This is a genomic window from Waltera acetigignens (assembly GCF_025567015.1).
GTDB lineage: Bacteria > Bacillota > Clostridia > Lachnospirales > Lachnospiraceae > Acetatifactor > Acetatifactor acetigignens.
Genome location: NZ_JAOQJO010000005.1, coordinates 9,263 through 66,933, shown reverse-complemented (window position 1 = coordinate 66,933; position 57,671 = coordinate 9,263). Strand labels below are relative to the sequence as shown.

Here is a 57,671-nt window from a genome sequence, read left to right as displayed (position 1 = left end):
TCCGGTTCCGGCGTTCCCAACAAGACCAAGGTAGCTACCATTTCCAAGGCTAAGCTTCAGGAGATCGCTGAGATGAAGATGCCGGATCTGAATGCAGCAAGCCTGGAAGCAGCTATGAGCATGATCGCTGGTACTGCACGCAGCATGGGTATTGTTGTTGAGGAGTAACTTATAAATATTTGGGAGGCAATGAAAAAAATATTGCCGCTGGAACCTAGGAGGTAAAATAATGAAACATGGTAAGAAATATACCGAAGCTGCCAAGCTGGTAGATCGTGCTACATTCTATGAGCCCAACGATGCTATCGCTCTGGTTAAGAAAACTGCAACTGCTAAATTCGATGAGACCATCGAAGTTCACATCAGAACCGGTTGTGACGGACGTCACGCTGAGCAGCAGATCCGTGGCGCAGTTGTACTGCCTAACGGAACTGGTAAGACTGTAAAAGTTCTGGTATTCGCAAAGGGCGATAAGATCAATGAGGCTGAGGCTGCAGGCGCTGACTATGTTGGTGGCGAGGAGCTGATCCCGAAGATCCAGAACGAAGGATGGCTGGACTTCGACGTTGTAGTAGCAACCCCTGATATGATGGGCGTTGTAGGTCGTCTGGGTAAGGTTCTCGGACCTAAGGGCTTAATGCCTAACCCTAAGGCTGGTACCGTAACCATGGATGTAACCAAGGCAGTTAACGATATCAAAGCCGGTAAGATTGAATACAGACTTGATAAGACCAACATCGTGCATGTTCCCGTTGGTAAGGCTTCTTTCTCTGAGGAAGCTCTGCAGGAGAACTTCAATGCACTTATGGACGCTATCGTAAAGGCTAAGCCCAGCGCATTAAAGGGTCAGTATCTGAGAAGCATCACTCTGACCAGCACTATGGGACCTGGCGTTAAGGTTAGCGTAGCAAAGTTCTAATCTGATCTCTAATCTAATTAGATAACGAATGCAAAAGAGCCGCTTCACTGTTTACAGTGAGGCGGTTTTTGTGATAGAATACATTTATCCTTAGGAAACAATAACTGGCTGCCTGCAGGTATGCTGGTTACGAATTCGAACGTTCGAAGAACGGAGAAACCGTATGTTTTAGAATAAAGGTTACCTCCAAAAGGTATAGTAGATGAAAAGAGAAGGAGAAAACACCATGAACAAATATCAGGGAACCCAGACAGAGAAAAATCTCCAGGCGGCATTTGCCGGAGAGTCCCAGGCACGTAACAAATATACTTATTTTTCATCTGTAGCAAAGAAGGAAGGGTATGAGCAGATCGCAGCTATTTTCTTAAAGACTGCAGATAATGAGAAAGAACATGCAAAAATGTGGTTCAAGGAACTGAACGGCATCGGTGATACCAAAGCAAATCTTGCTGCAGCATCCGAAGGTGAGAATTTCGAGTGGACTGATATGTATGAAGATTTTGCGGCAACTGCAGAGAATGAGGGATTCCCTGAACTGGCGCAGAAATTCCGTATGGTTGGAGAGATCGAAAAGCATCATGAGGAAAGATACCGCGAACTGTTAAAGAACGTGGAGACAGCAAAAGTGTTCGAGAAGAGTGAAGTGAAGGTATGGGAGTGCCGCAACTGCGGGCACATCGTGGTAGGCACCAAGGCACCGGAGGTTTGCCCCGTATGTAATCATCCCCAGAGCTATTTTGAAATTCATGCAGAAAATTATTAAATAATCCTTGACAAACACGGTCTCCCATGCTATTCTATCTGAGGTTGTAAAACCATGCCGAAGACAGCAGGTGCAAGGGAGACCGAGCGTAAGTCCTGCCGAGGAGATAAGTATGATGATATCATCTCTCTGTGTCTTCACAGAGAGTTTTTTTTACTTTATAGGATTTTATCCTATAAAGCAAAACGCTCCGCGAGGATCGCACTGCGGCGAAGTGGAATATATCGCTAAAGCGATTCGCCGCAGGCGTAGAATCCTGCGAGCAGGATTCTATTTATATTCTTCTTATCGGCACAAAATCTATAAGGAGGTAAAGAAATGGCAAAAGTTGAATTAAAACAGCCTGTAGTAGAAGAGATTTCTGCTGGTATCAAAGATGCCCAGTCTGTAGTTCTGGTAGACTACCGTGGACTTACTGTTGAGCAGGATACCCAGTTACGTAAGAGCTTACGTGAGGCAGGAGTTAGCTACAAGGTTTACAAGAACACCATGATGAACTTCGCGTTCAAGGGTACACAGTTCGAAGGTCTGTCCGAGTATCTGGAAGGACCCAGCGCAATGGCTTACTCTACCGAGGATGCAACCGCTCCTGCAAGAGTACTGGCTCAGTTCGCTAAGACTGCTGATAAGCTTGAGATCAAGGCCGGTGTGGTAGAAGGTACTGTTTATGATGCTAAGGGTATGGCTGCAATCGCTAACATCCCTTCCAGAGACGTACTCATTTCCAAACTGCTTGGCAGCTTACAGAGTCCTATCACCAATTTTGCACGTGTTATGAATCAGCTGGCTGAAAAAGGCGGCGCAGCAGCTTGCGAAGCAGCACCCACAGCTGAATAATAATTGCAGCTAATTGACAATCAATCAAAATATTTCAAATGGAGGAAATTAAAATGGCTAAATTAACAGCACAGGAATTAATCGATGCTATCAAAGAGTTATCTGTATTAGAGTTAAATGATCTCGTAAAGGCTTGCGAGGAGGAGTTCGGCGTATCTGCAGCAGCTGGCGTTGTTGTAGCAGCAGCTGGCCCTGCTGAAGCAGCAGAAGAGAAGACTGAGTTCGACGTAGAGCTGACCGAGGTTGGCGCTGAGAAGGTTAAGGTTATCAAGGTTGTTCGTGAAGTAACCGGTCTGGGCCTGAAGGAAGCTAAGGATGTAGTTGACGGAGCTCCTAAGGTTGTTAAGGAAGGCGCTTCTAAGGAAGAGGCTGAGGACATCAAGAAGAAGCTTGAGGAAGTTGGCGCAAAGGTTACTCTGAAGTAATTTTTAACCAGTATATGACGGACCATGTGCCGGCACCTGCCGGTGCATGGTTTTTCTTATTCGCATCTGTCAGTTATTAATTTTTAAAAATATCTATTCTTTTTAAATAATTCAAAATATTTCCTTGACGTATTTCTAACATTGTGCTATTATGGATAGTGCACTATTGTGCGGTACCATGCTTATTTGTCATGCCAAAAAACTGGCGTTTATATATACTGCATTGTTGCCGACGCAAAATAGGCTTTAAATCTGAAAGAACGGGGTGAAATGTCAATGGAAAAGAACAGAATACGTCCGATTGCCGGTACCAAGGTTATGCGTATGAGTTATTCAAGACAAGAAGAGGTTTTAGAGATGCCCAATCTGATCGAGGTCCAGAAGGACTCCTATCAGTGGTTTTTAGACGAAGGCTTGAAGGAAGTCTTTGACGACATCTCTCCGATCGCTGACTACAGCGGTTCCTTGAGTCTGGAATTTGTGGATTTTGAACTCTGCAGGGACGACGTGAAGTATTCTATCGAAGAGTGTAAAGAGAGAGATGCTACCTTTGCAGCACCTCTTAAGGTTAAGGTTCGCCTTTATAACAAGGAGAAGGAAGAAATCAGTGAGCATGAGATCTTCATGGGTGATCTTCCGCTGATGACTGAGACCGGTACTTTCGTAATCAATGGCGCAGAACGTGTTATCGTCAGCCAGTTGGTTCGTTCTCCCGGTATCTACTACGGAATCGGACATGATAAGATTGGTAAGAAGCTCTTCTCCTGTACCGTGATCCCGAACCGTGGTGCATGGCTGGAGTATGAGACCGACTCTAACGATGTCTTCTATGTACGTGTGGACAGAACCCGTAAGGTTCCCATTACCGTACTGATCAGAGCCCTGGGTATCGGTACCAATGATGAGATCCGTGAACTCTTCGGTGACGAGCCCAAGATCGAGGCAAGCTTTACCAAGGACACTGCTGAGAATTATCAGGAGGGTCTGTTAGAGTTATACAAAAAGATCCGTCCCGGTGAGCCTTTAAGCGTTGAGAGTGCTGAGAGCCTGATCAATGCTATGTTCTTCGACCCCAGAAGATATGATTTAGCCAAAGTCGGCAGATATAAATTCAATAAGAAGTTAGCTCTGAAGAATCGTATCCGTCATCAGATCCTGGCTGCAGATGTAGTGGATCCTTCCACCGGTGAAGTGATCGCATCCGCAGGAGACAAGGTGACCGCAGAGCTGGCAGATACCATCCAGAACAGCGCAGTTCCCTTCGTATATATCCAGACCGAAGAGAGAACTGTAAAAGTACTGTCTAATCTGATGGTAGATCTGACCCACTATGTAGATTGCGATCCCAAGGATTTCGGTATCCATGAACTGGTATACTATCCGGTTCTGGCACAGATCCTGGAAGAGTTCGGCGATGATCCCGAGAAGCTGGCAGAAGCAATCAAGAAGAACGTACATGAACTGGTACCCAAGCATATTACCAAGGAAGATATCCTGGCTTCCATCAACTATAATATGCATCTGGAGTATGGCCTGGGCAACGATGATGATATCGACCATCTGGGCAACAGACGTATCCGCGCAGTAGGTGAGCTGCTGCAGAACCAGTATCGTATCGGTCTGTCCAGAATGGAGAGAGTGGTACGTGAGCGTATGACAACACATGATGCTGAGGATATTTCTCCCCAGTCTCTGATCAATATCAAGCCTGTAACCGCTGCAGTGAAGGAGTTCTTCGGATCTTCCCAGCTGTCTCAGTTCATGGATCAGAATAACCCTCTGGGTGAGCTGACCCACAAGAGACGTCTGTCTGCACTGGGCCCCGGCGGTCTGTCCAGAGACCGTGCCGGATTCGAGGTTCGAGATGTACATTACTCCCATTATGGAAGAATGTGTCCTATCGAGACACCCGAAGGTCCTAACATCGGTCTGATCAACTCTCTTGCAAGCTATGCAAGAATTAATGAATATGGTTTCGTAGAGGCTCCTTATCGCAAGATCGACAAGTCCGATCCTAAGAACCCCCGCGTTACCGATGAAGTAGTTTACATGACTGCGGACGAAGAGGATAATTACCATGTGGCACAGGCAAACGAAGCACTGGATGCAGAGGGACATTTCGTGAGAAAATCTGTTTCCGGACGTTATCTGGATGAGACACAGGAATATCCTAAGGAAATGTTTGATTACATGGATGTATCCCCGAGAATGGTATTCTCTGTGGCTACTGCACTGATTCCTTTCCTGCAGAACGATGATGCGAACCGTGCGCTGATGGGATCCAACATGCAGCGTCAGGCTGTGCCTCTGTTAAGCACTGAGGCTCCTGTGGTTGGTACCGGTATGGAAGTAAAGACAGCGGTTGACTCCGGTGTCTGCGTAGTGGCCAAGAAGCCCGGAACCATTACCTATGTATCTTCCAAGATCATTCGCATTGCTTATGATGACGGAGAAAAGGCAGAGATCCATCTGACCAAGTTCTCCCGCAGTAACCAGTCCAACTGCTACAACCAGAAGCCTATCGTATTCAAGGGTGACCATGTAGCGGCAGGTCAGGTCATTGCAGACGGTCCTTCCACCTCTCAGGGTGAGCTGGCACTGGGTAAGAACCCTCTGATCGGTTTCATGACCTGGGAAGGTTACAACTACGAGGATGCGGTTCTGTTAAGTGAGAGACTGGTACGTGACGATGTTTATACTTCCGTTCATATCGAGGAGTATGAGGCAGAAGCCCGTGACACCAAGCTGGGACCGGAAGAGATCACCCGTGATGTTCCCGGTGTCGGTGACGATGCACTGAAGGATCTGGATGACAGAGGTATCATTCGTATCGGCGCAGAGGTTCGTGCCGGTGATATTCTGGTAGGTAAGGTTACTCCTAAGGGAGAGACTGAACTGACCGCAGAAGAGAGACTGCTGCGTGCCATCTTCGGTGAGAAGGCAAGAGAAGTAAGAGATACCTCCTTAAAGGTACCTCATGGCGAATATGGTATTGTAGTGGATGCCAAGGTATTTACCCGTGAGAACAGCGATGAGCTGGCACCCGGAGTAAATCAGGCAGTCCGCATTTATATCGCACAGAAGAGAAAAATCTCCGTAGGCGATAAGATGGCAGGTCGTCATGGTAACAAGGGTGTCGTTTCCCGCGTGCTTCCTGTAGAAGATATGCCTTATCTGCCCAACGGACGTCCTTTGGACATCGTGCTGAACCCCCTGGGCGTGCCTTCCCGTATGAATATCGGACAGGTCCTGGAGATCCACCTTTCCCTGGCTGCCAAGGCTCTGGGATTCAATGTGGCAACACCTGTCTTCGATGGTGCGAACGAGAAAGATATTATGGATACGTTGGATCTTGCCAACGATTATGTAAACCTTCCTTTCGACGATGCAGAAAGTGCAGAGTGGAAAGAAAAGGGACAGGAAACTACCGCAGACGGTAAGCCCTGGGCAGGAGAGACCTTTACCAGCAAGCATGGTGAAGAGCTTCTTCCTGAGGTTATGCAGTATCTGTCTGAGAACAGAGATCACAGAGGAGTATGGAAGGGTGTTCCCATTTCCAGAGACGGTAAGGTACGTCTTCGTGACGGTAGAACCGGTGAATACTTTGATGGCCCTGTAACGATCGGACACATGCATTACCTGAAACTGCATCATCTGGTAGATGATAAGATCCATGCGCGTTCTACCGGACCGTACTCCCTGGTAACACAGCAGCCTCTGGGTGGTAAAGCCCAGTTCGGCGGCCAGCGTTTCGGAGAGATGGAAGTATGGGCTCTGGAGGCGTATGGCGCATCCTACACCCTGCAGGAGATTCTGACTGTGAAGTCCGATGATGTGATCGGACGTGTGAAGACTTACGAAGCAATCATCAAGGGAGACAATATCCCTGAGCCCGGTATCCCCGAGTCCTTCAAGGTTCTGTTAAAGGAACTGCAGGCACTGGGGCTGGATGTCAGAGTGCTGCGTGAGGATCAGACCGAGGTTGAGATCATGGAGACTGTCGATTACGGTGATACCGATTACCGTTATGAGATGGAAGGTGATCGTAAGTACGATGACGATTACGATAAGAGCTCCCTTGGCGAGATGGGCTATCAGTCACAGGAATTTGATGACAATGGTGAGCTGGTGAACTCTGAGGACGACGATTACGTTGACGATGATTACACCGATGATAGCTTTGACGGCAGTGATGATGAATTTTAATGCTTTGTATAGAAGGGAGTGCCATTAATGTCAGAAACAAAAAATGAAACAACCTATCAGCCTATGACATTTGATGCCATCAAGATTGGATTAGCTTCCCCGGAGAAAATCCGGGAGTGGTCCCATGGTGAGGTATTAAAGCCCGAGACAATCAACTATAGAACACTGAAGCCTGAAAGAGACGGTCTGTTCTGTGAGAGAATCTTTGGACCCAGCAAAGACTGGGAATGTCATTGCGGTAAATATAAAAAGATCAGATATAAGGGCGTTGTCTGCGACCGTTGTGGTGTAGAAGTTACCAAAGCCAGCGTACGTAGAGAGCGTATGGGACATATCGAGCTTGCAGCTCCCGTATCCCATATCTGGTATTTCAAAGGTATCCCCAGCCGCATGGGCCTGATCCTGGATCTGTCTCCCAGAATCCTGGAGAAGGTTCTGTACTTCGCTTCCTATATCGTTCTGGATCCGGGAACCACGAACCTTGAATACAAGGCAGTGCTGTCCGAGAAGGAATATCAGGATGCAAGAGAGACCTGGGGCAACAAGTTCCGTGTAGGCATGGGTGCAGAGGCTATCAAAGAGCTGCTGCAGGCCATTGACCTGGAAAAAGAGGCAGTAGAGCTGAAGACCGGTCTGAAGGAGTCCTCCGGTCAGAAGCGTGCACGTATCATTAAGAGACTGGAAGTTGTAGAAGCTTTCCGTGAGTCCGGTAATAAGCCGGAGTGGATGATCATGGATGTGGTTCCTGTCATTCCTCCCGATCTGCGTCCTATGGTACAGCTGGATGGCGGACGTTTTGCTACCTCCGATCTGAATGATCTGTACAGAAGGATCATCAACCGTAATAACCGTCTGAAGAGACTGTTAGAGCTTGGTGCTCCTGATATCATTGTTCGTAACGAGAAGAGAATGTTGCAGGAAGCGGTAGATGCTCTGATCGATAACGGCAGACGCGGACGTCCTGTTACCGGCCCCGGTAACAGAGCACTGAAGTCTCTGTCCGATATGTTAAAGGGTAAGACCGGTCGTTTCCGTCAGAACCTGTTAGGTAAGCGTGTAGATTACTCCGGACGTTCCGTTATCGTCGTTGGACCGGAACTGAAGATCTATCAGTGTGGTCTGCCGAAGGAAATGGCAATCGAACTGTTCAAGCCTTTCGTAATGAAAGAACTGGTAGCCAAGGGAATCAGCCAGAACATCAAGAATGCGAAGAAGCTGGTAGAAAAGCTGGATACACAGGTATGGGATGTGCTGGAAGAGGTTATCAAGGAACATCCTGTTATGTTGAACCGTGCGCCGACACTGCACAGACTGGGCATTCAGGCATTTGAGCCGATCCTGGTAGAAGGTAAGGCAATCAAGCTGCATCCCCTGGTATGTACCGCATTCAACGCGGACTTCGATGGAGACCAGATGGCTGTACATCTTCCTCTGTCCCAGGAGGCACAGGCAGAGTGTCGTTTCCTGCTGCTGTCTCCCAACAACTTACTGAAGCCTTCCGATGGTGGACCCGTAGCCGTTCCTTCCCAGGATATGGTACTTGGTATCTACTATCTGACCCAGGAGAGACCCGGTGCGATCGGTGAAGGTAAGTATTTCAAGAGCGTAAACGAAGCAATCCTGGCATATGAGAACCAGGCGCTGACCTTACATTCCCGCATCCATGTGCGTATGCACAAGGTAAATGCAGAGGGCGAGACCATTACCGGTACGGTAGAGTCCACTCTGGGACGTTTCATTTTCAATGAGATCCTGCCTCAGGATCTGGGATTCGTAGACAGAAGCGATCCCGAGAACTTCCTGAAGCTGGAAGTAGACTTCCACGTAGGCAAGAAGCAGTTGAAGCAGATCCTGGAGAAGGTCATCAATACCCACGGAGCATCCAAGACCGCAGAGGTACTGGATGATGTTAAGGCTATCGGTTACAAGTACTCTACCAGAGCCGCTATGACCGTATCCATTTCCGATATGACCGTCCCTGAGAAGAAGGGTGAAATGCTGGCAGCTGCACAGGCTACCGTAGACAAGATCGCAAGTAACTTCAGACGTGGTCTGATCACCGAGGAAGAGCGTTATCGTGCCGTTGTAGAGACCTGGAACGAGACCGATAAAGAGCTGACCGACGTACTGCTGTCCGGTCTGGATAAATACAACAACATTTTCATGATGGCAGACTCCGGTGCGCGTGGTTCCAGTCAGCAGATCAAACAGCTGGCAGGTATGCGTGGACTGATGGCTGATACTACAGGTAGAACCATCGAGCTGCCCATTAAGTCAAACTTCCGTGAAGGTCTGGACGTACTGGAATACTTCATGTCCGCACATGGTGCACGAAAAGGTATGTCCGATACCGCTCTGCGTACCGCAGACTCCGGTTATCTGACCAGACGAATGGTGGACGTATCTCAGGAACTTTCTATCCGTGAAGTAGACTGCTGTGAGGGTCAGGCTGAGATCCCTGGTATGGTAGTCAAGGCATTCATGGATGGCAAAGAGACCATTGAAGGCCTGAAAGATAGAATCACAGGAAGATATTCCTGCGAGGATATTTATGATAAAGACGGCAATATGATCGTTAAGCACAACCACATGATCACCCCCAGCCGTGCTGCCAAGATCTTAAGTGTTGGTGTCAATGCACAGGGTGAGCCCATTGAGGAAGTGAAGATCCGTACGATCCTGACCTGCCGTTCACACGTTGGTATCTGTGCAAAATGTTACGGTGCCAACATGGCAACCGGTGAAGCCGTACAGGTAGGTGAAGCAGTTGGTATCATCGCTGCACAGTCTATCGGTGAGCCCGGTACCCAGCTGACCATGAGAACCTTCCACAGTGGTGGTGTCGCAGGTGACGATATCACTCAGGGTCTTCCCCGTGTCGAGGAGTTGTTCGAGGCCAGAAAGCCTAAGGGACTTGCAATCATTGCTGAATTTGGCGGCAAGGCTGAGATCCGTGATACCAAGAAGAAGCGTGAAGTGGTAATTACCAACGAAGAGACCGGTGAATCCAAGGCATATCTGATTCCTTACGGTTCCCGTATCAAGGTTATCGACGGCCAGGTACTGGAGGCCGGTGATGAACTGACCGAAGGTAGTGTAAACCCTCACGATCTGTTGAAGATCAAGGGTATTCGTGCCGTACAGGATTACATGCTTCGTGAAGTACAGCGTGTATATCGTCTGCAGGGTGTAGATATCGCAGATAAGCATATCGAAGTCCTGGTACGTCAGATGCTGAAGAAGGTTCGTATCGAGAATAACGGCGATACCGAGTTCCTGCCCGGAACTCTGGTAGATGTTCTGGATTTCGAAGAAATGAACGAGAAGCTGACCGCTGAAGGCAAGGAGCCTGCAGAAGGTAAGCGTATTATCCTGGGTATTACCAAGGCAGCACTGGCAACCGAGTCCTTCCTGTCTGCAGCATCCTTCCAGGAGACCACCAAGGTCCTGACAGAAGCTGCCATCAAGGGTAAGGTAGATAATCTGATCGGTCTGAAGGAGAACGTTATCATCGGTAAGCTGATTCCCGTAGGAACCGGTATGAAGAGATATCGCAATACCAGACTGAGCACCGATGCCGTAGAGACCATTGACTTCGGTGGTGATATGTACGGTGACGATGCAGAACTGAACCTGAGCGACGGAAGCGAACTGGATGCAGAAGGTGCAGAACTGAATGAAGATGTGAACACAGAAGCAGAAACTGTGGAAGTGGGAACAGACGCTGATAATCAGTAAAATTAAAAGACTTTATTAAGAAAGGCTCTCCGGGATTTTCCCGGGGAGCCTTTTAGAATCGGAACAATTATTGCAATTCTTCTGTATTCAGAACCTGCCAGGCAGTGATCCGGTAAAAGGTATCTTCATCAGATTCCGGATAGAGGATCTCAATGGTCACCTGCAGGGTCTGTAAGTCGGAGATTGGAATCACGTAAGATTTTCCGTGACCTACCGCCACAAAATAGGCTTCTTCGCTGTCACTGGATGCATACATGCGTTGCAACGTCTTATCCATACCTGCCAGGGATTGTTCTGCCTGATTGCAGGCGGCATAATAAGCGGTGGTACGTTCCAGCACACGGGCGCTGAGTTTGCTATCAGCGTTGGCACTGACGATGGACAGTACGGCAAAAGACACCAGGCAGAGGATCACGAATACCAGAAGGATCGAGGCGGATCCGATATTCATGCCGAATTGTTTTTTTCTGGAGGAATTATTCATGGGATCCCCTCCTTTCTGCGGTGTGATGCATGACAGAGAGTGTGTAAATGGGAGATTCCGGTGTAGATACATCATAGACGGTGATCTCGCCTTTCATGATTCCGGTCTCTTCTGACGGAGTGCTTTTTAGTTCTGCATAAAAGTCGGCGTTATCTTCGGCAGTGCACAGATTCCAGCTGCTGTCAAAGGCAAGGCGGAGAGTGTTTTCATCGGTCAGCTCCGATGGGGAGAACAAATCCTGCATGGCAGCCACATTGCCCTCCAGAGAGAGATAGGACTCTGCCAGATTCTGTGCCTGAATGACAGCATGATTCTGGTTTACCGTCTGTGTGCTCAAAAGATGTGAGCGGGCAAACAACTGGATACAGACGGCACTGGCCAGTGAAAAAAACAGGATCGCTATGATCATTTCCATTAAAAATAAACTGGATCTGGAATGTTTCATAATAAGTTCGGAATCCTTTCTGTTCGGTTTCTATTCTGTGGTAGTATTACAGTGCACGTGGATATAAAAAGTATGGTCCTCTCCGGAGGCGGTTCTCAGGGATATCCGGATCAGATCGTCCGACGCATAGGATAAGGAGAACTCCTGCAAGTCCATAATATCCGTACCGGCAGGCAATACCTGTCCGCCGAGAGAAGCTCCTTCCCGCATAAAAAGTTCTTTTAAATGTCCGTCATACAGATAGAGGTAAGTACAGTAGGTTTCTTCGTCAATTTCGGAAAGCATGCAGAGCGCCGGAACATTTTCCAGATCGGTCAGGAAAATACTGTCAGCGGTATCGTTCTGCCGCACCTTTTCCATGATATAAGACACCGCCGTCCGGCTTTCGTAATTGACGCCCATATCTTCTACAGTGTGCTGGTATACATCTGCTCCGATGGTAACAAGGGCAAGTGCGGAGACAGCGAATACACCGAACAACGCCAGAACGAACAAGATATCCACAATAAAATGTTTTTCCTGCTTCTGATGATTTCTATTGTTCATATGTCAGAAACTCCTTTAGTGAGCACCGGTCCGGCGAAGTACAGTGACTTCCGGAAGAAGGTTGCTGCCATAATATTCATAGTCAATGAAGAAGCTGTCCTCGTCATACAACAGTCCGTAATGCTGCTCCAGATATTCCAGAGAAGGAGGATAACAGCCTTCTACGGCATAGCACTGGGAAATGCTGCGTTCCAATGCGGTTTCCAAACTTTCCTGCTGCTTGCTCAGAGTAGATTCACCGACGGAGCCGATGCCCCGCAGAAAAAGAACAAACAATATCACAAAGGCCAGAATGGGAAGTAAATAGATCAGCTTACGCCCGAGGGACATACTTTTTTGCTCAAAACGGTTCATAGTATCGTACTCCTATCCGATGCTGGTCATAATACCCATAAGAGGCAGGATGACCGATAACAGGATCAAGCCCACGATCACCGACAGAATAATGACAAGGGTCGGCTCCAGAATGGCAATGATGGATTGTAGTCTGCGGTTGGTATTTTCCTCATAACGATCCGCTATTTTTTTGAGCACCACATCTACGTTACCGCTGCGGAAACCGACAGATACCATCTGGGAATACAGGTGGTTGAAAATGCCGGCACCGGTCAGAGCTTCGGCAAAATTGGCACCGGCATTAATGGCCTCCTTACAGCTCAGGATCTTCTGTTTCATTTTCTCGTTGCCTACCAGAGCGGCCACCATATCCAGGCTGGAATAGGTATCCATACCGCTGCTTAAGGTCAGTGCCATACCGCTGGCAAAACGTTCGCAGGCCACACTTTCATAAAAACGTCTGGTGAGGGGGAACCAGTTCAGGAACCGGGCGGTGACACGTTTGCCGGTCTGGGTTCTGGTAGCAAAAAGGTACAGTAACAACAATATGCACAGAATACTTACGAAAATAAAGGAATACCGGTTCAGATGGTTGCCGAGACGCAAAAGTGATGCAGCAAACCCGGTCATCTCACTGCCCAGCTCTATATAGACCTGCTCGAAGATCGGCATGACGCGGCTGACCAGTACCACGATGACAGCGGCCATCATGGCGATCATGATAAAGGGATATGTTACAGCATCCCGGATACTGCCTGCGATGGCATCCTCTTTTTCATAATAATCCGCCAGAGAGCTCATACACACATCGAGATTACCGGATTCTTCACCCAGAGCGATCATATGCAGGCAGTAATCGGGGAAGACCTTGGTGGCTTCCAGTGCTTTGTGAAAGCTTTCTCCCTGTCGGCATACGGTAAGGATCTCCTCGAAGATCGCCTTGCCTTCGGGAGACTGGGCATCACTTTGCAGGATGGCCATGCCCTCCACGGGCGGAATGCCTGCCTGAAACAGCATGGCAGCCTGACTGCAAAAAGAAGCGATCTCTTCATTAGAAAGTAGTTTTTTCTCTGTGGTCTTCATGGCGTTTTGTTCCCTTTCACTAATACATTTTCTGCAGGATATAATTACTGCCGTCACCGATGAACTTTTTCAGAGTCTTGTCATCCGTGTTGGCACCGAACGTAGGATCCACCAGGGTCCAGACATTGCCGTCAAATTCTATGATGCCGTTCAGCCATCCGGTATCAGCGGTGTAGACACTGATCCAGGCATGGTAGGCATCCTGGGCATAGCCGACCTCCAGCCGGGTCGGGATCCGCTGGCTTCGCAGCATGCTTGCCATTACCGCGGCATAATCCAGACAGATACCGGTGCCGGAAGCAAGAATGGCATCCACATCGGAGGTATAGCCCGTAGGAGGATCGGAGGCTTTGTCGTAGTCGTAAGTAATATTCTGGGTAATATAATCATAGATCCGGGTGATTACTTCCAGATCCGAGGAAGCACCCTCGGCAAGTTCCTGTCCCTTGGCCACCACTTTGCTGTCCGCAGTAAAATTCACGTACTGGTTGGGGTAGAGAAAAGGGCTGAATGCATCCGTAATCTGTACATCCAGGTCTGCATACAGGCAGGTGGCATAGTTGGTACCGGAGATATTTTCATAGATCGTCACGTCATAATATCCGTCTCCGGAAGACAAGGGGAAAGTCTCATAGCCGCCACCGTGCAGATCGTAAGTATAGACAACGGTATCCGGCCCGGTAATGCGCAGTTTGACCTTGGGACAGGTGCCGGTGTAATTGGCACAGACATAGCCGTCAGACATATGAGAATAGTCAATGACAGCCACATCATTGGAAGCTGTTGCTGTTCCGTCGGCCCGGGGCACAAGACAGACAGGCGTGGCATCCCGGAGAGGCTCTGCGTCAGTTACGGCTTCCGTTTCAGGAGAAGAGGCATCCGCAGAGCTGATATTCGTATCCGCAGAAGAAGGAACTGCGGAGGATTGTGATGGTTCGCCGTAAGTGTCTGCGACGGGGGCATCCACAGGCAGATTGTCAGAGCCGGATCCGCAGGCACATAAGCCGATTGTCATGGAATATGTAATTAGCAAAATGCGCAGTCGCGCAGATAATTTTGGCATCCGCATAAAAATCGTTACATCCTGTTGTTATTGTTCCAGGCCCGTTACATTATCGGGAGTAAAAAGCAGGTGGAGAGTCTCACCGTTTTTGACGGGGACATAAATATTGGCTTCCTCGGACAAAAACGGAAAATTGATCACACCCTTGGAGGAATCCACAGAGAGCGGTTCGATGATCTCCCCGGACACAGTCTCCATAAAAGCCTCCTCGTAAAGAATGTTGTCACCGGTGAACTTCAGACTTAAAATATTATTTTCCACATAATCCAGTGTAAGCACCGCAGGTGTGGGGACCAACAGTTTTTCAGTCATCTCAGAGAGAGGAACGATGGCGAGCGGCGATAAAAAGGTCAGCACGAAGATCAGTGTCGTGGCAACGATCAGCCGGTTGTAGGAGGCGGCATTCACTTTTTTGCGAAGCACCAGCTTGTCAAAGGGGATCGTATTGACCGGCTGGTTGCAACTGGACAGGATATTCTGCAAAGCATTGTTGGCAGTTGCCATGTCCAGTTCATATCTGTTTTTTTTATGAAAAAACATCATTCTGTTATCCTTTCATACTTTCTTTCAAATGTTCCTGTCCGGAGGCAATATAGCGTTTGACGCTGCTGCGGCTGATCTCCATGGCTGCAGCGATCTCTTCGAGCTTCATGTCGTTATAGTAGCGCATGATCAGGACCTGCTTCTCATTGAAAGGAAGCTGCTCTAAGGCGTCCGTCAGCCGGGAGTATTCATCCTTCTGCTGGTAGTGCAGTTCCGGATTGGTGTCCAGGTGGGGATCCTGGACAATATCCAGAATCTCCTGGCTCAAGACCTGGCAGTCGTTCTGCGGTCGGTTCTTCTGGGTCATGTCATAGCAGACGTGGAAGCAGATGCGGTTCAGCCAGGCGATAAAAACGGTGGGATCATTCAGTTTTCCAATGTTTTTCAGAGCCAGTATGTAGACCTCCTGCATAGCGTCCTGAGCGAGAAAGTCATCTCTCAGATAATGCCTGGTGTAGTTGTATACTTTATTATAGGTAAGAGCATACAATTCCGCGAAGGCATCCGAGTCGCTATGCTGGGCACGGATCACAAGACCGGCAATGTAAGGAATGTTCAAGTCTTTCATGCGTTCGTCTCACTGTTGTGTTAACGGGTTCCTTAGGGGTGCAGCTTGTTGTAGGTCTCTGTGAGCAGGGTGGAAAAATATTCGGCATGCGCCTCTTCATTTAAAATATATGCGTATTGGATCTGAATGGGAGCGTTACTGTGCTCCTCGTTGTATTCTTTTAACTGCTGGTTCAGACTTTCGATGAAATATTCCATGGTGTCATGAGAGCCGTGGTTGACGATCATCAGGAATTCGTTGCCTCCGTTACGGCCCACCACACCGAAAGCATCACCAACGCTTTCCAGAATACCGGAGAAGTCTTTTAACATCTGGTCACCTACGACATGGCCCATGGTCTGGTTGATCTCTTTCAGGTTGGTGATGGTCACCATATAGCAGGCTACATGAGCCAGAGATTCCGGAGAGTCATAGGTCTCGAAGACCACGTCCAGACCGTGCCGGTTGGGGATACCGGTCAGATGATCCAGGAAGGCCGCACGGTTCAGAGCATGGCTTTCTTCGGCAAAAGTGCGTAATTTATAGAAATCGTATAATAACCATATCAGATTAAATAATGCAAGGATCCAGGAAAGTGTGCATAAGATAAACAGAGTCCGGTCTTCGAAAAGCTTTGTGCCCAGTGCAGGGTTCAGAGTCAGGACCAGAACATAGGCGGTTTCCAACAGCAGAAGAAGAATTAACTGCACGGTTTTGGTGTTACGGAAGGTTTTTACGAATTTCTTTTTCTGTATCATATAGGTTCACTCCTTTGATTGCGCTGGTGGTGAGGTGTACATCGGGAAAATACTTCGCCGTTCGCCAATCATGCAAGCATGTTGGCTCTCTTGCGCTCATTATATCATAACAGGCACTTAAAAAAAAGAAAAGAAATATTGAGCCATTCCGCTTCTTAGCACCGTCTTTATATACAGAAATGCTTCCGGAGTGTATGAGCGGAGACGTGGCTGCATATATGGAACGTATTATTTATACGATTTACATAAGAAGAAAACGGACAGGCCAATGTCCGGCGTAAGATATCCATCAGGGAATTCCCTGGTGGATATTTTCATTTTAGGGAAAAGCAGAATTTGTCGAAAAGGAGAGGACAATGTTGGAAACGATCTTGAATAATTTTCATCTGGAGAAGATCCTGTGGATCCTGCAAAAAAGGATTGCATACATTATGATCCTGGGGGTACTGGGAGGAATGGCAGGAGGCGCTTATGCATATCTGACCAACAGTACACTTTACCGGGCGGAGGTATCCTTCTATGTATACAGTGATCCGGACTACGTGTATGATTCTTCGGTCAATATCTCAAATTCCGAATTTACCCAGGCCAAGAATCTGGTACAGAGTTACATATTAATCCTGAAGAGTAACACGATCCTTCAGAAGGTGCTGGAGGAAGCCGGGCTGGATTACGGAACGGAAGCTTTGTCGGGAAGAATCGGTACCAGTGTGGTGGAAAACACGGCAGTGTTCTATGTCTACACTTATGACAGCGATCCTTACCGGGCCATGGAGCTGGCCAATGCTATCGGCAGGGTGGCTCCGAAGGAGATCGGCCGGATCGTGAAGTCCGGTGGCATTGAGGTGATCGATTATGCCACACTGCCGGAAGCACCCTACAGTTCCACCAGTCTGGTCAAATATGCACTGGTGGGCTTTGCCGGATGCTTTGGGGCATCCTTTGTATTGTTTCTGCTGGCAGGACTGATGGATACCACGATCCGCAGGCGGTACGAACTGAAGCTGGCATTCCGGATTCCGGTGTTGGGAGATATTCCGCAGATCCAGGCGCCAGACCGGAAGAGTAAGCCCGTGTTGGTATTGGGGGAGAACAGCTCCTTTGCCGTGAAGGAATCCTATAATACCATCCGGGCAAACCTGCTGTTCACGGGAAAAGGAGAACGTTGTCCGATCTATGCCGTCACCAGTGCGGATAAGGATGAAGGCAAGACTTTGAACAGTGTCAACATCGCCATCAGTTACGCACAGCTGGGCAAAAAAGTATTGCTCATCGACGGAGACATGCGGAATATGTCGGTGGCATCTCTGCTAAAGCTCCGGGGCAGACTGGGACTGAGCCAGTATCTGGCGGGATTGCGGGAGACACCGCAGATCGTGGAATACCGGCAGAATCTGGATGTGCTGGTGGGAGGAGAAAATCCACCGAATCCTTCCGAACTGTTGGGCGGAGAGCGGATGAAGGAGCTGCTTACGACGTTGCGTAGCCGGTACGACTGCATCATTATTGATCTGCCGCCGGTAGGAATTGTGACGGATGCCCTGTTATTGTCCCATGAAGTCACCGCCTATCTTCTGGTGGTGCGGGCCGGCGTCAGCCATATGAGCCGGGAAAAGTCGGCGGTGACACTGTTAGAGCAGGTGGATGCGGATATCTGCGGCATCCTGTTCAACGGCCTGCCGCCAAAATCTAAGGACTGTAACTACAGACTGCAGCAATACTGGCAGGAATATAAACAGCAAAATGGGGAAGCAGTTTGAAAAAAACCGGGAGGTCTTTATGAAAATATGTTTTGCCGCATCGTCGGGCGGCCACTTTGAACAACTGATGATGTTAAAACCGCTAATGGAAAAATACGAAAGTTTTGTAGTAACGGAGAAAACAGGCTATGAGGTGAAGACACCGGTGAAATGTTACTATCTGCAGCAGGTGAACCGGAGACAGTGGAGATGCCTTTTTTATCTGTTGAAAAATACCGTGGATTCGTTGCGGCTGTTGCATAAAGAACAGCCGGATGTGGTGGTCTGCACCGGAGTGCTGGCCATGATCCCGCTGTGCATGGAAGCCAAGCTCTCCGGCGGGAAGCTGATCTACATCGAGTCATTTGCCAAAGTGACTTCGGCCACACTGACGGGAAAACTGTTATATCATTATGCGGATCGTTTTTATGTCCAATGGACACAGATGAAGGAAATCTATCCGGATGCGATCTGCCTGGGGGGAATTTATTAGGATGATATTTGTAACGACCGGATCTCAGAAGTTCCAGTTCAATCGATTGTTACAAAAGATAGATCTGCTGATCGAGGAAGGCTTGATAAGAGAGGAGGTGTTTGCCCAGATCGGAGTCAGCGATTATCAGCCAAAGCATTATGAATACTGCAGGTTTCTGGACAGAGAAGGCTTCACCGGGAAGCTGCGGGAATGCCGGATGGTCATTACCCATGGTGGAACCGGTGTGATCATCGGCGCCGTAAAACAGGGGAAAAAAGTGATCGCAGTGCCGAGACTTGCCAGCTACGGGGAGCATGTGGACGATCATCAGGTACAGCTGCTTCGGGAATTCGACGGAATGAACCTAATCTGTGCCTGTTATGACAGTGAGAAACTGGGGGATTGCATCCGGGATACCGGCAGCAGGGACTTTGCCGGATACCATTCCAATACCCGGAGGATCCTTAAGGATATTGAGAATTTTTTAATTGCGGAAGAGGGGGAAAACCATGGAAAACATTCAAAAATTTCGTAAAAAAGGGAAAAAACTGGGAGAGTATATGATGACGAAGCTGCGCCTTTTGCGGGATCAGAAAAAATATCGCTCCCGGGGAGTGACATTAAAATATATGCTGGACCGGGTGGATTCCCGGGATCTGATCATCGTTTTCAGCTCCTGCACCAGAAAAGGGATCCGGGCCAGATACAATTATGTCCGGACGTTAAAGGAAGTTCCCTGTAACAAGTTGTTTCTGTTGGATGATTTTGCGTCAGATCACAGAGGTTCCTTTTATCTGGGCAGCAATATGAAATTCGAGGAGGCGGTCGTTGTAAGGGAACTGATCGACCGGGTACGGGAGCAGACCGGAGCAAAACGCCTGATCTTCTGCGGTTCCAGCAAGGGCGGTTACACGGCACTGAATTTCGGACTGGACTATCCCGGAAGCTATATGGTGGTGGGTGGTCCCCAGTATTTTCTGGGACAAAGCCTGCTGGACACCGGGAATATTGAGGCGTTGAAGCATATTGCCGGACAGGTCTGTAAGGAAAAGGTCGAATTCCTCAATGAGTATCTTCCGAAAAAGGTGGCAGCCAACCGTTATGCGCCCTCCCAGAGGATCTATCTGCATTATTCCGACAGCGAACACACCTATGAGGAACATATCCGCTATCTGCGCCGGGATCTGGCGAAAAAGGGATACCGCTGCAGCGAGGACGTGGCACATTACAAGGAACACGGGGAGATCAGTCTGTATTTTCCGGAATTTTTATTACATAGTGTGGAGGAAATCTTATGCCGGCAGTCAGCGTGATCGTTCCGGTATACAATACGGAAAAATATCTGGAGGAATGCATTCGTTCCCTGACAGAGCAGACGTTGTCTTCACTGGAACTGATCTTCGTGGATGACGGTTCCACGGATGCTTCTCCCAAGATTCTGGAAAGATATCGTGCCAGGGATCCCGAACACATCCGGGTCATCACCCAGAAGAACGCAGGGCAGGGAAAGGCAAGAAATGTAGGACTTGCGGCTGCCACGGGAGAATATGTGGGATTCGTGGATTCGGATGATTATGTGGACAGGCGTATGTACGCGGCCATGTACACCAGGGCCGGTTCCGAAGAACTGGATCTGGTGGAATGTGATTTTCATTATCTGGAGGAAGACGGCAGAGAGAAGCGCTCTTACGGTTCGGCGGCTCCCTGGAACAAGCTGATCCGCAGGAGACTGCTTACGGACAACGATATATGGTTCCCGGAGGGGTATATCTATGAGGACACCTCTTTCTACCTGAAGTTACGCCCCTTTGTGAAAAAACAGGCGAAAATGCTGGGAGTCTATGTCTATCACCGGGACAGAGGGGATTCTACCATGAATGACAATAAAAGCAGACGGGTGGGAAATATTTTTCCGGTATTGCAGGATGCCTGTCGGTTTTACCGGGAAAAAGAACTGATGGATACTTATGGGAAAGAACTGGAATATTTCTGTACGAGGATCCTGTTGTGCAGTTCCATGGGGCGGATCTCCAGAGTGCGGGACCGGAAGCTGCGGAAATCTCTGCGGGAAGAGACTTTTGTGTTCCTTCGGGAAAATTTTCCGGAGTATCGGAAGAACCCTTATCTGGGCAATGGACTGAAAGGGCGTTATCTGCGGATCGCCACACCGGCATTGTGCGGGATCTGTGGGGGAACCATCGGCAGATGCAGGCCGGGAGGGTTACCGGGATAGAAAATGGCGGACAGAGAAAAGGGGAAAAATATGCGGATATCGGTAGCAATGGCCACTTATAACGGGGCCAGATTTATCACAGAACAGCTGGATTCCATCCGGCTTCAGAGCCTTCCGGTGGATCAGGTGATCCTGCGGGATGACGGTTCCTCGGATCAGACGCTGGAGATCGTACGGGAATATCTGGAGACTTACGAGCTGGCACCGGCATGGAGGATCACACAGAACGGAAAACGACTGGGGTATGCGGAGAATTTCCGGGCAGCGGTGGAAGAGACGGACGGTGAGTATGTCTTTTTCTGCGATCAGGACGATATCTGGGAACCGGACCGGGTGGAATATATGGTGAGCGAGATGGAAAAACGGAGAGAGATACTGGTGCTGGGATCGGAATTCGTACCGTTTACAGTGGATCCCGATGCTCCTTCTGTCAGCCGGAGCGTATTGAAAAGCTTCCGGGGGGACGGAAGCATGGAGCATGTTGCATGGAGTCCGGCCCATATTTTCATCGGCAGTGAGGGCTGTACCATGTGTCTGCGCAGAGAGTTCCTGGAAGAGACGAAGAAGTACTGGTATCCCGGGTGGGCGCATGATGAATATGCCTGGAAGTTGTCCCTGTGCATGGACGGCTGTTACATTCTGCACAGTGTTACGTTACGGCGGCGAATGCACTCGGGTAATGTATCCAAACGCAAGATGCGGGATCTGGACAGACGGATCGCTTTTTTCCGGGAATTGCAGAAAAGTCATGAAACCACTCTGCGGTTCGCCGAGGACTTTGGAATGCCGGAGGAAGCGAAGGAACTGTTAAGACGCAATATCCGGGCCACCACCCTTCGGATCGAGCTGATGGAACAGCGAAAATTGTGGAATATTGTGCCGCTTTTATGGAAATACCGGGATTGTTATCACAGCAAAAAATCTCTGCCGGTGGAATTTGCCATGGCAGTCAGAGGATGAGGCAATGAGCAGATATCTGGTGGAAAAAACGAAGACAACGGGGCAGGGCTGGCAGAGCAGCAACCGCTATTTTGAAAATTGTGGGGAGCGGAGTCTTGGACAGTTTTTGTCGGTTTCTTTTCTTGTGACCTATTATATTTTACCACAGTATTTCGGAATCCGGCTGCCGGGCTTTGATCTGACGGCACAGCGAATGCTCATAACGATTCTGTGTCTCTTTCTGCTGAGTAAAGAATCCCGGAAAAAGATGTTCTGGGAAGGGGTGAGAAGCTGCAGATTGTGGCTTTTTATGGCAGGATATCTGGGAATCTGTTTCTATACGGCGGTACTGCGTTTTCACATAGGTACTTTTCTTTATCCGTTCATTGAATTATTGGGAGCTTTTCTGGTGATCTACGTACTGCGGGAGTATCTGGGAAGTGATGGATTTCTGGTGCTTTTCCGGCGGATGCTTTTGTTTCTGTGTGTGCTGGGACTCGTGGAGGCGGTCATGAGAAAGACACCCTTTGCCTATCTGGAGACCATCAGGGGACTTTATACCGGAGGCATGATCCGCTCCGGTTCCTACCGGATCATGGGACCGGCCAATCATTCTCTGGCGTATGGGCTGATCCTGATCTCCGGGTTACCATTATTGTGCATTGATGAGGAGAAACATTGCTTCACGCTGTTTCGGCATCTGCCTCTCCTGCTATTGGTGGTGGTTAATGTATTTCTTACGGGATCCCGTTCCACGCTGGCGGTCATGGGACTGGAGCTTTTGCTGTTGACCGTGCTGGCACCGGGAGAGCAGAGGAAGAAACTGTTATTTACCATAGTACCGGCCGGGCTTTTGATTCTGCTTCTTGCATTTTTATTCCCCAATTCTCCGCCGGGACATTATATTCTGTTGCAGCTTAGTACGGTGGTGGATGAGATGTTTGGAACCTCCTATGCCATCCGTTACGGGGTGGACAGCACCTCCCTTGCCAACAGCGCTTCCTACAGGGATGCCCTGCTGGATATTTTCACGGTGGACTGGCTGAACCCCTGGCTGGGGCAGGGCTCCGGATATCATTTCTCCTGGTATATTCCGGGAGGGGCCACGATCCACTCCATTGACAATTTCTATGTGGCCAATTATATCCGCTACGGGTATCCGGGACTGGTGGTCTACGGACTGTTGATCCTGCAGGCGGTGGGGGAGATGGTGCGATGCGGGATTCAAAAGAAGGACAGAACAATGTTAAGTCTGGCGCTTGCGGTCTGCGGGTACTTCTTAAATCTGTGGTGGATGGATACGCTGCAGACCATCAAGTATGCGTATCTTCCCATCGCACTGTTCCAGGTGATCTCCCGGGAAAAATGGGAAAATATGTCGGATTTGCAACACAAAGCGGTGCACAGATACATAAGGTAAATAAAGAGAAGAAACGAAAAAGGGAAACGAAAATGCGAAAAAGTTTTTGGCTGTTTGCAATAGTTCTGAGTATGAGTCTGGGGATACGGGCACAGGCGGCACCCAGAGAGATCCCGGACCATTTCAATACCGGTGTGGATACAGATACAGAGCTGACGGAGATCCCGGAACCGGGGATTTACGGTGGAATCCAGTATAAGACCGGAGCCGGAGGACAGCTGGCACTGGATCTGGTCTACAGCAACAGACAGGCGGGGAATGAGATAGAGATCCGGAATATGGATTTTTCCCGGTATGCACTGTTGATGGTCAATGAGGGCAAAATTGCCGTGGAGACCACGGTGACTTTCCGGAACTGTAAATTCGATGCAGTCACTACCGGGCGGGAGGATGCCCGGATATCCTATGTGTTCGAAGACTGCACCCTGCGTAATTTTCAGGGAAGCAATGCCACGTTTACCCGGTGCCGTCTGGGTGGCAGCAGCGGAGATGCGTTGAATCCCTATCGCAATGTGACACTGAGAGATTGCTACATTGCGGATCTGGCACATCCGGACAGCGGGGATACAGTACATTCTGATGGGGTACAGATCTTCGGATATCCTTCTCTTACGGCGGAGAATATTTCCTTCGACAACTGCAGATTCGAAGTACCGGCGATCCCCGGAGGGGGGAGCTATGTGAATGCCTGTCTCATGATTGCCCCGGAGAAGAGCGGTGCCAAAGGAATCTATTTCACAAACTGCATTCTCAACGGAGGCGGTTATGCCATCTACACACTGGTAAAAGACGGTTTTTCTCTGGAGAATGTGGTGCTGTGTAATATCTCGGTAGGGGATGCGGCCCGTTATGGAACCTTCTACCATCGCAATGTCACGGCGGGGGTCACCATGGAGAATATTTATACGACGGATACTTTGTATGTAGGCAGCAGATTCGTGGATGAAGAGGGCAGGATCCATTTCAGCGTGACCAACGATACGGCGCAGGAACGGAAGCTGATGATCGTGACGCCCAGACAGACCATAATACTGCCTGTTAAGGCGTGTCCGCCCTATGAGGACAGAACGGCGGATATGACCTTTGAGGATTTTCCCTTTGATATCGATGTGGTGGTGCCGGGGGCACAGTGGGCGGTATGCTATGACATCACGGACGGGTGCACACAGATCGCACTGTATGCGGAAAGGAAGAGATGATTATGACGGAAGTATTGTATATATGCCTGTGGTACAAAGATAAAAAGAGAACCTGGTCCGGAACGGCCTGGTCCCTGCGACAGGCCATGGAGCCTTATCTGCAGGTGCAGGATCTGGCACTTTCGGATCCTCTGTACCGCAAAATACTCCGGAGACTGCAGAGGAAGAAGGGACTGAACCCCGGGCCGGTCCTGCGGGACCGGCTGCGGCTGTCGGGGAGATATGCTGCGTGGAGACATCGGCACAGGACAGACGAAAAAATGCCTGTGTTTCAGTTTGGCGGCTGGCCGTCGGGAGCGCATTTGGCATCCTATCTCTATCAGGACCTTTCTATTTCCGCAATTCTGTGGCTGCAGAGGGAAGATCCGGTGGGCTATCGGTACTGCGAGTATGATCAGGTGCCGCAAAAGACGCTGGAACGCAGGGCGGCGAGACAATTGGAGCAATACCGGCAAAGTGAAGGGGTATTCACCATGAGCAGGTGGCTTTCGGAGTTCCTGATCCGGGAATGCGGGCTCCCCCGGGAAAAGGTCCATGCGGTGGGAGGCGGCATCAATGTGGATGCTGCAGGGATCCGTCCGGGATCAAAGGAGGGGCGGCGTATCCTGTTTGTGGGAAGGAATTTTGTGAGAAAAGGTGGTCCGTTGGTGGTACAGGCTTTCACAATCCTGCGGAAAAAATATCTGTGTTCAGCGGAGCTGTATCTGGCGGGGGCAAAGGAGTCGGACATCCGGGACGCTCTGCGGGAGAGGCAGATCAGGGTAGAAGAGGTGGACTGGCAGAAGATCCACCTGCTGGGAGATCTGGGGTCTGAAAAACTGACAGACTATTATAACCTGTGTGATGTCTTCTGTATGCCGTCTCATTTTGAAGCCTATGGACTGGTATTTGCAGAGGCTCTTACTTATGGTCTGCCCTGTATCGGCAGAGATAAATTCGCTATGTCGGAGTTCATTGAGGACGGATGCACCGGCAGGCTTATTTCCGGGGAGGATGCGGAGGAACTGGCACTGGATCTGTGGGAAGTACTTCAGGATCCGAAATACCGGGAGGAAGTGGAACGGCGGAGGGAATGGTATCTGAGAGAGTATTCCTGGGACAAGGTGGCGCAGAGAATATGCAGTGTGATGGAGAAAAATGAGAGAGACAAAGATCAGTATCGTAGTGCCGGTGTATAACGCGGAAAAAGAATTACAGCGCTGTGTAGACAGTATTTTCCGGCAGAGCTTTTCCAACTGGGAACTGCTGCTTATCGATGACGGCAGCAGGGATAGCTCTTCGGCCTTGTGTGACAGGCTGGGGGCGCAGGACACAAGGGTCCGGGTCTGGCACAAGGAAAACGGCGGTGTCAGCAGTGCCAGAAATCTGGGGATCTGTAAGGCTGAAGGAGAGTATCTTTTTTTTACGGACAGTGATGATACCCTGTTCCCGGATACCCTGGCAACTTTATATCAAAAGGCAAAAGTATCCGGCGCGGATCTTTCGGTGTGCGGTTTTACATATCTGGTGGAACAGACGAAAGAATGTGTGGATAACCTTCCGGAAAAAGCTTTCTGCGGTGGAGGAAAAGAATATCTGGAGGAGCGGTTTTTATCGGACTTCCGGCGGGAATTTTTCAATCCGCCATGGAATAAGCTGATCCGCAGGGAATTGCTTCTGGAAAATGATATCCGCTTCGGAGAGGAATTTGCCATCTGTGAGGATATGGCTTTTTCCATGCAGGTGCTGGAAAAGAGCAAAGGGATCTGTGTGGTTCCGGAGTCGTTGTATTGTTATCACTATAAGGAAGCGGAGAATCTGGTGAATCGTTTTCATGAGAACTATTATGAGGCTTTATTGTATTTCCGGGACCGCACCTGGCAGTGCTTCCGAACGCTTCAGGCAAAGCAGGAACTGTATGCGGAGGTCAATGCCTGTTTCGTGGGGAAGAGTCTGATGTATCTGCATAAGATCTATAGAGATTCCGGCTATGAGGAAACCAGGAAATATGCGGAACTGAAACGGATCGGTGGTTCCCTGCCGCTGCAGAATGCCCTGCGGGAATACCGGGCCACGGGAAAGAGGCGCTTGCTGCGGGAGTTGCTCCTGCATAAGAGATTCCGGCTATTGGACAGTCTGTACCGGTGGCGGTAGGACAGGGGAAGGAGAGAGGATTGGAACTGACAAAACAGATCGGCGTATTGCGCAATCGAAAAACCTTGGACGGAAGAAAAGCAGACAGGAACAAAGTAAATCTGGAGTACTGGAATTTTAATGAGAATCTGGGGGATCTGCTGGCACCGGTGGTGACGCAGTGGATGTTGCACCGTCTGGGACTGGATCTGTACAGAGAGGCGGCAAAGCCCTGCCATCTGATGACCATTGGTTCTGTGTTGGGACTGGGAGTTTTCGATGCGGTGATCTGGGGCAGCGGGGTCAATTCCTTCGCCCATGTGGGACGGGTGACTACACAAAAGGGATACCGGAAGCTGGATATCCGGGCAGTCAGAGGTCCGGTCACCGCACAGGTGCTCCGGGAGAACGGATATACCTGTCCGCAGATATACGGAGACCCGGCGATCCTGCTGCCTCTGATTTATCCCGGCAGACGACCGGAGAAAAAGAAAAAATATGTGGTGATCGACCATTACATGAAGCGGAAAACGACAGGAGATGACAGACTTTCCATACGAACCGGAGATTACCGGACCTTCCTCGACAAAATTCTGGAGGCAGAGGTGGTATACTCGTCTTCGTTACATGGGATCATTCTGGCGGAGAGCTATGGGGTCCCGTCGGTATTCCTTCGGCAGGGGATGGAGGAAGAGATGCTGAAATATTATGACTGGTACTTTGCCACCGGCAGATATGAGGTGCGCTCGGCAACATCCCTTGCGGAAGCAAAGGAAACAGAACCCATGAAATTGCCCGAACTGGAAGAACTGAGGGATGGACTGCTACAGAGCTTTCCCTATGATCTGTGGATCGGCCAGAAAGCCGGAAGGAGAAAGTGTGAATGAAAAGGACCCGAAATGCCGTCAGAAATGTGATCTTCGGAGGACTCCTGAAGGGGTATCAGATTCTGGTTCCTTTTATCATGCGCACGCTGCTGATCCGGTATCTGGGAATGGAATATCTGGGGCTGAACAGTCTGTTTACTTCCATACTGCAGATCCTGAATCTGGCGGAGCTGGGAGTAGGGAGTGCACTGGGCTACAGTATGTATGCTCCCATCGCGGAAGGAAAAAAGGACGAGATCTGTGCTCTGTTGTCATTGTATCGCAGATATTACCGCCTGATCGGTCTGGGGATCTTTCTGGCCGGAATAGTGCTGCTGCCGTTTCTGCCATCGCTGGTGAAAACGGACAGTATTCCGCCGGATGTGGATTTGTATGTATTGTATCTGCTGCATCTGGGAGCCTGTGTCATCAGCTACTGGCTGTTTGCGTATAAAAACAGTCTGCTGGCAGCTCATCAGCGAAGTGACCTGGCAAATAAGGCGGATCTGGCGGTACGGACGCTGCAGTATCTTATACAGGCCGGGCTGCTGGTGGGCTTTCGGAATTATTACTGGTATCTGCTGGCGGCACTGGGAGCACAGATCCTGACGAATCTGTGTACCGCACTGGTGGCACAGAAAAATTATCCGGATTATGTCCCAAAGGGACAGGTGGAAGAGCAGACCAGGCAAAAAATCCGGGGCAAGATCAAGGACCTGTTTACCTCCCGGGTGGGGGTGGTCATTGTGAATTCCGCGGATACTCTGGTCATTTCGGCATTTTTGGGACTGACGGTGCTGGCAGTCTATCAGAATTATTATTACATCGTTACTTCCGTCATTGGTCTGGTGGGGGTACTTTTCACCTCCACTCTAGCCGGGATCGGCAATAGTCTTCTGACCGAGAGCCGGGGGAAAAATTATGCGGACTTCTGTAAATTTACACTGTTGATCGCCTGGATCGCAGGACTTTGCACCTGCTGCCTGCTGTGTCTGTTGCAGCCCTTTATGAAACTGTGGATCGGAGAGGCAGGCATTTTGCCAGGACAGATCGTGATCTGTCTGTGTGTATATTATTTTATCTACGAGTTCAACCAGCTGTTCAATGCCTACAAGGATGCCGCCGGGATCTGGCACAGAGACCGGTTCCGGACACTGACAACGGCAGGAGTGAATCTGGTCCTGAATCTTCTGCTGGTGAAACCTATGGGGCTGTACGGAGTGATCCTGTCTACGGTAGTTGCTACGGTCATCGTAGGAATGCCGTGGCTGATACATAATCTGTTTACGACGTTGTTTGACGGAGAGGACCGGCAAAGCTATCTGGGGACACTGGTCTTCTATGGAAGCGTAACATTTTTAAACTGTATGCTGACCGACCGGGTATGCAGTCAGATACCGGTAGAAGGAATCCGGGAATTATTGGAGCGGGCACTGGTATGTCTGCTTGTGTCCAACGGCATTTTTCTGTTGTGTTACGGAGGCCGGAAGGATTTCCGGGCCCTGTTGGCAATGGGGAAGAGATTTCTGCCTGAAATACCTCATGATAAAGCGACTTCGGGAAATGACCGATCCGCAGAGGAAACCACAAAGTTTGCAGATTACGGAAAGGCGGGAGCTTTCTATGAAGATTGCAGTAGCGGGAACCGGGTATGTGGGATTGTCCATGGCAGTTCTGCTGGCCCAGAATCATGAAGTAACGGCGGTGGATGTGATACCGGAGAAGGTAGAGTTGTTACAAAAAGGGAGATCACCTATCCGGGATAAAGAGATCAAAGAATATCTGGCAGGCGGCAGGCTGCATTTGCAGGCTACCCTGGACGGAGAGGTGGCTTACCGGGATGCGGAGCTTGTGATCGTCTCCACACCGACGAACTATGATCCCGGAATTCACTTTTTTGATACCGGTTCTGTGGAAACGGTGGTGGAGACAGTACGGAGGGTGAATCCTGACGCGGTGATCGTGATCAAGAGTACGGTGCCGGTGGGATATACAGTGTCTCTGATGGAAAAATATCACACGGACAGGATCCTGTTTTCTCCGGAATTTTTGCGGGAAGGGCATGCACTGTATGACAATCTGTATCCTTCCCGGATCATTGTGGGAGCAGACACAAAGTCCGTTGAAATGGCGGAGTATGCAAGACGGTTTGCAGAGCTTTTGCGTGAGGGTGCAAAAAAACAGGAGATCCCCATACGGATCATGGACCCTACGGAAGCGGAGGCGGTAAAACTGTTTGCCAATACCTATCTGGCGCTCCGGGTCAGTTTTTTTAACGAACTGGACACTTATGCGGAGATGCGGAACTTAAGCAGCCGCAATATTATCGAGGGTGTCTGCCTGGATCCCCGGATCGGGATGCAGTACAACAATCCCTCTTTTGGCTACGGAGGATACTGTCTGCCGAAGGATACGAAGCAGCTACTGGCCAATTATGAGAACATTCCCCAGAATCTGATCCAGGCCATCGTGTCCGCCAACAGTACCCGCAAGGATCATATCGCGGACAGTATTCTGGAGAAGGCGGGATTTTATCAGGGAAGTCAGGGTAGAGGCGGTGTACCGGGGCAAAAGGTGGTCATAGGAATCTATCGGCTTATCATGAAGTCCGGCTCCGATAATTTCCGTCAGTCCAGTATCCAGGGCGTCATGAAACGGATCCGGGCCAAAGGGGCACAGATTTTGTTGTACGAGCCGGAACTTTCGGAGGATGATTTTTTCGGAAGCCCGGTCATACGGGATCTGGAAGCCTTTCAGCGGCAGTCGGATGTGATCGTGGCCAATCGTTATCACAGAGATCTGGAGAATGTCCGGGAGAAGGTATACACCAGAGATATTTATTACAGGGACTGAGTGAGGGAAGAAATGGATACAGAGAAAAAAACGGGGGAACGAATAGGAATCACGCTGGCACTGTTAGCATGTGTGGGATTTTCCGCTTTTCTGATCTGGCTGCAGCAAAGCCAAGAGAATGACAGACAGCAGCTGACACAACAGGTACAGGACAGCGGGCAGCGGGAAGAACAGACGGAAGGAAGCGGGCAGATCGAGATCCGGAGTCGTGTTACCCGGAGCAAAACAGGGGATCAGCCGGTATTTTCCCTGCCGGGAGGGTTTTATCCGGAGGATATTACGGTAGAGATCGCTGCACCGGCGGGAAGCAGTATCTATTATACACTGGATGGCACGGTGCCGGATCCGGAGAACGGAATTCTCTATGAGGCACCGGTGGAGATAACGAATATCTGCGGCAGTCCCAATGTCTACTCCGCCATTTCCACAGTGTCAGCCTACCAGGACTATGCGCCGTTTAATGACGTGGACAAAGCGGTGGTGTTACAGGCAGTGGCAGTAGATGCCGGAGGCAGGACAAGTAATGTCACCTGCGCCAGCTATTTTGTGGCTATGGAGGCCAGAGCAATGTACCGGGATCTGCCGGTGTTGTCGCTGACTGTGGATCCTGTGGAGCTGTTTGATTATTTTGGCGGCAATTATGTCACAGGTGTGGATTATGAGAATGCGCTGGCGGCGGATGACCTGCGGTTTGATTCTGCCAATTATTACCGGGGTGGAGAGATGAATGCCCATGTGGAATACTTCGAAGCGGACAGATATCTGACTTATGAGGGGGAGGTAATTTTAAGTTTGCGGAAGGACGGAAATCTGGATTACGGGCAGAAAAGTTTTCTTATGACGGGAGCGGATCCGGTGCCGGAGAGCAGTTGTGAGCTGTATGAGCTTTTCCGGGACGGCACGTTTCTTCTGTACGGGGGCGGCACGGATCATGTGGCCAAGAACAGACAGGTTTTAGAGGAACTGCTGTTAAAAGAAATCACGGATTTTACGCTGGAAGAGCGGAAGGGCTGTCTGGTGTTTGTGGACGGGGAGTTCTGGGGATTGTATCTGGTGGGCAGGGTAAATACGGCGGAAACCTTTGCCCGAAGAGCCGGCGGTTCCCCGGAAGAAATTCAGGTCATAGAGAACCGCTATCCCTCCAAGATCGCTCCGGAATACGGAGAATTGTACCGGCTGGTGACCGAGGGGAATACTTCCGGACACGGAACGTATCAGAAGATCCTGGAGCAGATGGATCTGGAAAGCTATCTGGATTATTACTGTGCCAATCTCTATTTCGGTAATTCGCAGTTTGACTCTTTTTCCACCACTTTGTGGCGACGGGCAGGAGAAGGAGAGACGGGAAAATGGCACTGGGAATTCTCGGATGCCACGGATACTCTGGGACGGAATAAGGTCAGTAATTACAGTGTGAATACCTATCTGTGTCCGGGGGTGGCAGAAGATCTGTTTTTACAGGGATTGCTGAAAAATAAGGACTTTCAGACAGCGTTCCGGCAGAGAATGCGGGAATACGTGGAAGAACTGACGAAGGAAAAGGCAGAAGAGTATCTGACACCGCTTCTGGAAACTTACCGGGTGGCAGTGACAGCCACGGCGGAGCGCTACGGCCTGCGACAGACAGAGGAAGGATATCTGGCTGACGGGGATACGATTCAGGAATATTTTGCCTCACGGGGAGAATATATTCTGCGATATACGGAAGAGCTTATAACGCTTGTGGATCAGACGGAGGCTCCTGACGGAGTACAGGAAACGGTCACGGAAAGCGTACCTGAAGAATAAAGGGAAAGGGGACCACGTATGGAAACAATGGCAGAATATCTGGCGGAACTGGTAAAGGCCGGATTGGAGGACAGAAAGGCGGCGTCTCTGCCAGAGGGAGTCTCTGTAAGGGAGATTGTAAAGATTTCAGAGGAGAACCATATGGATTATCTGCTTTTGGGAGCCTTGTTAAAAACAGATGGGCTTTCGGAGGAAGAAAAAGAGCTTTTGCGGGAAAAAGTACTGGGAAGCATGCTTTTTACCGGTATGCAGCTGCAGGAATTGAAGAAGCTGGAGGAACGGATGGAACAGGCAAAGATTCCCTGTCAACCCATGAAAGGAGCCCGGATGAAATTCTATTATCCGTCTCCGTTTCTGCGGGAAATGAGTGATATTGACATTCTGATCCACGGAGATTTCATGGAGCAGGCGGCAGTGGAACTGGAAGCCATGGGGTATGTCCTGCAACAGAAGATCAAGCATCATGATATCTATCGGAAAGCACCGGGAATCGTGGTGGAGGCGCACAGAGCCATGTATGACCGGACAGTGGACGAGAGGCAGTATGCCTATTTCTCGGATCTGTCCCGGGCGGTGCGCAGAAAGGGTTTTCTGTATGTGTATGATTTTGAGGCGGAAGATTTCTATATTTACATGATGGCTCATATGGCAAAGCATTTTTACAAGAGAGGCTGTGGTATCCGGAATCTGGTGGACATTTATGTGTTTCTGGAAAAATTCGGTGGGGAAATGAACGCAGACTATCTGCAAAAGCAGTTTGCGGGATTGGGACTGACGGCATTTACGGAGCATATGGAGAAGCTGGCCCGGATCTGGCTGCAGGGAGAGCCCGGTGAAGCGTTTTATCAGCAACTGTTTGACTATATGCAGGGGTGTGGAATCTATGGCAAGGATGAAAACGGTATCTGGAACCGGTTCTGCGATGCGCAGCCGGAGAAGGGAGAAAAGGGCCGAGATGCCCTGAAACGCTGGTACTGGTTCCCTCCTTATGAATATATGGTGTTGTATTACCCGTGGCTTTCGAGAAATCCCGTTGCGGGAAAATTTCTGCTTCCGGCAGCCTGGGGAATCCGGGCCGTCCGGGGTGTGGTCTGCGGCCGGGGAAAATACAAGCGGGAAATGCTGCGGCAGATCGATGCATCACAGATCGGTGTAAGACAGGATATCTACCGCAGACTGCAGTTACGTTTTCATTAGTCTGTTCCATTGAAATATTTATAAGGAGTGTAAGAAAGCCATGAAAAGTCCGTCAGGGTTTCTTTGGAAGAACCCATGGAAAAAAGAAACCTTACTTACCTATTATTATTCGGCGATCTTCCGCATGCAGCTGCTGCTCCTGCCGCCGGGGAAACTGCGGAAGGGCTGGGGCAGAGAAAACGAAGAATCCGCAGGAGCGGCATCCCGGGAAGGATACCGGCAGGCGGCGCGTATCGCCAAGATCGTGGGAAAGGTCTGTGATAAGACTCCCTGGGAGAGTAAATGTCTGGTGCGGGCGCTGGCGGCCCAGAGACTGTTGTGCCGGCGGGGACTTTCTTCCACCCTGTATCTGGGGTGTGGCATGGAAGAAGGTAAAATGGTGGCCCATGCCTGGCTGCGTTTTGGGGAAATGTATGTGACCGGAGGGGACGGCGGCGGATATACTACCGTGGCCCGGTTCTGTAAGGAGGCTTCCGGAAAGAGGGGATAAGTATGTCGGCAATCTGGGGAATTGTGGATCTGAGTGTGGCGCAGTCAGAGGCACAAAGAAAAAATCGTACAGGGAACCTGTGGGAAGAGGCTCTGCGGATGCGGCAGACCTACAGGACGAGCTGCCTGGACCGGATACAGGAAAAAAGGGAGGCAACCTATTATCTGGCCTGCGGGGTACAGAATGTCACAAGGGAAGCTGTGGAAGAAAGATTCCCTTATGAAAGAAAGGGAGAGCGCAGAAGTCTGTTCGTGGCGGATGTGATCCTGGATAACCGCGGAGAACTGGTGCAGCGGTTTGGAGGCATCCGGGATCTGTGCAGCCATCCGGACGGGGAAATTCTGTATGAAAGCTTTTGCAGCCATCCGGAGGAAACATTTGCCGTGGCCAGAGGAGCCTATGCCTGTGCGTATCTGGAGCCGGGGAAGCGGACCCTGACTTTGTTCAATGATGCGGTGGGAAACCGTTCGGTCTATTATTTTCAGGAGGAAAAAAGGGTCTATTTTTCCACGCTGCTTGCGGGGATCACCTGCGAACGGGAGGACTGGAAGGAAAATACGGGCTGGTTTGACCGGTTCTATACCATCCGGGATCTGCGGGCGGTGTCGGAACCCAGAGAGACACCCTATGCGGGGATCCTGCGACTGGCTCCGGGAGAAATTGTGGTATTTACTGAAGAAGGGGTGCACAGAAGGGATTACTGGGATCCCTTTGCGGGAAGGAGGATCCTGCGGGGGAAGACGGAAGCAGGGTACCGGGAGCTGGTGACCACGGTGTTCCGGCACTGCGTGGAGGATGTGATCCGGGAAGGCCGGGGTGGAAAAGAAACAGGAATTCTGTTAAGCGGCGGGCTGGACTCCAATGCGGTGGCGGCTTATGCAGCACCTTACCTTGCCGCCAGAGGAAAGAAACTGTATTCCTTTACTGCGGTGCCGGAGGAGAAGGAAAGAGCACGGATCCCGGGACAATACGCTGTGGAGGATGAGAGAAGCAGTGTGGAACTGGTGCGGAGATTTCACGGGAATCTGGAACCGGAGTATCTGGTGACCAACCGGGGAGATCTGCTGGCGGAGAACCGGAGGCTGCGGGAAGTTCTGGAAGTTCCCTGTAAAGCGGTACTGAATCTGCCCTGGATGTATGAAAGTTATCGTCTGGCAGCTCAGAAAGACTGTGGGATCCTGCTGTCGGGACAGTACGGAAATATTACCATATCCTATGGGGATTTTCGAAGCCTGTTCCTGACACTGCTACATCAGGGAAGAATCAAAGAACTGGTGCGGGAGATCAATGTCTACAGCAGAAAATACCGCAGGAGCCGCAAGTGGATCTGGCGGGATCTTCTCACGGCGGAAGCCGGTGGGGATCATGAAGCGGTGTCCCGGTATATGTATGACAAAAGTGCCTTGCGGCAGATCGGAGAATATGAAGTAAAGCTGTCTCTGGCCACAGGAGTGGTGCCCAGAGATCCCACCAGAGACAAGCGGCTGATCGCACTGGTGCTAAGTCTCCCGGTGGAACAGTTCACCCATGCCGGGCAGGAGAGACGCCTGGTTCGGCAGTATTTACAGGGGAAGATCCCGGAAGAGATTCTGGCGGATGAATTCCACAAGGGAAGACAGGGCGTGGGAAGCGGGGAACTGCTCGCCTTGCAGTGGGAACGGATCTGTGAGGAACTGTCGGGGATTCCGGGTGAGACGATGTCCGGGGAAAACGGGCACTCAAAAGCAGACATGGTGCGTGGCTTTTATGTGGGCCTGGCACAGGAATATCGGAGAAGGTTTGAGGTATGATGGAATATTTTTACAGAATCTACGGACTGCGGGTGCAGTCGCAGATCCCCTTTTCGGAGGCAGTACCGGAGACGGCGGGAGAGGCAGAGGTAAAAATTGTATTCGGAAGGATGCCGGATTTCCTGCTGGAAGCGGGACAGAAGGGCTACGGGACCTGGACAAACGGCTTTGTATCGGCCTGGTTCCGCATCCGGGACGGAACACAGGTCTATGTGGAAGGGGGCAGTAGGATCACCGTTGAGCTTTCGGAGGAACCGCAACTGCTTGTGATCACTTCCCTGTTGCTCAGTGCCGGGATGGCACTGGTCTGTCTGCAGAGGGGGGAACCCTTTTTTCACGGAAGTGCATTGTATACCGGGGAACAGGCCATTTTACTCTGTGGGGAGAGCGGGGCCGGGAAGTCTACGGTGGCCATGGAATTGTTGCAAAGAAAGCTTGGATTTCTGGCGGATGACACAGTGAGGGTGCATCCGGGAACTATGGGGATGCTGGCGGAGCCTTCCTACCCGCAGCAGAAGCTTTGTCGTGATATGGCGCTGAAATGCGGGAAGCCGCTGGAAGAACTGATCTATATTGACGAAGAGAGGGACAAATATGCCTGGCGCAGACAGGATTGCTATCGGAAAGAGGCGGCGCTCCTCGGGAAGATTTTTTTGCTGCGAAAGGATGCTGTGGCCGGGTGGCAGGATGCGGTGCAGAATACCGGGGAAGAGGCAGTGAGTATCCAAAAGCTCACCGGGCAGAAAGCACTGGAGGCTTTGAGCAGCCAGTTGTATCTGGCGGATACCTACCGGTACAGTACCGGGATTCCGTATCCTTTGATGGAACAGTTGGTCCGGATCGCAGGGCAGGCCGGAATCTATGAAGTGATCAGGCAGTCGCACAAGGATACACTCCACAAGGTCGTAACGAAAATCTTACAGTTTTGTTAGAAAGAGGGTATTTTTACAGGGAAATTATTATAATCAGAAATGTAAGAAATCATAAAAATGTAATAAGGAGGAATGGAAAATGAAAGCATGGAGTCAGCCCGAAATGGAGGAACTGAACGTAAGAGCAACGGCTTACAGCCCTAAGGGAGGTCTGATCGAGGACGGCGTTTACCAGTCCGATGACGGTAAGTATACTATCCCCACTTACGGTCCTTCTTCCGGCAATTCCGGAGAACCTACCGTAGACGTACAGTAGTTTTTGGACTGTATGAGAGGAAAATGCCAGAATGGATCAGGGAAGCTCATGGTTACATGGGCTTTTTTGGTGTATATGATGAGTCCGCCTGCTCGATTAACAGACGGAGACAGAGCGTGTAAAAGAAGGGAGAACAGAAAATGGACAAAACGGCAAAAATCCGAATGAAAGCGAAAAGGAATGTGACGGACCTGGCGGGAGAAAAGGTCATGGTGGATTTCGAACAGGGGAAATATTTCTGCATCAAAGGTGTGGGAAACGACATCTGGGATATGCTGGACGGGCAGGAAGGCGAAGACGGCATAACGGTGGAGGCTATCTTACATAAACTGATGGAAGAATATGAAGTGATGGAAGAGGTGTGTGAAAAAGAGGTGCTGGCATTTCTGGACAAACTGGAACAGGCGGGGATCCTGGAAGAGGTGTAGACACATATGGAAAAAATAAGAGGAAGAGATTATATTTCCTGGTTGTGGCAATATACCGCTCCCTATGCGGGCAGGATTGGTCTGCTGTTATTGTTTGGGCTGTTGGAGACTTTTGCCTCGCTGGCCATGGTGCAGATCACCAAGGAGATCATTGATCATGCCACAGTGGGAAGCGGTTTCGGACGGCTGCTTACGGGTTATGTGCTGCTGTTATTGGGAATGCAGGGAATCTCGGTGTTGTCGACACTGCTTACTGCACTGGTAACGGAGCGGTTTTCCTTCGGGATCCGACGGCAGATCTATGAGAAGATCCTGCATTCTGGCTGGCGGGAAGTGACGGCCTATCATACCGGTGATCTCATGACAAGACTGACCAGCGATGCGGGAAATGTGGCGGACGGTATTGTGGGGACGATCCCCAATATCTTACAGCTGGGGATCGAGTTGGTACTGGTGTTTTGTATGTTGTTTTATTATTCCCCGCTCCTTGCGGTGTTTGCCCTGCTGGTGGCACCGGTGGCAGCCCTGTGCTCCTGGTGGCTGGGAAAACGCCTGAAACGGTTACAGGGGAAAGTGCAGGAGAGTGAGTCGGAATACCGTTCCTTTTTGCAGGAAAGTCTGGCCAACCTTCTGATCGTAAAGGCTTTTACCGGAGAGGACCGGGCGGTGGAGCGCCTGACAAAGCTGCGGGAGGAACGGTTTTACTGGGTATACCGCAAGACCGGACTGGGAACCGCCAGTTCCACGGTGATGTCACTGGCTTTTCAGGGAGGATATCTGATAGCATTTTCCTACGGGGCATGGCAGCTGTCGAGACAACAGATCACCTACGGTACTATGTCGGTATTTCTGACACTGGTGAACCGGGTACAGGCGCCGATCCTGGGACTGGCCCAGCAGATTCCCCGGATCATTGCCCTGTTGACTTCCGCCGGGAGAATCATGGAGTTACAGAGAATTCCCGGGGAGCAAAGGGCAGCCGGAGAGATCCGTGGATGGGAGATCGGAGTGGAGCTTCGAAATGTATGCTTCGGATATACCAGGGAACCGGTGCTGAAACGGGTGAATCTGAAGATCTGTCCGGGAGAATTTGTCGCCATTGTAGGAGAGTCCGGTATCGGCAAGACAACACTGATCCGCATTCTGATGGCCTTTCTGGAAACGGGAGCGGGAACGGTGGATTTCTACAATGGCAGCGGACAGAGGCAGGAGACCGGAGCTTTCGTCCGGAAGTTTATTGCCTATGTCCCCCAGGGGAATACTCTGTTCAGCGGAACCGTGAGAGAAAATCTGCAGATGGGCAGAGAAGATGCTTCGGAGGAAGAATTGTGGGCGGCCCTGAAACTGGCTTCCGGAGAAAATTTTGTCCGGTCACTGCCGGAGGGGCTGGATACCGTCATCGGGGAAAGAGGGCATGGCCTGTCGGAAGGACAGGCGCAGCGGATCGCCATTGCCAGAGCCTTTTTGCGGAGAGCACCGTTTCTGATCCTGGATGAGGCCACCTCGGCGCTGGATGAAGCTACGGAGGTCGCTGTATTGCAGGGGCTCCGGGCATTAGAACCGAGACCCACCTGCCTGCTTATCACCCACAGGAAGGGTGTTTTAAAATATTGTGACAGAGAACTTTGCATCCGGGAAGGGAGTGTGACGGAAGAATGCAGTACCACTACTATCTGTACGGCATGAGGGTAACAGCGGATCTGGACTTTGTACAGCTGGATCCGGTGCGTTTACCGGAGGATGACAGGGACTTCGGACGGGAAAAGGTTCGGATCCGGGCGATGGACGAAGAGGAGGAAGCACAGTTTCGGAAAGAACACGGAGACTGCGTCTGCGGAAGTTTTTTGGGTACAGAAAAAGGCTGGTTGTGTAATCGTACGCTGGCCATGAGTGTGGAGCGGGGACAGGTGATCCGGTATCACATCCGGAAGGGAGGAGATCCCGGAGCGGTACGAACCTATCTGCTGGGCTTTGGAATAGCAATGCTCAGCATTCAGCAGGGAAAACTTCCCATCCATTGCAGTGCGCTGGCAACTCCGGAAGGTGGTGCGATCCTGATCGCTGGAGAGAGTGGCGCGGGCAAGTCCACACTGACGGCAGAACTGCTGAAACGGGGGTATCGTTTTCTGGCAGACGATATGGCAGTGGTGGACATTTCCGGAAAAGAAGGGGTGTGGGTGTATCCGGCTTTTCCTTATATGAAGCTGTGCAGGGATGTGGTGCTGAGGCAGGGATATCCCCCGGAAGAACTTTTGTATATTGATGAAAAAAAGGACAAATTTCTGGTGCCCTGTACCGGGGTATTTCAAAGGGAAAAGGCCAGACTGGAACGATTTGTTTTTCTGGGAATCCGATGGAAAAAAGAGGCGGAAGATAAGTCCGGGAAGATAAAAGCAGAAAAAATCACAGGCCCCGACAGCATGATCGTGTATAAAGACAATCTGTTCTTAAGACATCTGTGGAAGAAACAGGATCCGGGAATGGAAATCTGGCAGAACTGCCTGAAAATAGCGGAGCAGATACCGGTCTTTTGGATAAGGAGACCGGCAGCAGGTGATTCCACTGCCGAGGTGGCAGCGGAAGTACACGCACTGCGAAACGTCGTGTCAGCTTAAGAACTCTTCCGGTTCCTCAGAAGGCTGCGGGGGCTGACAGTCGCCGCCACCGGGATGGTGTCCGGGATGATGTCCTCCTCCGCCGGGATATCCGGGGTACCAGGGAAACCATCCACAGGCGGTCTCGGATACCTTCAGTTCCATCAGTTCAGGTTGTGTCCAATGCTTCATAAGAATTCTCCTTTCCGTCTGCCTTATGCAGAGATGTACACGGGGAAAGTCCCTGTGTGACTACAGCATAGGGAACACAGGGGCGGAAGTAAAGAAATGTATCATGATTGTAAGAATTTTGCAGGAAGTGTCACAGAAAAGATACTGCCTGCACCGGGGGCATTTTCGCAGGACACGGTTCCGCCGTGACGTTCTGTGATCGTCTTTACAATGGCCAGTCCCAGACCACTGCCGGTGGCAGAACCGGGAGTTCTGGCGGAGGAGACGGTGTAGGTGCGGTTAAAGATCCGCTCGAGATCCTCCGGCGGAATGCCGGGCCCCTCATCGGTCACGGAGATCCGGAGAGAAGTAAGGTCAGCGGAAGGCGCGGCAGACAGAGTGATTTTCGTTCCGGCGGGAGCATATTTTGCGGCGTTGCCGAGTAGATTGTCCAGAATCCGTATCAGTTTTCCGGGATCTGCAAAAAGGGTGGCATGGAGATCCTGCGATACAGATAAACAGAGAAGATGACCGGCATAGTGGCTGTCCGGAAGTGCGGTATAGAAATATTCTTCCAGAAAGGCCGGGGCATCCAGTTCCTGAAAGGAAAAGGCGTGGGAAGGATCCTCCAGAGTGAACAACTCGTACATATCCCGGATCAGATGTTCCAGTGTCCCAGTCCGGTGATCGATCAGGGTGAGGGCACCTTCGATATCCTGTGCAGACAGAGACTGTCCGGAAGTAAGATAATCCACGGCACTGCGGATGGCAGTGAGGGGAGCCCGCAGATCATGGGAGAGGTTGGCCAGCATTTCCGTACGTTCCTGTTGCAGGTGCTGCAGGGAGCGATTGCTGGCATTTAACTGCGCGGTGATTTCCAGCAGCCTGCGGGACAGTTCTTCCACGGTCTCCTGTTCGAGAGAGGGAGAACGGAAAACGGGGCGGGAATTTTGTGCCATGGTCAGATACCTCCTTTCAGAAAACGATACCCTTTGGACCAGACGGTCTCGATGCGGTTCTCCAATTCGTAATTGCCTTCGAAACGTTTGCGGAGACGGCTGACATTGACCATAACGCTGCGTCTGTCACTTTCCCGGTAGACACCGAAGAGAGCCGTTCCCAGTTCCTCGAAGGTGATGTCCCGGTCCGGGTGTTCTGCCAGATACAGCAGGACTTCATATTCCCGGTTGGCGAGACACAGATCCTGTTCCCGGTAGAAGGCCTTGTGGGCTACCCTGTCGATGGAAAGATTTCCGATCGTCAGTACCAGATCGGAAGAAGCCTGCGCCAGTTGTCTGCGCCTGCGGATCAGGAGGTCCACCCGGGCTTTCAGCTCCCGGAGACTGTAGGGTTTGACCAGATAATCGTCCCCGCCGCAGGTAAGTCCCCGGATCACATCTTCCTCGGAACTTCTGGCAGTGAGAAACAGGATCGGCACAGAGGAAAAAGAGCGGATGTAACGGCACACCCGATAACCGTCGGCTTCGGGCAGCATAACATCCAGTAAGATACAATCCGGAAGATTCTTTCGAATGGATAAGACGCCTTCCCGGGGGGAGATGGCAGTATACACGGTGAATCCCGCACCGGTGAGATATTTCTGATTGATCGCCAGCACTTCGGCATCATCATCGATCAGCACAAGCTTGAACATAGTATTATCTTGCCTCCTTTGCTGGTGCTATTTTAGCATGGGGGAAAAACGATTGTCACCAAAGGAAGGTCGACAGAGAGAGACAAAGGACAGCGGAAAACGACAGACCGGATGAAAAAGTGACACGAGAAGGGGGAGAAAAATGAATCGGTCAAATACGAGTGCAAATAAGGATATCGGACACATAGTAAAGGATATGCTGCGGCTTCTGGTGGCTTATGGAGTGGCTGTGTTATTTATGGGAAGAGCATGGAGCCTTCGGACACTTGGGGGTATGACAGGACTTGCAGCGATATTCGTGCTGCTTTATGTATTGGGAAAGGAAGAGCAATATCTGTATAATGTGACCCTGTTCGGTTATCCGGACAGGATACAGCGGCGCAGAACAGGATCGTTTCTGGTGGCAACAGCGGCAACCGTGGTCCTGCTGCCATATATTACAGAGGATCAGAGGGGATATTTTCTGTTTCTGATCCTGGCGTACAGTCTGGAAAGCGTACCGTTGCTGCGACACGGCAGATGCTGCAGAGACATGGAAAGAAATCGCGGGGAAGTGCCGCGTACCGCATTTGTGGGAAGAAGGGCGCAGTACAACAAGTTTCGGTATTTTTTGAAGAAGACCAGCATCCCCATGGAGCTTGTGGGGTATATTGCGGCATCGGCACAGGAACTGGCACAGATTTCAGAAGGAGATGCAGGAGAATATCTGGGAAGTCTGGAAGATCTGGAAATGCTGATCCGCCGGTACCATCTGGATCAGATCTATATTCTGCAAAAGCGCGAGGAACAGCTTTTTTCCATGCAGAAATATGTGGATCTGTGCATTGATATGGGGGTGACGGTACGGATGGTGGTGGATTTCTATAAGAGGCGCAGAGCCGACAGTTATGTAAGCTGTGTGGGAACCTATCCGGTCATCACCTACCATACGGTGACGTTGAATACCGGAGAACAGGTGATAAAACGGATCATGGATGTGGCAGGAGGCCTGGCAGGGATCGTTTTGTTTTCTCCGGTGATGTTATTGGCGGCGCTGGCCATTAAGCTGGATTCCCCCGGTCCTGTGATCTTCCGGCAGACCCGGGTCGGGAAAAACGGCAGGACATTTCAGATCTATAAATTCCGTAGCATGTATGTGGATGCGGAAGAGAGAAAGTCAGAGCTGCTGTCGCAAAATGAGATCGCGGGGGGCGTAATGTTCAAGATCCGGGAGGATCCCCGGATCACCCGGGTGGGCAGGATCCTGCGGAATTTAAGCATTGATGAGCTGCCACAGTTTTTTAATGTGTTGGGAGGTTCCATGAGTCTGGTGGGAACGAGACCGCCGACCCCGGACGAGGTGGAGAAATACGGCACAAGGCAGTGGCGGCGGATCAGTATCAAGCCGGGCTTGACGGGCATGTGGCAGGTGAACGGCAGGAGTCTGGTGACGGATTTCGAAAAGATTGTGGAGCTGGATGTGGAATATATTGATAACTGGTCACTGATGGAGGATATCCGGATTTTGTGCAAGACGGTGACAGTGTTGTTAAAGCATGCGGATGCGTATTAGAAAGAGAGGCAGAAGAGGTGGAATGAAGATGCATGGAACCCGGGTGAACTGGGTAGGAATGACCGGTGCCGTGGTATTGTTTGGATATGGATGGTGGAGAGAACCGTTGGCGGCGGTGCTGGGAGGGATGATCCTGCTTGCGGATCTGCTGGCCATGGAGGTGAGTGTAAGGAAAAGGAATGGGAAAAATACTAAGAATACAATGTTTTGAAAAAAATGTAAAAAAATAGAAAAATATTTCTGTTTTTCTGAACCTTTTTTCTGAGACGGGAAGTCTTAATAGATAAGACAGAATAAAAGGGGCGTTTTAACAGGCATCTCTGGAAGAAAGGAGCAAAAGGGGACATGGAAGAACGAAGACGGATCGACCGTGTGGGCTACCAGGCAAAGAGTGTTATCGTGGTATGTGATACCGGGGAAAGCATTTTTGTGGAGACCCGGAATGTCAGTCCGCTGGGCATAGCCTTTACGATGCCGGCAGGATCTCCTGACCTTAAGGGGAAAGACATCATAATCGTAGCGGATACGATGATCATGTATGCAGATGTCACCAGACAGGAGGAGCAAGAAGACGGAAATTTTAAAGTAGCTATTTCGGCAAAGAAGTTCACGCCGGAGGTGCTGCAGTATTTATTTGAACATATTGTTGAAAAATAGAATGGAGAGGAAAAATCATATGAGAAAAAACAGTAAGAACGAAAAAGTGATTCGTGCTATGGCGATCGGCATTTCCGCAATGCTGATGGCATCTTCACCGTTGACTGCACTGGCAGCAGAAGGAGAGGGGAATTCTTCCGAAGGAAACGAGGATAAGAACATTACAGTGACACCGGAAGCCGGTGTATGCGATCAGGCGGAAGCAGTCGCAAAAGATGCTGACAAGGCTGTAGAGGGCGCCGAAAAGAGTGCCGCTGATGTGAAGGCGGAAGTGGTTGACAAGGTGGCAGCCGGAGATGTGAAGGATGCCGAGGGAAAGGATCTGTCTCAGGACATTCTGGATGCCAATGCCAAAGTAGAGGATAAGACTGTTAAAGACGGTTCATCCCTGAAGGACGCAGAGTCTGCCGTAGAGAATGCAGATACTGCGCTGGGGGTTGCGGAAGCCAATGACAAGCTGTCCGACGCAGAACTGAATAAGGCAGCTGATGCTGCGGCAAATGCAGGACAGACTGCGGCAGAAGCAAAGGATGCCATGCAGGCTTCCCAGGATAAGGTAAATGGACAGATCGAGAATATCAAGGATGCTGCTTCTATCACCGATGCCAATGCAGCATATGAAGAAGTAAAGACTACCGTGGATCAGGCACAGGCAGATTTTGATGCAAAGCTTGGGGAGTACAATACCGCCAAGGCAGCTTATGAAGAGGCAGCACAGAAGGTGGCAGATTATGAAAAGGCTTATGAGGAGGCTGTAAACAGTGCAGATGCTAACACTGCGGCAGCAGCAGCTGAACTGGAAGCAGCGAAGACAAATGCAGAAGCACTGGCAAAGGCTCTGGAAGCTGCCAAGAGCGCAGTGGATACCTCCGCAGCAGGTGCCATGGATATTGCAGATAAGGAAGCTCTGACACAGGGAGATCAGGGACTTAACTGGAAAAATGAGGATAAGCTTTTCATTTCCATTATGCAGAACTACTATCTGCCCGAGGTACAGAAGATCACTGCCGATGATATTAAGGTTGTCCGCAGACAGGGTGAAGACAATAATACCAAGAATTATTTTGAAGTAACCTATACCGATGAGAATGGTAATAAGCAGACAAAGTTTTACAACTATGTGATGGATGACAAACAGACTTCCAAGGACAATATCGTGATCTTTGAGAAGCGAATTGAGGAAGTAAACTGGAAGACGGCGCAGGAGACCAATCCGGATCAGTATGTGAAGGAAAATGGGGATACTATCACTGTTTCCGAAGTGGAAAAAGGTCTGAAAGACGGAACCATTATTGCAGTAGATGGAAAGAAAGTGATCAAGAACGACGGAACCGAGAGTATCATTATTTCTGACAATAACCAGAAGACCGAAAACGGCGAGGTTGATACTGATGTAAATGAGGCTACCGAGAAGGAATCCTGGAAACTGGATGAGAACGGCAACCTGATCAAGACCGTGACCGCTGATGTGACCACCATCACCTATACCGATGCAAAATTCACTTCTACCGAACAGTATCAGACAGAGGCAGAGAGAGATGCTGCAGCTGCTGCAAAGGAAAAGGATTTGAAGGACGCTGCCGGCAAGGATGTAACCGTTACAGGAACAGAAAAAACGGATTATACTTATACCGGTAACGGAACCTACATTCCTACCTTTACGAAGACTGTGAATGTGAAGGATGAAGAGGTTGAATGGAAGCATACAGATAAAAAGACGGATTATGGTGTAAGAACAGAGGAAGAAGCAGTAGCAAAGGTTACGAAAGAGCAGGAGAAGGCGTTAAGCAATAAGATTAACGATGATGACGACTTATACCTGATCGGTGTAAGCAGTGATCTTAAGGTAACCGGCTATACAGAAGATCACTGGTATGATGATTCCGACTTCCTCGTATCCGGCACTGTATCCGCAACTTATGCAAAGGTCACTAAGAAGACAGTAGACCAGAGTACCTTCGGCTCCCTCTGGAATGACATCAAGGCTCTGTTTGGTAATGGAGAAACTACGAACAAGAAACTGGAAGATGCAGCCAGAAAGGCAGTCGAGGCAGATGGCGGTATTTTCGTCAGCGCTAACTGGGATGACTGGAAGCTTGGCAAGGCAACCATCCGCTATGTAGCAGGTGTCAGTGTCAAGACCGATGAGAAGACCACCGCAGCGGAGGCACAGAATGCGGTACAGGATGCAGCACTGGCACAGGCAAAAGCAAGCGGCGCAACCGGTGTGTACAATGTGAAGACTACAGATACCGATACCATTGCTCATACCAGCTATTCCTATGAGATTGATTATCTGGAGAAAACCGGAGAGACCACAACCAATACTGCTGTCAGAACTGAGACTTATGCAAATGCAGAGGTGCTGACCGGTCAGATCATCCAGAACCTGAATTACATTCAGGGCAACATCAAACTGACCCAGAAGGATACTGAATATCGTAAGTTCGTAGATGATGCCAAGGCTCTGACCCAAAAGTATCAGAAGCTGTTACAGGATGCACAGGACGCACAGAAAGACGTGGAAACAGCGCAGGCTAAGGTCAATGATCTGAAGGCAGAGATCGAAGCTCTGAAGAGTAACAGAACCAGTAACCTTGGAGCTCTGAAGGAACTGGAAGGAAAGCTGGCCGTGGCTGAACAGAACAAAAAGGATGCAGAAGATACTCTGAAGGAGATTCTGGGCAGCCTGGATGAGGCAGGCGGAGAGCTGGATAAGGTGATCGATCGTCTGACTCCTGCACCTACACCCGGAACACCTGCAGGTGGAGAAGGTGAGACCGGGGGTGCCAGTGATACAGAGGAAGGCGGCGCCGGAGAGGCAGCAACAGTTGTTACACCTGTTGCGTTGGCAGCAGCACCCGCAGCACAGGCAACCGTAGTGGCACAGAACCAGGCAGCAGCACCCGTTGTACAGATCGCTGACGAAGCAGCACCTCTTGCAGAAGCAGCTCCTGCAAATACACAGGAAACCGTTCAGGCTGGTTCCGATAAGGAAGAGACCAAGGAAGCCGTAAATATCGAAGAAGAGGCTGTTCCCCTGGCAGATGTTGCCGTAGAAAGCGAACATGCAAAGATGTCCTGGTGGTGGTGGCTGATCATTCTGATCCTCGGTGCAACCGGATATGAAATGTATAAGAAGCACAATGAGAAGAAGCTGAAGGCTCAGGCAGAAAATGCAGGAGATATCGAAGAATAAAAGATAACAAAAACGACATCCATTGGGATTTCCCCGGTGGATGTCGTTTTTTAGACCTTGGAAAGAAAATTACTCGAAGAGCTCTTCGACTTTTTCCAGATCACCGTCTCCGGTCAGAAGAAGAGTCACTGTGGCCTGGGCACTGCTGATATCGGTTGTCCCCTCAACGCATAATTCACCGTCAGTATTGTAGAGAGCCCATTGGAACTCATTGACAGAGGAGGGCCAGTCTGCTTCCATAGAGATCGATTCCTGATCCGACAGGGAATCCAGATTTACCTGTTCCCCGGTCACGGGATCAATGACCGCTACCATACCGATTTCGATGCCGCACATATTGACTACTGACAGAGTGAGTGCCCTGGTATCCTCCGAAGTGGATTCTATGGCAGACGAATCGGAATCCGGGGAAACATCGGCAGGCTGGGCGGCAACAGTCTCAGACGGGGAGGTGGAAGCAGTCGTGGCGGAGGATGTATCCTCTCCGTCAGAATTCTGACTGCATCCTCCGAATAACAGACAACAGGACAATATACTTACAGCAAAAATATGTCGTATGAAACTTTTTTTCATAATAATCTCCATTCTGCAGACGATTCCTTCCGTCGGAGAAATCGCGAATCAAATTTCAAATTTGATTCTGCGATAAGGGCTGCTTTGTGACGCCTGCAGCACAAATAGCCGTGTGAAAATTTATATCACCATTATATCGGATTTCCCATAAAAAGTAAATTTATGCGATAAAAATTTCCGGAAGCAGACCGGTAGGAATTCCTGAAAAAAATATCGAAAAATGTGAGCCGTTTTTCATGGATAAGTAGTCTTTATAGATAGAGACTAAGAAATAACGGAGGCGGTCGAGATGAGCGGCATGTTATATTCCATACCTGTGATTTTGACAGGTTATCGAATCGTACAAATTGAAGATGAAGCGACACCGCTTGCACAGGCAGCAAAGAGTGGATATTACGGTGACACAGTAGCCGGAATGCTGGGCATTGGTGTTTTATTACTCTTGGTGATTTATTTTATATTATGCAGAAAATACCAGAAAAGAATCATAGAATTGCAGGAAAATGCACATCCCGGCTGGAACTGGTGGAAACTTAGAAAGCAGGTAACCGAACTGGAGGATAAAAAGGCAGAAGGAATTGTCGAGGATATCCGGCGGGCAGCGCAAAGCTATATGACTGTTTAAATTTAATCAGAAAGATCCGGGGATCATCCCCGGATTTTTTACACCAGATTTATAAAAGTGAAGTATTTCGTTGCTGATGTCTGCCGGGAATGTTATAATCATGTATGTGGCCGGTTCAGAGACCTGCGCCACAAGCATAGGAAAGAAAAGGAAGGCAATCTATGAAAGTCTTGGTAACAGGCGTAAAAGGCCAGTTGGGATATGATGTGGTAAATGAGTTGACAAAGCGCGGAATTGAGGCTGTCGGCGTGGATATTCAGGAGATGGATATCACAGATGCGGCCAGCGTGGAAAAGGTGATCGGAGAGGCGGCACCGGACGCTGTGGTACACTGTGCAGCCTATACCGCAGTGGATGCAGCGGAGGATAACGTGGAAATCTGCCGTAAGGTCAATGCGGACGGCACACAGAACATTGCGAACGTCTGCAAGAAGCTGGACTGCAAGATGGTCTATATCAGTACCGATTATGTGTTTGACGGCGAGGGCACCAGACCCTGGGAGCCAGAGGACGAGCGTCATCCGCTGAATGTATACGGACAGACCAAATACGAAGGAGAACTGGCAGTACAGAATACACTGGAGAAATATTTTATCGTAAGAATCTCCTGGGTATTCGGAGTCAACGGCAAGAACTTCATCAAGACCATGCTGAATCTGGGCAAGACCCATGATCATCTCACAGTGGTGAATGACCAGTTCGGATCTCCTACCTATACTTATGATCTGGCAAGGCTTCTGGTGGATATGATCCTGACGGATAAATACGGTATCTATCATGCTACCAACGAAGGTATCTGTAACTGGTATGAATTTGCCTGCGAGATATTCCGCCAGGCTGGCATGAAAGTGGATGTGGCTCCTGTACCGGCTTCCGAGTATCCGACGAAAGCCAAGCGACCGGAGAACAGCCGCATGAGCAAAGCCAAGCTGACAGAGAACGGATTCGTAAGGCTTCCTTCCTGGCAGGATGCGTTAGAGAGATATCTGAAAGAAATCCTGTAAACAGACTTTGTGTAAGCAGGAAAATAACGGGAAATACTTCAGGGAGCGGTATCGGAAACGGTACGGCTCCCATTTTGGCGAATGTACATCATCGAGCTTTTAAGCGAGATGGTGTACAAAGTATACAAATCGAGTAGGAGCCAGCCTGCTCGACTTATAATATATGAAAAAGTCATGAAAAACCCTGTAAATTTCACGAAAAACCTGTTGACAACGGAAGTCGGAACAAGTATACTGTTAAAGCGTGCCAGAAAAGGTGCGTCTATTATACTATTAAGAAAGAGGTGAAACAGAATGCCAACATTTAACCAGTTAGTAAGAAAAGGACGTCAGACTTCTGTTAAGAAGTCTACTGCACCTGCTCTCCAGAAGGGTTACAACTCTCTTCACAAGAAAGCAACAGACGTTTCTGCTCCCCAGAAGCGTGGTGTATGTACCGCTGTTAAGACAGCAACTCCTAAAAAGCCTAACTCTGCTCTTAGAAAGATCGCCAGAGTACGTCTTTCCAACGGAATCGAAGTTACCAGCTACATTCCCGGTGAAGGTCACAATCTGCAGGAGCACAGCGTTGTTTTGATCCGTGGTGGTCGTGTTAAGGACCTGCCCGGTACCAGATACCACATCATCCGTGGTACCCTTGATACCGCCGGTGTCGCTAACAGAAAACAGGCTCGTTCCAAGTACGGCGCTAAGAGACCTAAGGATGCTAAGAAATAAGTAGTATCCGGGGCGTTTTGAACATCGGACCGAGAGTTCGATGAAAATCCGCGAGGATTTTTGGAGATGTCAGCGAGACATCTTTGTACCACAAAAACGAAACTAAGAAAAGTGTTGGAATTCTGTGATACAGATATAACAGCGCGAACACTTGGGGAAACACATGTGAGTACCGATGATTTAACGTAACTAGTGAGAAGACAAGACCGACATGAAAAGAGAGCGTAAGCTTGCTTACGAGCGAACTTTTTATGGAGGGATTGGTCGGCGAACAGCCGACATCGAGGCATCTTTGATGCCGAGATAACGGATCTCACGAGAACAATTTGTTAAGGAGGGAAGAACCGTGCCACGTAAAGGACATATTCAGAAAAGAGATGTATTAGCAGATCCTTTATACAACAACAAAGTGGTTACCAAGCTTGTCAACAACATCATGCTGGATGGCAAGAAGGGTGTAGCCCAGAAGATCGTATACGGAGCATTTGCTAAGGTTGAAGAGAAGAGCGGCAAGCCTGCTCTGGAAGTATTCGAAGAGGCTATGAACAACATCATGCCTGTTCTGGAAGTAAAAGCAAGACGTATCGGTGGTGCTACCTATCAGGTACCTATCGAGGTCAGACCTGAGAGACGTCAGGCTCTGGGCCTTCGTTGGTTGACCATGTTCTCTCGTAAGAGAAGTGAGAAGACCATGGAAGACAGACTTGCTAACGAAATTCTTGACGCAGCCAACAATACCGGATCTGCAGTTAAGAGAAAAGAAGACATGCACAAGATGGCAGAGGCAAACAAGGCTTTTGCTCATTACAGATTCTAGTAGGAGGGAAAAAACTTGGCTGGAAGAGAATATCCGTTAGAGAGAACCAGAAATATCGGAATTATGGCTCATATCGATGCCGGTAAGACCACTACTACCGAGCGTATTCTGTATTACACAGGTGTTAACTACAAGATCGGTGATACTCACGAAGGTACTGCTACCATGGACTGGATGGCTCAGGAGCAGGAGAGAGGTATCACCATTACATCTGCAGCTACTACCTGTCACTGGACTCTTGAAAAAGAGACCAAACCCATGCCCGGTGCTTTGGAGCATCGTATCAACATCATTGATACCCCGGGTCACGTAGACTTCACCGTTGAGGTTGAGCGTTCCCTTCGTGTACTGGATGGCGCTGTCGGCGTCTTCTGTGCAAAGGGTGGTGTAGAGCCTCAGTCTGAGAACGTATGGCGTCAGGCTGACACCTACAATGTACCTCGTATGGCATTCATCAACAAGATGGATATCCTGGGTGCTAACTTCTACGCAGCAGTAGATCAGATCCGTACCAGACTTGGTAAGAACGCTATCGTTCTTCAGTTGCCTATCGGTAAGGAAGATGAATTCAAGGGAATCATCGATCTGTTCGAGATGAAGGCTTACATCTACAACGATGATAAGGGTGATGACATCACTGTTACCGATGATCTTGGAGATATGGCTGATGAGGCTGCTTTATATCATGACGAGCTCATTGAAAAGGTTTGTGAGCTGGATGATGATCTGACAATGATGTATCTGGAAGGTGAAATTCCTTCCGTTGAAGAGATGAAGGCTGCTTTGAGAAAAGCTACCTGTGAGTGCAGAGCCGTTCCCGTATGCTGCGGTACTGCTTACAGAAATAAGGGTGTTCAGAAGCTTCTGGATGCTATTATCGAGTATATGCCTTCTCCTCTGGATGTACCGGCTATTAAGGGTGTTGACCTTGACGGTAATGAAGTAGAGAGAAAGTCTTCCGATGAAGAGCCTTTCGCTGCACTTGCATTCAAGATCATGACTGACCCGTTCGTAGGTAAGCTTGCTTACTTCCGTGTATATTCCGGTACTCTGAATTCCGGTTCTTATGTACTCAATGCTACTAAGGACAAGAAGGAACGTGTAGGACGTATCCTGCAGATGCATGCGAACAAGCGTGCAGAGCTGGAAAAGGTTTACTCCGGTGACATCGCAGCAGCAGTTGGTTTCAAGTTCACCACTACCGGTGATACCATCTGTGATGAGCAGCATCCTGTAATCCTTGAGTCCATGGAGTTCCCTGAGCCCGTTATCGAGCTGGCTATCGAGCCTAAGACCAAAGCCGGTCAGGGCAAGATGGGTGAAGCTCTTGCAAAACTGGCAGAAGAAGATCCTACTTTCCGTGCTCATACCAATCAGGAAACCGGTCAGACCATCATCGCCGGTATGGGTGAGTTGCATCTGGAGATCATCGTTGACCGTCTGCTTCGTGAGTTCCATGTAGAAGCTAACGTAGGTGCTCCTCAGGTTGCTTATAAGGAAGCGTTTACCAAGGCTGTCGAAGTGGATTCCAAGTATGCTAAGCAGTCCGGTGGTCGTGGACAGTATGGACATTGTAAAGTTAAGTTTGAGCCCCTGGAGGCTAACTGTGAGAAGTTTGAATTTGATCCTAAGGCAAACATTCTGATCAACGATCCTCCTACTCTGTTATTCGAATCTACTGTAGTTGGTGGTTCCATTCCTAAGGAATACATCCCCGCAGTAGGTGAAGGTATTCAGGAAGCAGCTCAGGCTGGTATCTTGGGTGGATTCCCTGTACTGGGTGTTCATGCGAATGTATATGATGGATCCTATCATGAGGTCGATTCCTCCGAGATGGCATTCCACATTGCAGGTTCCATGGCATTCAAGGAAGCAATGCAGAAGGCAGCTCCTGTACTGCTTGAGCCGATCATGAAGGTTGAGGTTACCATGCCCGAGGAATACATGGGCGATGTAATCGGTGACCTGAACTCCCGTCGTGGTCGTGTAGAAGGTATGGAAGACATCGGCGGTGGTAAGATGGTTAAGGCTTTCGTTCCCCTTGCTGAGATGTTCGGTTACTCCACAGACCTGCGTTCCAAGACCCAGGGTCGTGGTAACTACTCCATGTTCTTCGAAAAGTATGAGCCCGTTCCTAAGAACGTTCAGGAAAAGGTTCTTGCTGCAAAAGCAAAATAAGCGCTAAATCAATAAAAATAACTTGAAAAACCTCTGATTATTTAATATAATCAGAGGTAGCGAGTTAAAAAAATAAAACTACGAAACTGTTTAATTATTTTAAGGAGGACTTAAATAATGGCTAAAGCTAAATTTGACAGAACAAAGCCCCATTGTAACATTGGTACCATCGGTCACGTTGACCATGGTAAAACTACTCTGACCGCTGCAATCTCCAAGGTTCTTTCCGAGAGAGTACCTGGTAACGAGAAGGTTGACTTCGATAACATCGATAAGGCTCCCGAAGAGAGAGAGCGTGGTATCACCATTTCTACCGCTCACATCGAGTACCAGACCGAGAAGAGACACTATGCACACGTTGACTGCCCGGGCCATGCTGACTACGTTAAGAACATGATCACCGGTGCTGCACAGATGGATGGTGCTATCCTCGTTGTAGCTGCTACTGATGGTGTTATGGCTCAGACCAAGGAGCACATCCTTCTGTCCCGTCAGGTAGGCGTTCCTTACATCATCGTATTCCTGAACAAGTGTGATATGGTTGACGATCCCGAGCTGATCGAGCTGGTTGAGATGGAAGTAACCGAGCAGCTGGAAGAGTACGACTTCAATGACTGCCCTATCATCAAGGGTTCCGCTCTGAAGGCTCTGGAAGATCCCAGCAGCGAGTGGGGCGACAAGATCATGGAACTGATGGATACTGTAGATTCTTATATCCCTGATCCTCAGCGTGATACTGATAAGCCTTTCCTGATGCCCGTCGAGGACGTATTCACCATTACCGGTCGTGGTACCGTTGCTACCGGTCGTGTAGAGCGTGGTGTTCTGCATCTGAATGATGAAGTTGAAATCGTTGGTATCAAGGAAGAGACCAAGAAGACTGTTGTAACCGGTATCGAAATGTTCCGTAAGATGCTGGATGAGGCACAGGCTGGTGATAACATCGGTGCTCTGCTTCGTGGTATCCAGAGAACTGAAATCGAAAGAGGACAGGTTCTGGCTAAGCCCGGTACTGTTACCTGCCACAGAAAGTTTACCGCTCAGGTTTACGTTCTGACCAAGGATGAAGGTGGACGTCATACTCCTTTCTTCAACAACTATCGTCCTCAGTTCTACTTCAGAACCACCGACGTTACCGGCGTTTGCGAACTGCCCGCTGGTGTTGAGATGTGCATGCCTGGTGATAACGTAGAAATGACCATCGAACTGATCCATCCTATCGCTATGGAGCAGGGTCTTACCTTCGCTATCCGTGAAGGTGGTAGAACCGTAGGTTCTGGCCGTGTAGCTACCATCATTGAGTAATTTCGAGTGATTGTTCACAAAACTAGTATTTAAAAGGCTTCCGAGGTTTTCCTCGGGAGCCTTTTTACGTCTGTGTAACAGTGAAAGTGTAGTCAGCGGTGCCAAAACAGTGCCAAAAACTACGCAAGTAAATTTTAAAGTAAATACTACAACTGTAATGGAATAGACCATATGTTCCGACTGTTCAAAAATGCAACGGAGATGTAAAATAACAATATCATATTTTACGGAGGTGTATTATGGGGTCTTCTGGTAATGGAATGTTTGGAACGTATCGTGGTGGTGGAGCAGGTTCAATTGTTAGAGGAGGAAATAATGGAGGCGATGAATGTCCATTAGCTATTGAAAATATTCTATTGGAGGATGTGGCTATATCAGAATATTTTCAGAATCATAAAGATGTGCCTTCCACTGGACAAGCAGTTGAATTATCAATGCAGTTAGTTAACAAGAGATTGGCTGTTGTTTTGTCCAGTACTCAAGAGGTTATTGGAAATCTGCCAGTATCTTATAACTATTTGAATTTGTGTATAAAAAAGGGAAAAAGATATTCAGGAGAAATTAAGTCGTCTGGATTATCACCTGTTCCTTTTATTGTGGTAAATTTGTATGCATAACAGAAAAATATTGATAATTGGAGAGGTATATGTAGACCAGCATCTTGATATTATAGAGAATGGATACAGTACATCAAGACTTGGCGGGATTTTTCATGCCGCAAGAAGTTGTGATGCGCTGAATATAGAATATGCATTGGCATATTATGCACCAGATTATCTTGTAAAGGATGTTGAAAAGTTTGGGATTGATGTGTTAAGAGCAAGTAGTATATTTCGTTTAGGTAAAGTGGATAAGGCACCCAACGTAATGTTAATTGGTCAGTCGGATGAGAGTGGTAATCAGCTATATGAGAACATATTAGGTAGGCAAGCAGAATATGTCAGCATGTTACCATTTATGCAGGTATTAGACGATTTCGATCCGACAGATATAATTATCTTTCCGGGAAGGTATGGGAATGCAGGAATTTTAAGTAACCTTTCAAATTATGAAGGAAAAATTCATATAGATATGAATTATGACTGTGATGATATTTTGGATTTAGATACAATAAAAATTCAGACTGTATTCTTATCGACATCATCCACCTCATTTGAAGAGTTTTTTAAAGAAATTAGTTATGATAATTTAATAAAATATTTTGACAAAAAGAATGTCAGTCAGTTATTAATAAAGGAAAATAGAGGTGGTTCATGGCTTTATGATTTCAAGGAAAAAACAAGTTATGAGGCACCTGCTCATATCGGAGAGATTATTCATTCTGTGGGAGTAGGAGATGTATATGATATAGCATTTATGTCTGAAATGGTTGGAACTAATATTGCAGGTAATATGGCATTTGCAGCGTGGATGTCAAGTTTATATGCACAAACAATTCAACAAGAAAAATTTAAAGAAAATGTAGAGCTCATTGTTCAGAATATTGAAGATTTTGTTGAAATGGAAGGAATAAGAGTTCCATGGAATGAAAGAGTAAACTATCCAATTTATATGGCAGCTCCAGATTTTGATTATGTAGATACAGAGAAATTGGATATTTTAGAGGATTCTCTTTTATATCATAATTTTAAACCTCGGAGACCAATCCAAGAAAATGGACAAGTGAATAAAGAGATGGACATGAATGAAGAACGTGCTATATTTGCTAAAGATATGGAATTGTTATCGGAATGCAAGATAATGATAGCAACATTACTCTACAACGACCAAGGAACGTTGGTAGAAATCGGGAATTATCAAGCAAATGGAAAACCAATAATACTTTATGATCCGTATCTCAAACTGGATAATATGTTTTTAAAGAATTCATGTACATATTATTGCAAGACGAAGAGTCAAGTAATTGATGCAGTATTTACTGTGGTTAGTAGGATGGTGAAAAATGGAGAATAATTTTGATTGTCTTTTGCTTGCTTCTGGTGGAATGGATTCTACCGTTTTGGCATATAAGCTTGCTAAAGAAAATAAAAATGTAGTAATTTTATTTATTGATTACGGTCAACACTGTAAGGATAAGGAATATCAAACACTTTTACAAGTACTTCCTGAAGAATATGTAGATAATGTGCGTGTTATAAAAATTGGTGATGTTTATAAGGAATCAAATTCGAGAATGATAATAGAAGCCAATTTGTGGGAAGATAATGTTGTGGCAGAGGATATGTATCTCCCGTATAGAAATATTTTGTTTATTTCATTGGCATCTGCATATGCGCAATCTATGGGAATAAAAGATGTGTATACCGCATTTATTAATAGCAACCATGCAAAAGAGATAGATTGTTCTATGGAATTTTTTACAAAATTGGAAAGTTTGTTATATGAATATGGCTCTATTAGGATTAATATGCCATTTCGTGAAATGACAAAAACAGAGGTGGCAAAGTTAGGATTAGAACTAAATGCTCCTATTGAGATAACGTATTCATGTCAGGTAAATTCAGATATGCCATGTGGAGCGTGTCCAAACTGTGTTGATCGCATTAATGCGATAAATAATATACTAGAGGAAAAGATTAATGGATAATATAGATAACTCAGTTCAAAAGGTTATAGACCTTTTGGAAAGAATTCCCCATAATTATGCTGAAATTACACAAAGAACACCATATTATAATATGGCAGCAACATTGACAGATTCAGTATTGCAAGCAGGAATGAATTACAAAAGTGTGGTGTATCCAAGAGTTTATAATATTCTGAGCAAATATTCGGATTATAGGACAACATGTGATTTTATAATACTATTTCAGACAATACCAATTGAGGAAATAATACAATGGAAAAATAAAAGAAAGCAAAACACAATCTGTAATTTGGCTTTGTATTTGTATAATTGTAATATAAATACAGAAGATGATTTGGCGGAGTGGATTTTGGATGATGGGAATGCGGAGAGCTTATTAGAAATTAATGGAGTAGGAAGAAAGACTATTGATTATATGAAATTACTATCTGGTCAGCAAGCGATTCCGATTGACAGGCATATGTTTCAATTTCTTGAAATAGCAGGTGTTTTGACAGCCGATTATAAGGAAGCAAGTAGAATATTGCGAAAGACTGCATCTGTATTAGAAGTGGGTGAAAGTGTGTTAGATAAAACTATATGGAATTATATGTCACAAAAAAAGTCAGATGGACAGATGTCGATTTTT

56 protein-coding genes and 1 other annotated feature (1 of these 57 cut by a window edge) are annotated in these 57,671 nt (G+C 48.9%); of the genes, 43 read left to right on the top strand and 13 right to left on the bottom strand.

All coding sequences use genetic code 11. From position 1 onward, the window contains the following. The 7 genes from rplK to rpoC form a co-directional block, all read left to right on the top strand. A protein-coding gene (rplK, locus tag OCV96_RS06795) for a 50S ribosomal protein L11 (protein ID WP_022153713.1) crosses the window boundary here: on the top strand, positions 1-168 show its end. The gene continues 258 nt to the left of window position 1, outside the view; 168 of the gene's 426 nt are visible here — the last part of the coding sequence; its start codon lies beyond the left edge, outside the window; its stop codon occupies positions 166-168. A 61-nt stretch (positions 169-229) separates the two neighbouring features. Then, positions 230-919: a 50S ribosomal protein L1 gene (gene rplA / locus OCV96_RS06790; protein ID WP_118503843.1), complete on the top strand. Its 690-nt coding sequence runs from the start codon at positions 230-232 to the stop codon at positions 917-919. Positions 920-1,145: 226 nt separating this feature from the next. Continuing rightward, complete coding sequence (gene rbr / locus OCV96_RS06785) at positions 1,146-1,682, top strand: rubrerythrin (RefSeq protein ID WP_118503845.1); 537 nt, start codon at positions 1,146-1,148, stop codon at positions 1,680-1,682. A 39-nt stretch (positions 1,683-1,721) separates the two neighbouring features. Next, positions 1,722-1,845 (top strand) — a sequence feature (ribosomal protein L10 leader region). Positions 1,846-2,000: 155 nt separating this feature from the next. Next, a complete protein-coding gene (gene rplJ / locus OCV96_RS06780; RefSeq protein WP_117465603.1) occupies positions 2,001-2,519 on the top strand; it encodes a 50S ribosomal protein L10 in 519 nt (172 codons plus the stop codon). Positions 2,520-2,572: 53 nt separating this feature from the next. Beyond that, positions 2,573-2,944 (top strand): 50S ribosomal protein L7/L12, encoded by a 372-nt coding sequence (rplL, locus tag OCV96_RS06775; protein WP_022153710.1) that lies wholly within the window; start codon positions 2,573-2,575, stop codon positions 2,942-2,944. Between the two features lie 276 nt (positions 2,945-3,220). Next, positions 3,221-7,150, top strand: coding sequence for a DNA-directed RNA polymerase subunit beta (gene rpoB / locus OCV96_RS06770; RefSeq protein WP_118669226.1), 3,930 nt, complete (start codon positions 3,221-3,223; stop codon positions 7,148-7,150). A gap of 27 nt (positions 7,151-7,177) precedes the next feature. Then, the gene (gene rpoC / locus OCV96_RS06765; protein WP_022312353.1) at positions 7,178-10,888 is read left to right on the top strand and encodes a DNA-directed RNA polymerase subunit beta'; all 3,711 of its coding nucleotides are present in this window, start codon (positions 7,178-7,180) and stop codon (positions 10,886-10,888) included. Between the two features lie 67 nt (positions 10,889-10,955). Here the strand turns inward: rpoC and OCV96_RS06760 are convergent, their stop codons facing one another. From OCV96_RS06760 to OCV96_RS06720, 9 genes are all read right to left on the bottom strand, one after another. Then, positions 10,956-11,372, bottom strand: coding sequence for a hypothetical protein (locus tag OCV96_RS06760; RefSeq protein WP_022312354.1), 417 nt, complete (start codon positions 11,370-11,372; stop codon positions 10,956-10,958). Next, positions 11,365-11,817, bottom strand: coding sequence for a type IV pilus modification PilV family protein (locus OCV96_RS06755; protein WP_227062766.1), 453 nt, complete (start codon positions 11,815-11,817; stop codon positions 11,365-11,367). Before OCV96_RS06755 ends, OCV96_RS06760 begins: the two co-directional genes overlap by 8 nt. A 30-nt stretch (positions 11,818-11,847) precedes the next feature. Next, positions 11,848-12,363: a DUF4860 domain-containing protein gene (locus OCV96_RS06750; protein WP_022312356.1), complete on the bottom strand. Its 516-nt coding sequence runs from the start codon at positions 12,361-12,363 to the stop codon at positions 11,848-11,850. A gap of 15 nt (positions 12,364-12,378) precedes the next feature. After that, positions 12,379-12,717: a hypothetical protein gene (locus OCV96_RS06745; protein ID WP_022312357.1), complete on the bottom strand. Its 339-nt coding sequence runs from the start codon at positions 12,715-12,717 to the stop codon at positions 12,379-12,381. Positions 12,718-12,729: 12 nt separating this feature from the next. Next, positions 12,730-13,782 (bottom strand): type II secretion system F family protein, encoded by a 1,053-nt coding sequence (locus OCV96_RS06740; RefSeq protein WP_118538257.1) that lies wholly within the window; start codon positions 13,780-13,782, stop codon positions 12,730-12,732. Positions 13,783-13,801: 19 nt separating this feature from the next. After that, on the bottom strand, positions 13,802-14,797 hold the full coding sequence (locus OCV96_RS06735) for a transglutaminase-like domain-containing protein (protein ID WP_181968650.1): 996 nt from the start codon (positions 14,795-14,797) through the stop codon (positions 13,802-13,804). A 75-nt stretch (positions 14,798-14,872) separates the two neighbouring features. Further along, a complete protein-coding gene (locus tag OCV96_RS06730; protein WP_262593953.1) occupies positions 14,873-15,388 on the bottom strand; it encodes a hypothetical protein in 516 nt (171 codons plus the stop codon). Positions 15,389-15,392: 4 nt separating this feature from the next. Beyond that, positions 15,393-15,956, bottom strand: coding sequence for an RNA polymerase sigma factor (locus tag OCV96_RS06725; protein WP_262593952.1), 564 nt, complete (start codon positions 15,954-15,956; stop codon positions 15,393-15,395). Positions 15,957-15,988: 32 nt separating this feature from the next. Beyond that, positions 15,989-16,693, bottom strand: coding sequence for a GGDEF domain-containing protein (locus OCV96_RS06720; RefSeq protein ID WP_022312362.1), 705 nt, complete (start codon positions 16,691-16,693; stop codon positions 15,989-15,991). 356 nt (positions 16,694-17,049) lie between these two features. Here OCV96_RS06720 and OCV96_RS06715 point away from each other — a divergent pair, with 356 nt between their 5' ends. From OCV96_RS06715 to OCV96_RS06610, 22 genes are all read left to right on the top strand, one after another. Then, entirely contained in the window at positions 17,050-18,453 is a 1,404-nt protein-coding gene (locus OCV96_RS06715; RefSeq protein WP_262593947.1) for a tyrosine-protein kinase domain-containing protein, read from the top strand. 19 nt (positions 18,454-18,472) lie between these two features. Next, positions 18,473-18,925, top strand: coding sequence for a PssD/Cps14F family polysaccharide biosynthesis glycosyltransferase (gene pssD / locus OCV96_RS06710; protein ID WP_227062765.1), 453 nt, complete (start codon positions 18,473-18,475; stop codon positions 18,923-18,925). 1 nt (position 18,926) lies between these two features. After that, positions 18,927-19,442: a PssE/Cps14G family polysaccharide biosynthesis glycosyltransferase gene (gene pssE, locus OCV96_RS06705; protein ID WP_227062761.1), complete on the top strand. Its 516-nt coding sequence runs from the start codon at positions 18,927-18,929 to the stop codon at positions 19,440-19,442. After that, the gene (locus OCV96_RS06700; RefSeq protein ID WP_022312366.1) at positions 19,417-20,220 is read left to right on the top strand and encodes an alpha/beta hydrolase; all 804 of its coding nucleotides are present in this window, start codon (positions 19,417-19,419) and stop codon (positions 20,218-20,220) included. Before pssE ends, OCV96_RS06700 begins: the two co-directional genes overlap by 26 nt. After that, positions 20,202-21,140 (top strand): glycosyltransferase, encoded by a 939-nt coding sequence (locus OCV96_RS06695; RefSeq protein WP_022312367.1) that lies wholly within the window; start codon positions 20,202-20,204, stop codon positions 21,138-21,140. The genes OCV96_RS06700 and OCV96_RS06695 overlap by 19 nt, the downstream gene beginning before the upstream one ends. A 3-nt stretch (positions 21,141-21,143) precedes the next feature. After that, positions 21,144-22,100, top strand: coding sequence for a glycosyltransferase (locus OCV96_RS06690; RefSeq protein WP_227062760.1), 957 nt, complete (start codon positions 21,144-21,146; stop codon positions 22,098-22,100). A 4-nt stretch (positions 22,101-22,104) separates the two neighbouring features. Continuing rightward, positions 22,105-23,499: an O-antigen ligase family protein gene (locus tag OCV96_RS06685; RefSeq protein WP_262593938.1), complete on the top strand. Its 1,395-nt coding sequence runs from the start codon at positions 22,105-22,107 to the stop codon at positions 23,497-23,499. A gap of 32 nt (positions 23,500-23,531) precedes the next feature. Then, on the top strand, positions 23,532-24,698 hold the full coding sequence (locus OCV96_RS06680; protein ID WP_227062756.1) for a glycoside hydrolase family protein: 1,167 nt from the start codon (positions 23,532-23,534) through the stop codon (positions 24,696-24,698). A 2-nt stretch (positions 24,699-24,700) separates the two neighbouring features. Further along, on the top strand, positions 24,701-25,876 hold the full coding sequence (locus tag OCV96_RS06675; RefSeq protein ID WP_227062754.1) for a glycosyltransferase family 4 protein: 1,176 nt from the start codon (positions 24,701-24,703) through the stop codon (positions 25,874-25,876). After that, complete coding sequence (locus tag OCV96_RS06670) at positions 25,836-26,831, top strand: glycosyltransferase family 2 protein (RefSeq protein WP_022312372.1); 996 nt, start codon at positions 25,836-25,838, stop codon at positions 26,829-26,831. The genes OCV96_RS06675 and OCV96_RS06670 overlap by 41 nt, the downstream gene beginning before the upstream one ends. Positions 26,832-26,851: 20 nt before the next feature. Then, positions 26,852-27,697 carry a polysaccharide pyruvyl transferase family protein gene (locus OCV96_RS06665; protein WP_022312373.1) on the top strand — a complete coding sequence of 282 codons (846 nt, stop codon included), beginning with the start codon at positions 26,852-26,854 and terminating at the stop codon, positions 27,695-27,697. Further along, positions 27,694-29,370, top strand: coding sequence for a lipopolysaccharide biosynthesis protein (locus tag OCV96_RS06660; protein WP_118669235.1), 1,677 nt, complete (start codon positions 27,694-27,696; stop codon positions 29,368-29,370). Before OCV96_RS06665 ends, OCV96_RS06660 begins: the two co-directional genes overlap by 4 nt. Continuing rightward, a complete protein-coding gene (locus OCV96_RS06655; RefSeq protein ID WP_227062753.1) occupies positions 29,300-30,529 on the top strand; it encodes a nucleotide sugar dehydrogenase in 1,230 nt (409 codons plus the stop codon). The genes OCV96_RS06660 and OCV96_RS06655 overlap by 71 nt, the downstream gene beginning before the upstream one ends. A 12-nt stretch (positions 30,530-30,541) precedes the next feature. Beyond that, positions 30,542-32,317 carry a CotH kinase family protein gene (locus OCV96_RS06650; protein ID WP_227062751.1) on the top strand — a complete coding sequence of 592 codons (1,776 nt, stop codon included), beginning with the start codon at positions 30,542-30,544 and terminating at the stop codon, positions 32,315-32,317. 18 nt (positions 32,318-32,335) lie between these two features. Beyond that, a complete protein-coding gene (locus OCV96_RS06645) occupies positions 32,336-33,514 on the top strand; it encodes a nucleotidyltransferase domain-containing protein (protein WP_262593927.1) in 1,179 nt (392 codons plus the stop codon). A 40-nt stretch (positions 33,515-33,554) separates the two neighbouring features. Next, a complete protein-coding gene (locus OCV96_RS06640; protein WP_262593925.1) occupies positions 33,555-34,004 on the top strand; it encodes a lasso peptide biosynthesis B2 protein in 450 nt (149 codons plus the stop codon). A 2-nt stretch (positions 34,005-34,006) separates the two neighbouring features. After that, the gene (locus OCV96_RS06635; protein WP_262593920.1) at positions 34,007-35,794 is read left to right on the top strand and encodes an asparagine synthase-related protein; all 1,788 of its coding nucleotides are present in this window, start codon (positions 34,007-34,009) and stop codon (positions 35,792-35,794) included. Beyond that, positions 35,791-36,726 (top strand): hypothetical protein, encoded by a 936-nt coding sequence (locus OCV96_RS06630; protein WP_262593916.1) that lies wholly within the window; start codon positions 35,791-35,793, stop codon positions 36,724-36,726. The genes OCV96_RS06635 and OCV96_RS06630 overlap by 4 nt, the downstream gene beginning before the upstream one ends. A 79-nt stretch (positions 36,727-36,805) precedes the next feature. Continuing rightward, complete coding sequence (locus OCV96_RS06625) at positions 36,806-36,982, top strand: hypothetical protein (protein WP_022312381.1); 177 nt, start codon at positions 36,806-36,808, stop codon at positions 36,980-36,982. Between the two features lie 140 nt (positions 36,983-37,122). Continuing rightward, a complete protein-coding gene (locus tag OCV96_RS06620; RefSeq protein ID WP_022312382.1) occupies positions 37,123-37,410 on the top strand; it encodes a PqqD family peptide modification chaperone in 288 nt (95 codons plus the stop codon). Between the two features lie 6 nt (positions 37,411-37,416). After that, the gene (locus tag OCV96_RS06615; protein ID WP_262593906.1) at positions 37,417-39,096 is read left to right on the top strand and encodes an ABC transporter ATP-binding protein; all 1,680 of its coding nucleotides are present in this window, start codon (positions 37,417-37,419) and stop codon (positions 39,094-39,096) included. Continuing rightward, positions 39,066-40,025, top strand: coding sequence for a hypothetical protein (locus OCV96_RS06610; RefSeq protein WP_118669242.1), 960 nt, complete (start codon positions 39,066-39,068; stop codon positions 40,023-40,025). Before OCV96_RS06615 ends, OCV96_RS06610 begins: the two co-directional genes overlap by 31 nt. Here the strand turns inward: OCV96_RS06610 and OCV96_RS06605 are convergent. The 3 genes from OCV96_RS06605 to OCV96_RS06595 form a co-directional block, all read right to left on the bottom strand. Beyond that, positions 40,017-40,196, bottom strand: coding sequence for a hypothetical protein (locus OCV96_RS06605; RefSeq protein WP_227062737.1), 180 nt, complete (start codon positions 40,194-40,196; stop codon positions 40,017-40,019). The genes OCV96_RS06610 and OCV96_RS06605 overlap by 9 nt on opposite strands. Positions 40,197-40,297: 101 nt before the next feature. Beyond that, a complete protein-coding gene (locus tag OCV96_RS06600; protein ID WP_022312386.1) occupies positions 40,298-41,134 on the bottom strand; it encodes a sensor histidine kinase in 837 nt (278 codons plus the stop codon). A gap of 2 nt (positions 41,135-41,136) precedes the next feature. Continuing rightward, positions 41,137-41,829: a response regulator transcription factor gene (locus OCV96_RS06595; protein ID WP_118538238.1), complete on the bottom strand. Its 693-nt coding sequence runs from the start codon at positions 41,827-41,829 to the stop codon at positions 41,137-41,139. Between the two features lie 142 nt (positions 41,830-41,971). Between OCV96_RS06595 and OCV96_RS06590 the strand changes: the two genes are divergently transcribed. The 4 genes from OCV96_RS06590 (at position 41,972) to OCV96_RS06575 (ending at position 47,237) form a co-directional block, all read left to right on the top strand. After that, a complete protein-coding gene (locus OCV96_RS06590; protein WP_022312388.1) occupies positions 41,972-43,381 on the top strand; it encodes a sugar transferase in 1,410 nt (469 codons plus the stop codon). A gap of 22 nt (positions 43,382-43,403) precedes the next feature. After that, entirely contained in the window at positions 43,404-43,592 is a 189-nt protein-coding gene (locus tag OCV96_RS06585) for a hypothetical protein (RefSeq protein ID WP_262593904.1), read from the top strand. Positions 43,593-43,726: 134 nt separating this feature from the next. Beyond that, on the top strand, positions 43,727-44,038 hold the full coding sequence (locus OCV96_RS06580; RefSeq protein ID WP_022312390.1) for a PilZ domain-containing protein: 312 nt from the start codon (positions 43,727-43,729) through the stop codon (positions 44,036-44,038). Between the two features lie 19 nt (positions 44,039-44,057). Further along, positions 44,058-47,237, top strand: a complete 3,180-nt coding sequence (locus tag OCV96_RS06575; protein ID WP_262593902.1) for a hypothetical protein — start codon at positions 44,058-44,060, stop codon at positions 47,235-47,237. A 69-nt stretch (positions 47,238-47,306) separates the two neighbouring features. Here the strand turns inward: OCV96_RS06575 and OCV96_RS06570 are convergent, their stop codons facing one another. Further along, entirely contained in the window at positions 47,307-47,810 is a 504-nt protein-coding gene (locus OCV96_RS06570) for a hypothetical protein (RefSeq protein ID WP_262593901.1), read from the bottom strand. Positions 47,811-48,099: 289 nt separating this feature from the next. On the opposite strand from OCV96_RS06570, the gene OCV96_RS06565 reads away from it, so the two are divergent. The 10 genes from OCV96_RS06565 to OCV96_RS06520 form a co-directional block, all read left to right on the top strand. Continuing rightward, positions 48,100-48,435, top strand: a complete 336-nt coding sequence (locus OCV96_RS06565) for a hypothetical protein (protein ID WP_117465569.1) — start codon at positions 48,100-48,102, stop codon at positions 48,433-48,435. 161 nt (positions 48,436-48,596) lie between these two features. After that, the gene (rfbD, locus tag OCV96_RS06560) at positions 48,597-49,439 is read left to right on the top strand and encodes a dTDP-4-dehydrorhamnose reductase (protein ID WP_227062728.1); all 843 of its coding nucleotides are present in this window, start codon (positions 48,597-48,599) and stop codon (positions 49,437-49,439) included. A gap of 294 nt (positions 49,440-49,733) precedes the next feature. After that, positions 49,734-50,156 (top strand): 30S ribosomal protein S12, encoded by a 423-nt coding sequence (gene rpsL, locus OCV96_RS06555; RefSeq protein ID WP_022153693.1) that lies wholly within the window; start codon positions 49,734-49,736, stop codon positions 50,154-50,156. A gap of 346 nt (positions 50,157-50,502) precedes the next feature. After that, positions 50,503-50,973 carry a 30S ribosomal protein S7 gene (rpsG, locus tag OCV96_RS06550; RefSeq protein ID WP_118545676.1) on the top strand — a complete coding sequence of 157 codons (471 nt, stop codon included), beginning with the start codon at positions 50,503-50,505 and terminating at the stop codon, positions 50,971-50,973. A 15-nt stretch (positions 50,974-50,988) separates the two neighbouring features. Further along, complete coding sequence (gene fusA / locus OCV96_RS06545; RefSeq protein WP_262593897.1) at positions 50,989-53,151, top strand: elongation factor G; 2,163 nt, start codon at positions 50,989-50,991, stop codon at positions 53,149-53,151. A gap of 117 nt (positions 53,152-53,268) precedes the next feature. After that, a complete protein-coding gene (tuf, locus tag OCV96_RS06540; protein ID WP_117465564.1) occupies positions 53,269-54,456 on the top strand; it encodes an elongation factor Tu in 1,188 nt (395 codons plus the stop codon). A gap of 239 nt (positions 54,457-54,695) precedes the next feature. Next, the gene (locus OCV96_RS06535; protein WP_118669247.1) at positions 54,696-55,073 is read left to right on the top strand and encodes a hypothetical protein; all 378 of its coding nucleotides are present in this window, start codon (positions 54,696-54,698) and stop codon (positions 55,071-55,073) included. Then, positions 55,066-56,409, top strand: coding sequence for a nucleoside 2-deoxyribosyltransferase (locus OCV96_RS06530; protein WP_118097650.1), 1,344 nt, complete (start codon positions 55,066-55,068; stop codon positions 56,407-56,409). Before OCV96_RS06535 ends, OCV96_RS06530 begins: the two co-directional genes overlap by 8 nt. Beyond that, positions 56,399-57,043, top strand: coding sequence for a 7-cyano-7-deazaguanine synthase (locus OCV96_RS06525; protein WP_118097651.1), 645 nt, complete (start codon positions 56,399-56,401; stop codon positions 57,041-57,043). The genes OCV96_RS06530 and OCV96_RS06525 overlap by 11 nt, the downstream gene beginning before the upstream one ends. Continuing rightward, positions 57,036-57,671, top strand: a 636-nt coding sequence (locus tag OCV96_RS06520; protein ID WP_262593895.1) for an HhH-GDP family DNA glycosylase, incomplete at its 3' end; no start/stop codon positions are given. The genes OCV96_RS06525 and OCV96_RS06520, both read left to right, overlap by 8 nt.

Excerpts from the sequence above, each read along its gene's own strand:
- rplA (WP_118503843.1), top strand. The coding sequence starts at position 230 with ATGAAACATGGTAAGAAATATACCGAAGCTGCCAAGCTGGTAGATCGT.
- rbr (WP_118503845.1), top strand. The coding sequence starts at position 1,146 with ATGAACAAATATCAGGGAACCCAGACAGAGAAAAATCTCCAGGCGGCA.
- rplJ (WP_117465603.1), top strand. The coding sequence starts at position 2,001 with ATGGCAAAAGTTGAATTAAAACAGCCTGTAGTAGAAGAGATTTCTGCT.
- rplL (WP_022153710.1), top strand. The coding sequence starts at position 2,573 with ATGGCTAAATTAACAGCACAGGAATTAATCGATGCTATCAAAGAGTTA.
- rpoB (WP_118669226.1), top strand. The coding sequence starts at position 3,221 with ATGGAAAAGAACAGAATACGTCCGATTGCCGGTACCAAGGTTATGCGT.
- rpoC (WP_022312353.1), top strand. The coding sequence starts at position 7,178 with ATGTCAGAAACAAAAAATGAAACAACCTATCAGCCTATGACATTTGAT.
- OCV96_RS06760 (WP_022312354.1), bottom strand. The coding sequence starts at position 11,372 with ATGAATAATTCCTCCAGAAAAAAACAATTCGGCATGAATATCGGATCC.
- OCV96_RS06755 (WP_227062766.1), bottom strand. The coding sequence starts at position 11,817 with ATGAAACATTCCAGATCCAGTTTATTTTTAATGGAAATGATCATAGCG.
- OCV96_RS06750 (WP_022312356.1), bottom strand. The coding sequence starts at position 12,363 with ATGAACAATAGAAATCATCAGAAGCAGGAAAAACATTTTATTGTGGAT.
- OCV96_RS06745 (WP_022312357.1), bottom strand. The coding sequence starts at position 12,717 with ATGAACCGTTTTGAGCAAAAAAGTATGTCCCTCGGGCGTAAGCTGATC.
- OCV96_RS06740 (WP_118538257.1), bottom strand. The coding sequence starts at position 13,782 with ATGAAGACCACAGAGAAAAAACTACTTTCTAATGAAGAGATCGCTTCT.
- OCV96_RS06735 (WP_181968650.1), bottom strand. The coding sequence starts at position 14,797 with ATGACAATCGGCTTATGTGCCTGCGGATCCGGCTCTGACAATCTGCCT.
- OCV96_RS06730 (WP_262593953.1), bottom strand. The coding sequence starts at position 15,388 with ATGATGTTTTTTCATAAAAAAAACAGATATGAACTGGACATGGCAACT.
- OCV96_RS06725 (WP_262593952.1), bottom strand. The coding sequence starts at position 15,956 with ATGAAAGACTTGAACATTCCTTACATTGCCGGTCTTGTGATCCGTGCC.
- OCV96_RS06720 (WP_022312362.1), bottom strand. The coding sequence starts at position 16,693 with ATGATACAGAAAAAGAAATTCGTAAAAACCTTCCGTAACACCAAAACC.
- OCV96_RS06715 (WP_262593947.1), top strand. The coding sequence starts at position 17,050 with ATGTTGGAAACGATCTTGAATAATTTTCATCTGGAGAAGATCCTGTGG.
- pssD (WP_227062765.1), top strand. The coding sequence starts at position 18,473 with ATGAAAATATGTTTTGCCGCATCGTCGGGCGGCCACTTTGAACAACTG.
- pssE (WP_227062761.1), top strand. The coding sequence starts at position 18,927 with ATGATATTTGTAACGACCGGATCTCAGAAGTTCCAGTTCAATCGATTG.
- OCV96_RS06700 (WP_022312366.1), top strand. The coding sequence starts at position 19,417 with ATGGAAAACATTCAAAAATTTCGTAAAAAAGGGAAAAAACTGGGAGAG.
- OCV96_RS06695 (WP_022312367.1), top strand. The coding sequence starts at position 20,202 with ATGCCGGCAGTCAGCGTGATCGTTCCGGTATACAATACGGAAAAATAT.
- OCV96_RS06690 (WP_227062760.1), top strand. The coding sequence starts at position 21,144 with ATGGCGGACAGAGAAAAGGGGAAAAATATGCGGATATCGGTAGCAATG.
- OCV96_RS06685 (WP_262593938.1), top strand. The coding sequence starts at position 22,105 with ATGAGCAGATATCTGGTGGAAAAAACGAAGACAACGGGGCAGGGCTGG.
- OCV96_RS06680 (WP_227062756.1), top strand. The coding sequence starts at position 23,532 with ATGCGAAAAAGTTTTTGGCTGTTTGCAATAGTTCTGAGTATGAGTCTG.
- OCV96_RS06675 (WP_227062754.1), top strand. The coding sequence starts at position 24,701 with ATGACGGAAGTATTGTATATATGCCTGTGGTACAAAGATAAAAAGAGA.
- OCV96_RS06670 (WP_022312372.1), top strand. The coding sequence starts at position 25,836 with ATGAGAGAGACAAAGATCAGTATCGTAGTGCCGGTGTATAACGCGGAA.
- OCV96_RS06660 (WP_118669235.1), top strand. The coding sequence starts at position 27,694 with ATGAAAAGGACCCGAAATGCCGTCAGAAATGTGATCTTCGGAGGACTC.
- OCV96_RS06655 (WP_227062753.1), top strand. The coding sequence starts at position 29,300 with ATGAAGATTGCAGTAGCGGGAACCGGGTATGTGGGATTGTCCATGGCA.
- OCV96_RS06650 (WP_227062751.1), top strand. The coding sequence starts at position 30,542 with ATGGATACAGAGAAAAAAACGGGGGAACGAATAGGAATCACGCTGGCA.
- OCV96_RS06645 (WP_262593927.1), top strand. The coding sequence starts at position 32,336 with ATGGAAACAATGGCAGAATATCTGGCGGAACTGGTAAAGGCCGGATTG.
- OCV96_RS06640 (WP_262593925.1), top strand. The coding sequence starts at position 33,555 with ATGAAAAGTCCGTCAGGGTTTCTTTGGAAGAACCCATGGAAAAAAGAA.
- OCV96_RS06635 (WP_262593920.1), top strand. The coding sequence starts at position 34,007 with ATGTCGGCAATCTGGGGAATTGTGGATCTGAGTGTGGCGCAGTCAGAG.
- OCV96_RS06630 (WP_262593916.1), top strand. The coding sequence starts at position 35,791 with ATGATGGAATATTTTTACAGAATCTACGGACTGCGGGTGCAGTCGCAG.
- OCV96_RS06625 (WP_022312381.1), top strand. The coding sequence starts at position 36,806 with ATGAAAGCATGGAGTCAGCCCGAAATGGAGGAACTGAACGTAAGAGCA.
- OCV96_RS06620 (WP_022312382.1), top strand. The coding sequence starts at position 37,123 with ATGGACAAAACGGCAAAAATCCGAATGAAAGCGAAAAGGAATGTGACG.
- OCV96_RS06615 (WP_262593906.1), top strand. The coding sequence starts at position 37,417 with ATGGAAAAAATAAGAGGAAGAGATTATATTTCCTGGTTGTGGCAATAT.
- OCV96_RS06610 (WP_118669242.1), top strand. The coding sequence starts at position 39,066 with ATGCAGTACCACTACTATCTGTACGGCATGAGGGTAACAGCGGATCTG.
- OCV96_RS06605 (WP_227062737.1), bottom strand. The coding sequence starts at position 40,196 with ATGAAGCATTGGACACAACCTGAACTGATGGAACTGAAGGTATCCGAG.
- OCV96_RS06600 (WP_022312386.1), bottom strand. The coding sequence starts at position 41,134 with ATGGCACAAAATTCCCGCCCCGTTTTCCGTTCTCCCTCTCTCGAACAG.
- OCV96_RS06595 (WP_118538238.1), bottom strand. The coding sequence starts at position 41,829 with ATGTTCAAGCTTGTGCTGATCGATGATGATGCCGAAGTGCTGGCGATC.
- OCV96_RS06590 (WP_022312388.1), top strand. The coding sequence starts at position 41,972 with ATGAATCGGTCAAATACGAGTGCAAATAAGGATATCGGACACATAGTA.
- OCV96_RS06585 (WP_262593904.1), top strand. The coding sequence starts at position 43,404 with ATGAAGATGCATGGAACCCGGGTGAACTGGGTAGGAATGACCGGTGCC.
- OCV96_RS06580 (WP_022312390.1), top strand. The coding sequence starts at position 43,727 with ATGGAAGAACGAAGACGGATCGACCGTGTGGGCTACCAGGCAAAGAGT.
- OCV96_RS06575 (WP_262593902.1), top strand. The coding sequence starts at position 44,058 with ATGAGAAAAAACAGTAAGAACGAAAAAGTGATTCGTGCTATGGCGATC.
- OCV96_RS06570 (WP_262593901.1), bottom strand. The coding sequence starts at position 47,810 with ATGAAAAAAAGTTTCATACGACATATTTTTGCTGTAAGTATATTGTCC.
- OCV96_RS06565 (WP_117465569.1), top strand. The coding sequence starts at position 48,100 with ATGAGCGGCATGTTATATTCCATACCTGTGATTTTGACAGGTTATCGA.
- rfbD (WP_227062728.1), top strand. The coding sequence starts at position 48,597 with ATGAAAGTCTTGGTAACAGGCGTAAAAGGCCAGTTGGGATATGATGTG.
- rpsL (WP_022153693.1), top strand. The coding sequence starts at position 49,734 with ATGCCAACATTTAACCAGTTAGTAAGAAAAGGACGTCAGACTTCTGTT.
- tuf (WP_117465564.1), top strand. The coding sequence starts at position 53,269 with ATGGCTAAAGCTAAATTTGACAGAACAAAGCCCCATTGTAACATTGGT.
- OCV96_RS06535 (WP_118669247.1), top strand. The coding sequence starts at position 54,696 with ATGGGGTCTTCTGGTAATGGAATGTTTGGAACGTATCGTGGTGGTGGA.
- OCV96_RS06530 (WP_118097650.1), top strand. The coding sequence starts at position 55,066 with ATGCATAACAGAAAAATATTGATAATTGGAGAGGTATATGTAGACCAG.
- OCV96_RS06525 (WP_118097651.1), top strand. The coding sequence starts at position 56,399 with ATGGAGAATAATTTTGATTGTCTTTTGCTTGCTTCTGGTGGAATGGAT.